The sequence below is a fragment of the Hymenobacter sp. H14-R3 genome, assembly GCF_030063445.1.
Lineage (GTDB): Bacteria > Bacteroidota > Bacteroidia > Cytophagales > Hymenobacteraceae > Hymenobacter.
The window spans coordinates 1-56,402 of sequence record NZ_JASITD010000012.1; the positions used below are offsets into that span (position 1 = coordinate 1).

Annotated in this window: 53 protein-coding genes and 1 pseudogene (1 of these 54 running past the window's edge); 22 read left to right on the forward strand and 32 right to left on the reverse strand. The window is 59.9% G+C overall.

The annotated features are described in order from the left end of the window. The first annotated feature begins 241 nt into the window (after positions 1-241). Entirely contained in the window at positions 242-1,684 is a 1,443-nt protein-coding gene (locus QMK33_RS12195) for a GH1 family beta-glucosidase (protein ID WP_283564869.1), read from the forward strand. A 96-nt stretch (positions 1,685-1,780) separates the two neighbouring features. On the opposite strand, the gene QMK33_RS12200 is transcribed toward QMK33_RS12195, so the two are convergent. Continuing rightward, positions 1,781-2,410, reverse strand: coding sequence for a hypothetical protein (locus QMK33_RS12200; protein WP_283564870.1), 630 nt, complete (start codon positions 2,408-2,410; stop codon positions 1,781-1,783). A gap of 152 nt (positions 2,411-2,562) precedes the next feature. Here QMK33_RS12200 and QMK33_RS12205 point away from each other — a divergent pair, with 152 nt between their 5' ends. Continuing rightward, on the forward strand, positions 2,563-3,498 hold the full coding sequence (locus QMK33_RS12205; RefSeq protein WP_283564871.1) for a sugar phosphate isomerase/epimerase family protein: 936 nt from the start codon (positions 2,563-2,565) through the stop codon (positions 3,496-3,498). A 174-nt stretch (positions 3,499-3,672) separates the two neighbouring features. After that, on the forward strand, positions 3,673-5,223 hold the full coding sequence (locus QMK33_RS12210; protein ID WP_283564872.1) for a 3' terminal RNA ribose 2'-O-methyltransferase Hen1: 1,551 nt from the start codon (positions 3,673-3,675) through the stop codon (positions 5,221-5,223). 88 nt (positions 5,224-5,311) lie between these two features. On the opposite strand, the gene QMK33_RS12215 is transcribed toward QMK33_RS12210, so the two are convergent. The 5 genes from QMK33_RS12215 to QMK33_RS12235 all read right to left on the reverse strand — a co-directional run bounded on the left by QMK33_RS12215 (position 5,312) and on the right by QMK33_RS12235 (position 8,268). Beyond that, positions 5,312-5,797 (reverse strand): hypothetical protein, encoded by a 486-nt coding sequence (locus tag QMK33_RS12215; protein WP_283564873.1) that lies wholly within the window; start codon positions 5,795-5,797, stop codon positions 5,312-5,314. Positions 5,798-5,946: 149 nt separating this feature from the next. Further along, positions 5,947-6,123, reverse strand: a complete 177-nt coding sequence (locus QMK33_RS12220; protein ID WP_283564874.1) for a hypothetical protein — start codon at positions 6,121-6,123, stop codon at positions 5,947-5,949. A 51-nt stretch (positions 6,124-6,174) separates the two neighbouring features. Beyond that, positions 6,175-6,480 carry a helix-turn-helix domain-containing protein gene (locus QMK33_RS12225; protein ID WP_283564875.1) on the reverse strand — a complete coding sequence of 102 codons (306 nt, stop codon included), beginning with the start codon at positions 6,478-6,480 and terminating at the stop codon, positions 6,175-6,177. Further along, positions 6,461-6,814 (reverse strand): type II toxin-antitoxin system RelE/ParE family toxin, encoded by a 354-nt coding sequence (locus QMK33_RS12230; protein ID WP_283564876.1) that lies wholly within the window; start codon positions 6,812-6,814, stop codon positions 6,461-6,463. Before QMK33_RS12230 ends, QMK33_RS12225 begins: the two co-directional genes overlap by 20 nt. Positions 6,815-6,924: 110 nt before the next feature. Continuing rightward, positions 6,925-8,268: a putative sensor domain DACNV-containing protein gene (locus QMK33_RS12235; RefSeq protein ID WP_283564877.1), complete on the reverse strand. Its 1,344-nt coding sequence runs from the start codon at positions 8,266-8,268 to the stop codon at positions 6,925-6,927. A 235-nt stretch (positions 8,269-8,503) separates the two neighbouring features. On the opposite strand from QMK33_RS12235, the gene QMK33_RS12240 reads away from it, so the two are divergent. Continuing rightward, positions 8,504-11,152, forward strand: coding sequence for a polynucleotide kinase-phosphatase (locus QMK33_RS12240; RefSeq protein ID WP_283564878.1), 2,649 nt, complete (start codon positions 8,504-8,506; stop codon positions 11,150-11,152). 139 nt (positions 11,153-11,291) lie between these two features. After that, a complete protein-coding gene (locus tag QMK33_RS12245) occupies positions 11,292-12,080 on the forward strand; it encodes an NIPSNAP family protein (protein WP_283564879.1) in 789 nt (262 codons plus the stop codon). Between the two features lie 23 nt (positions 12,081-12,103). Here the strand turns inward: QMK33_RS12245 and QMK33_RS12250 are convergent, their stop codons facing one another. From QMK33_RS12250 to katG, 7 genes are all read right to left on the reverse strand, one after another. Beyond that, positions 12,104-12,571: a hypothetical protein gene (locus tag QMK33_RS12250; RefSeq protein ID WP_283564880.1), complete on the reverse strand. Its 468-nt coding sequence runs from the start codon at positions 12,569-12,571 to the stop codon at positions 12,104-12,106. Positions 12,572-12,601: 30 nt separating this feature from the next. Beyond that, positions 12,602-12,853, reverse strand: a complete 252-nt coding sequence (locus tag QMK33_RS12255; protein ID WP_283564881.1) for a DUF3601 domain-containing protein — start codon at positions 12,851-12,853, stop codon at positions 12,602-12,604. A 2-nt stretch (positions 12,854-12,855) separates the two neighbouring features. Then, positions 12,856-13,446 carry a TMEM175 family protein gene (locus tag QMK33_RS12260; protein ID WP_283564882.1) on the reverse strand — a complete coding sequence of 197 codons (591 nt, stop codon included), beginning with the start codon at positions 13,444-13,446 and terminating at the stop codon, positions 12,856-12,858. Between the two features lie 68 nt (positions 13,447-13,514). Continuing rightward, positions 13,515-14,003: a hypothetical protein gene (locus QMK33_RS12265; RefSeq protein WP_283564883.1), complete on the reverse strand. Its 489-nt coding sequence runs from the start codon at positions 14,001-14,003 to the stop codon at positions 13,515-13,517. A gap of 48 nt (positions 14,004-14,051) precedes the next feature. Beyond that, the gene (locus tag QMK33_RS23490) at positions 14,052-14,228 is read right to left on the reverse strand and encodes a helix-turn-helix domain-containing protein (RefSeq protein WP_349361742.1); all 177 of its coding nucleotides are present in this window, start codon (positions 14,226-14,228) and stop codon (positions 14,052-14,054) included. Between the two features lie 6 nt (positions 14,229-14,234). Next, the gene (locus tag QMK33_RS23495; RefSeq protein ID WP_349361737.1) at positions 14,235-14,384 is read right to left on the reverse strand and encodes a hypothetical protein; all 150 of its coding nucleotides are present in this window, start codon (positions 14,382-14,384) and stop codon (positions 14,235-14,237) included. 135 nt (positions 14,385-14,519) lie between these two features. Beyond that, positions 14,520-16,727: a catalase/peroxidase HPI gene (gene katG, locus QMK33_RS12275; RefSeq protein WP_283565019.1), complete on the reverse strand. Its 2,208-nt coding sequence runs from the start codon at positions 16,725-16,727 to the stop codon at positions 14,520-14,522. Between the two features lie 364 nt (positions 16,728-17,091). Between katG and QMK33_RS12280 the strand changes: the two genes are divergently transcribed. Further along, positions 17,092-17,847 (forward strand): nucleotidyltransferase domain-containing protein, encoded by a 756-nt coding sequence (locus QMK33_RS12280; protein WP_283564884.1) that lies wholly within the window; start codon positions 17,092-17,094, stop codon positions 17,845-17,847. A 29-nt stretch (positions 17,848-17,876) separates the two neighbouring features. Here the strand turns inward: QMK33_RS12280 and QMK33_RS12285 are convergent, their stop codons facing one another. Both QMK33_RS12285 and QMK33_RS12290 read right to left on the reverse strand, forming a co-directional pair. Further along, positions 17,877-18,323 (reverse strand): porin family protein, encoded by a 447-nt coding sequence (locus QMK33_RS12285; RefSeq protein WP_283564885.1) that lies wholly within the window; start codon positions 18,321-18,323, stop codon positions 17,877-17,879. A gap of 13 nt (positions 18,324-18,336) precedes the next feature. Further along, the gene (locus QMK33_RS12290) at positions 18,337-18,513 is read right to left on the reverse strand and encodes a hypothetical protein (RefSeq protein WP_283564886.1); all 177 of its coding nucleotides are present in this window, start codon (positions 18,511-18,513) and stop codon (positions 18,337-18,339) included. 179 nt (positions 18,514-18,692) lie between these two features. On the opposite strand from QMK33_RS12290, the gene QMK33_RS12295 reads away from it, so the two are divergent. From QMK33_RS12295 to QMK33_RS12315, 5 genes are all read left to right on the forward strand, one after another. Continuing rightward, positions 18,693-19,787 (forward strand): DNA polymerase beta superfamily protein, encoded by a 1,095-nt coding sequence (locus QMK33_RS12295; protein ID WP_283564887.1) that lies wholly within the window; start codon positions 18,693-18,695, stop codon positions 19,785-19,787. A gap of 255 nt (positions 19,788-20,042) precedes the next feature. Then, positions 20,043-20,954, forward strand: coding sequence for a TIGR01777 family oxidoreductase (locus tag QMK33_RS12300; RefSeq protein WP_283564888.1), 912 nt, complete (start codon positions 20,043-20,045; stop codon positions 20,952-20,954). 25 nt (positions 20,955-20,979) lie between these two features. Then, positions 20,980-21,516 carry a GbsR/MarR family transcriptional regulator gene (locus QMK33_RS12305; protein WP_283564889.1) on the forward strand — a complete coding sequence of 179 codons (537 nt, stop codon included), beginning with the start codon at positions 20,980-20,982 and terminating at the stop codon, positions 21,514-21,516. Between the two features lie 335 nt (positions 21,517-21,851). After that, a complete protein-coding gene (locus QMK33_RS12310; protein WP_502867063.1) occupies positions 21,852-22,838 on the forward strand; it encodes an acyl-ACP desaturase in 987 nt (328 codons plus the stop codon). A 126-nt stretch (positions 22,839-22,964) separates the two neighbouring features. Then, positions 22,965-23,921 carry an NADP-dependent oxidoreductase gene (locus QMK33_RS12315; protein ID WP_283564890.1) on the forward strand — a complete coding sequence of 319 codons (957 nt, stop codon included), beginning with the start codon at positions 22,965-22,967 and terminating at the stop codon, positions 23,919-23,921. A 174-nt stretch (positions 23,922-24,095) separates the two neighbouring features. Here QMK33_RS12315 and QMK33_RS12320 read toward each other — a convergent pair. Further along, positions 24,096-24,380: pseudogene (locus QMK33_RS12320) on the reverse strand (DUF427 domain-containing protein); the annotation flags it as partial. A gap of 92 nt (positions 24,381-24,472) precedes the next feature. Between QMK33_RS12320 and QMK33_RS12325 the strand changes: the two are divergent. The 3 genes from QMK33_RS12325 to QMK33_RS12335 all read left to right on the forward strand — a co-directional run bounded on the left by QMK33_RS12325 (position 24,473) and on the right by QMK33_RS12335 (position 28,353). Further along, a complete protein-coding gene (locus QMK33_RS12325) occupies positions 24,473-25,471 on the forward strand; it encodes a GNAT family N-acetyltransferase (RefSeq protein WP_283564892.1) in 999 nt (332 codons plus the stop codon). 117 nt (positions 25,472-25,588) lie between these two features. After that, complete coding sequence (locus tag QMK33_RS12330; protein WP_283564893.1) at positions 25,589-26,698, forward strand: vWA domain-containing protein; 1,110 nt, start codon at positions 25,589-25,591, stop codon at positions 26,696-26,698. A 131-nt stretch (positions 26,699-26,829) separates the two neighbouring features. Then, a complete protein-coding gene (locus tag QMK33_RS12335) occupies positions 26,830-28,353 on the forward strand; it encodes a sigma 54-interacting transcriptional regulator (protein ID WP_283564894.1) in 1,524 nt (507 codons plus the stop codon). 95 nt (positions 28,354-28,448) lie between these two features. Here QMK33_RS12335 and QMK33_RS12340 read toward each other — a convergent pair whose 3' ends face one another. Beyond that, positions 28,449-28,955, reverse strand: coding sequence for an endonuclease V (locus QMK33_RS12340; protein WP_283564895.1), 507 nt, complete (start codon positions 28,953-28,955; stop codon positions 28,449-28,451). A gap of 85 nt (positions 28,956-29,040) precedes the next feature. Beyond that, positions 29,041-29,505, reverse strand: coding sequence for a peptidylprolyl isomerase (locus tag QMK33_RS12345; RefSeq protein WP_283564896.1), 465 nt, complete (start codon positions 29,503-29,505; stop codon positions 29,041-29,043). Positions 29,506-29,674: 169 nt separating this feature from the next. Here QMK33_RS12345 and QMK33_RS12350 point away from each other — a divergent pair, with 169 nt between their 5' ends. Beyond that, positions 29,675-30,310, forward strand: coding sequence for a fasciclin domain-containing protein (locus tag QMK33_RS12350; protein ID WP_283564897.1), 636 nt, complete (start codon positions 29,675-29,677; stop codon positions 30,308-30,310). 88 nt (positions 30,311-30,398) lie between these two features. Here the strand turns inward: QMK33_RS12350 and QMK33_RS12355 are convergent, their stop codons facing one another. The 6 genes from QMK33_RS12355 to QMK33_RS12380 all read right to left on the reverse strand — a co-directional run bounded on the left by QMK33_RS12355 (position 30,399) and on the right by QMK33_RS12380 (position 37,528). Beyond that, positions 30,399-31,289, reverse strand: coding sequence for an NAD(P)-dependent oxidoreductase (locus QMK33_RS12355; protein ID WP_283564898.1), 891 nt, complete (start codon positions 31,287-31,289; stop codon positions 30,399-30,401). 46 nt (positions 31,290-31,335) lie between these two features. Then, positions 31,336-32,901, reverse strand: coding sequence for a hypothetical protein (locus QMK33_RS12360; RefSeq protein ID WP_283564899.1), 1,566 nt, complete (start codon positions 32,899-32,901; stop codon positions 31,336-31,338). Positions 32,902-33,080: 179 nt separating this feature from the next. Continuing rightward, the gene (gene rsgA, locus QMK33_RS12365) at positions 33,081-34,007 is read right to left on the reverse strand and encodes a ribosome small subunit-dependent GTPase A (RefSeq protein WP_283564900.1); all 927 of its coding nucleotides are present in this window, start codon (positions 34,005-34,007) and stop codon (positions 33,081-33,083) included. A gap of 96 nt (positions 34,008-34,103) precedes the next feature. Next, complete coding sequence (locus QMK33_RS12370) at positions 34,104-35,282, reverse strand: 3-deoxy-D-manno-octulosonic acid transferase (RefSeq protein ID WP_283564901.1); 1,179 nt, start codon at positions 35,280-35,282, stop codon at positions 34,104-34,106. A 201-nt stretch (positions 35,283-35,483) separates the two neighbouring features. After that, positions 35,484-36,065, reverse strand: a complete 582-nt coding sequence (locus tag QMK33_RS12375) for a peroxiredoxin (RefSeq protein ID WP_283564902.1) — start codon at positions 36,063-36,065, stop codon at positions 35,484-35,486. A gap of 128 nt (positions 36,066-36,193) precedes the next feature. Continuing rightward, a complete protein-coding gene (locus QMK33_RS12380; RefSeq protein ID WP_283564903.1) occupies positions 36,194-37,528 on the reverse strand; it encodes an aspartate kinase in 1,335 nt (444 codons plus the stop codon). A gap of 87 nt (positions 37,529-37,615) precedes the next feature. Between QMK33_RS12380 and fbp the strand changes: the two genes are divergently transcribed. Continuing rightward, positions 37,616-38,629: a class 1 fructose-bisphosphatase gene (fbp, locus tag QMK33_RS12385; RefSeq protein ID WP_283564904.1), complete on the forward strand. Its 1,014-nt coding sequence runs from the start codon at positions 37,616-37,618 to the stop codon at positions 38,627-38,629. 115 nt (positions 38,630-38,744) lie between these two features. On the opposite strand, the gene QMK33_RS12390 is transcribed toward fbp, so the two are convergent. The 3 genes from QMK33_RS12390 to yihA form a co-directional block, all read right to left on the reverse strand. Continuing rightward, on the reverse strand, positions 38,745-39,299 hold the full coding sequence (locus QMK33_RS12390) for a DUF5606 family protein (RefSeq protein ID WP_283564905.1): 555 nt from the start codon (positions 39,297-39,299) through the stop codon (positions 38,745-38,747). A gap of 96 nt (positions 39,300-39,395) precedes the next feature. Continuing rightward, complete coding sequence (locus QMK33_RS12395) at positions 39,396-39,851, reverse strand: energy transducer TonB (RefSeq protein WP_283564906.1); 456 nt, start codon at positions 39,849-39,851, stop codon at positions 39,396-39,398. 63 nt (positions 39,852-39,914) lie between these two features. Further along, complete coding sequence (yihA, locus tag QMK33_RS12400) at positions 39,915-40,532, reverse strand: ribosome biogenesis GTP-binding protein YihA/YsxC (protein WP_283564907.1); 618 nt, start codon at positions 40,530-40,532, stop codon at positions 39,915-39,917. Between the two features lie 424 nt (positions 40,533-40,956). On the opposite strand from yihA, the gene QMK33_RS12405 reads away from it, so the two are divergent. From QMK33_RS12405 to QMK33_RS12420, 4 genes are all read left to right on the forward strand, one after another. After that, the gene (locus tag QMK33_RS12405) at positions 40,957-43,206 is read left to right on the forward strand and encodes an OmpA family protein (protein ID WP_283564908.1); all 2,250 of its coding nucleotides are present in this window, start codon (positions 40,957-40,959) and stop codon (positions 43,204-43,206) included. Positions 43,207-43,347: 141 nt separating this feature from the next. Next, positions 43,348-44,076, forward strand: a complete 729-nt coding sequence (gene ubiE / locus QMK33_RS12410; RefSeq protein WP_283564909.1) for a bifunctional demethylmenaquinone methyltransferase/2-methoxy-6-polyprenyl-1,4-benzoquinol methylase UbiE — start codon at positions 43,348-43,350, stop codon at positions 44,074-44,076. Then, positions 44,025-44,852: a type IX secretion/gliding motility protein PorT/SprT gene (gene porT, locus QMK33_RS12415; RefSeq protein WP_283564910.1), complete on the forward strand. Its 828-nt coding sequence runs from the start codon at positions 44,025-44,027 to the stop codon at positions 44,850-44,852. Before ubiE ends, porT begins: the two co-directional genes overlap by 52 nt. Positions 44,853-44,893: 41 nt before the next feature. Then, a complete protein-coding gene (locus QMK33_RS12420; RefSeq protein ID WP_283564911.1) occupies positions 44,894-45,637 on the forward strand; it encodes an SDR family NAD(P)-dependent oxidoreductase in 744 nt (247 codons plus the stop codon). A 202-nt stretch (positions 45,638-45,839) separates the two neighbouring features. On the opposite strand, the gene QMK33_RS12425 is transcribed toward QMK33_RS12420, so the two are convergent. From QMK33_RS12425 to QMK33_RS12435, 3 genes are all read right to left on the reverse strand, one after another. Then, a complete protein-coding gene (locus tag QMK33_RS12425; RefSeq protein ID WP_283564912.1) occupies positions 45,840-46,490 on the reverse strand; it encodes an alpha/beta hydrolase in 651 nt (216 codons plus the stop codon). Between the two features lie 32 nt (positions 46,491-46,522). After that, positions 46,523-47,191, reverse strand: a complete 669-nt coding sequence (locus QMK33_RS12430) for a YggS family pyridoxal phosphate-dependent enzyme (RefSeq protein WP_283564913.1) — start codon at positions 47,189-47,191, stop codon at positions 46,523-46,525. 163 nt (positions 47,192-47,354) lie between these two features. Beyond that, positions 47,355-48,368 carry a VWA domain-containing protein gene (locus QMK33_RS12435; protein WP_283564914.1) on the reverse strand — a complete coding sequence of 338 codons (1,014 nt, stop codon included), beginning with the start codon at positions 48,366-48,368 and terminating at the stop codon, positions 47,355-47,357. Between the two features lie 108 nt (positions 48,369-48,476). Between QMK33_RS12435 and QMK33_RS12440 the strand changes: the two genes are divergently transcribed. Further along, positions 48,477-49,136, forward strand: coding sequence for an HAD family hydrolase (locus QMK33_RS12440; RefSeq protein ID WP_283564915.1), 660 nt, complete (start codon positions 48,477-48,479; stop codon positions 49,134-49,136). Between the two features lie 281 nt (positions 49,137-49,417). Here the strand turns inward: QMK33_RS12440 and QMK33_RS12445 are convergent, their stop codons facing one another. Together QMK33_RS12445 and topA are read right to left on the reverse strand one after the other, a co-directional pair. After that, positions 49,418-50,266, reverse strand: coding sequence for a DUF4846 domain-containing protein (locus tag QMK33_RS12445; RefSeq protein ID WP_283564916.1), 849 nt, complete (start codon positions 50,264-50,266; stop codon positions 49,418-49,420). 109 nt (positions 50,267-50,375) lie between these two features. Beyond that, a complete protein-coding gene (topA, locus tag QMK33_RS12450; RefSeq protein WP_283564917.1) occupies positions 50,376-52,874 on the reverse strand; it encodes a type I DNA topoisomerase in 2,499 nt (832 codons plus the stop codon). Positions 52,875-53,107: 233 nt separating this feature from the next. On the opposite strand from topA, the gene QMK33_RS12455 reads away from it, so the two are divergent. Then, positions 53,108-56,402, forward strand: partial view of a methyl-accepting chemotaxis protein gene (locus QMK33_RS12455; RefSeq protein ID WP_283564918.1) — the 5' portion only. It continues 482 nt past the right edge of the window; only the first 3,295 of its 3,777 coding nucleotides appear in the window; its start codon is at positions 53,108-53,110; its stop codon lies off the right edge, out of view.

Below are 56,402 nucleotides of genomic sequence, written 5' to 3' on the forward strand. Positions count from 1 at the left end.
AATCTTTCCTTCACGGTGGGGGTAGTAATTTCAATGATGCGAACGACCAGGAAAGATTGCCGCGCTCCACTGCGTTGCGCTCGCAAGGACAACCGGCTTTTGCGTAAGCCCTACGAAAACTACCATAACCAGTCGCGCCCGCTGCGGCCCTGAACTACCAGGGGCGCGTTACTGTCTGGGAACTGCCTGCGTATTATCCATCTTCTGTTGACCTGTGCCTGGCTGCTCGCAGTCCCGTTTGATGCCCGATAAATTCATTCTATCTATTCAGCGCCCGCTGGCGCTGCCGGCGGCTTTCTTCCCCGACACTACGCCCGCCACGTATTCGCGGGCCGATTTTGGGCCCGATTTTCACTGGGGCGCGGCCTGCGCGGCCTACCAGGTGGAGGGTGCGTGGCAGCAGCAGGGCAAGGGGCCCAGCATCTGGGATGAATTTACGCGCCGGCCGGGGGCCATTGCGCGGGGCGAGCACGCGCGGGTAGGCACCGATTTTTTTACCCGCTACGAGCAGGATTTGGACCTGGCCCAAGGCTTGGGGCTGACTGATTTTCGCTTCTCGGCGGCTTGGTCGCGGGTGCTGCCCGAGGGCGTGGGCGCGGTGAACCGGCGCGGCCTCGATTTTTACGACCGCCTCGTGGATGCCTGCCTGGAGCGCGACCTGCGCCCCTGGCTCACGGTGTACCATTGGGATTTGCCGCTGGCTTTGCAGCAGCGCGGCGGCTGGGCCAACCGCGCCGTGGTAGACTGGCTGGCCGACTACGCCCAGGTGCTGGCCCGCCGCCTCGGCGACCGCGTGCAGCACTGGATGGTGCTCAACGAGCCGATGGTGTTTGTGGGGGCGGGGCACGCGCTGGGCGTGCACGCGCCGGGGCGGCGCAGCCTGCCGGGCTTTTTGGCGGCGGCCCACCACGCCACGCTGGCCCAGGCCGAGGGCGGCCGGGCGCTGCGGGCGGCCCTGCCGGGTACGGCGCGCATCGGCACTACGTTTTCGTGCTCGCACCTCACGCCCGACCGGCCGGGCCACGGCCCCAGCGAGGCCGCCACGCGCCGCGTCGATGCCGTGCTCAACCGCTTTTTTGTGGAGCCCACCCTCGGCCTGGGCTACCCCACGGCCGAGCTGCCCGCGCTGGGCTGGCTGCTGCGCCGCTACCAAAAGCCGGGCGACGAAGCGCGCCTGAAGTTTGACTTCGACTTCTGGGGCATTCAGAACTACACCCGTGAGGTGGTGCGCCGCGCGCCCTGGCTGCCGCTGCTGGGCGCGGCCCTGGTGCCGGCCGCCAAGCGCGGCGTGCCCGTAACCGAAATGGGTTGGGAAGTATACCCGGAATCAATCTATGAAATGCTGAAGCAGTACGCCGCCTACCCCGGCGCGCCCGAGCTGTATATAACGGAGTCGGGCGCGGCCTTCGCCGATGCGCCGGCGGCCGGCCGCGTGCCCGATGCCGCCCGCCGGGCCTACTACCAGGCGGCCATCGGGCAGGTGCTGCGCGCCCGCCGCGAAGGTATTCGGGTAAACGGCTATTTCCCGTGGAGCTTCACCGACAACTTTGAGTGGGCCGAGGGCTACCGGCCGCGCTTCGGCCTGGTGCACGTCGATTACGAAACCCAGGAGCGCACGCTGAAGGACTCGGGCCGCTGGTACGGCGAGTTTCTGGCCGGGGCAGAAGTAGCGCGGACGTTGTAGTCCGCGCCTGGGTAGTAGCTCAGCACATACCCGGGTGCAGGCTAACTGCGCGGGTGCGGACTAGAAAGTCCGCGCTACTATTCGCTACTACTCTACCTATGCTGGCAGCATGGCCCGGCAACTCATAAACTCTTCAATCAAGCGCTCGGGCTGCTGCTCGTCAAACTCCCCAAAACCCAGCACAAACGCCGGCGCGGGCTGCACAAACCGGATGGCCTCGGTTACAGCCTCCAGATAGGGTTGGATGCGCTCGGGGTCGCCGCCGGCGGCCGCAAACTCGGCATCCCAGCGGAGGGCGGCCGGGCCTTTGCGCACCAAAAAGGGCAGCACAAACGGGATGTAGCGGCTGAAAACCGGGTTTTCGGCGCTGGTCAGGCGGGTGTCGGGCCACACGTGAAACTGGCCGAACGAGGCCGGCGGGGCCACCACGAAGCGGGCCTGCTCGTCGGCCATCGCCCCAAATAAGTCGGCGCGGTTGGGCTGCGCATAAAGCTGCGCGTAAGCCGCGTACCACACCGTGACGCCCGCCGGGTTGACGAGCTGGTAGGGGTGAAACGAGCTGCTGAGGCTCACCCCGCCGTGCTCGCCGATGACGAGGTTATACAGCTCGCCAAAATGCTGCATATCAGTCGATTGTTGATAGGGGTTGTCGGTGAGGCCGTAGAGGTAGAAGCTGGCAAACTCGGTGAGGGAGGGCGCGGGCGCGGGCGGCGAAAGGTCGGACATGGGAGCAGGGCGTGGGGAAGAACGCCGCCGGGGCGGGCCGGGCGGACGGCGCAAAGTTCGGGGGTGGCGGGTGGCTGGCGGCCGGGGCGGTGCTACTTTCAGCGGGCCGCGCCGTATGGGGCTGGCGCTCATCCTTTTCCCACCCGTTCGCCATGTCCGTTTCCCGTCGTCACTTCCTGCACCAGGCCGCGGCCGTGGCTGCCACCGCCGCCCTGGCCCCGCAGGCCATTGCCGGCGCGCTGGCCAAGCAGCCGTTTTTTGAGATATCTCTGGCCGAGTGGTCGTTGCACAAGGCACTGTTCAGCAAGAAAATCAGCAACCTGGATTTTCCCGGCATTGCCAAAAAGGACTACGGCATTAGCGTGGTGGAATACGTCAACCAGTTTTTCAAAGACAAAGCCGAGGATACCAAGTACTTAGCTGACCTCTTGCAGCGCTGCCGCGACCACGGCGTGCGCAACCACCTCATTATGGTGGATGGCGAGGGCGACCTGGGCGCGCCCAACCAAGCCGAGCGCCTCCAGGCAGTCGAAAACCACTACAAATGGGTGGATGCCGCCAAGTTTCTGGGCTGCCTCACCATCCGGGTCAATGCCTTTGGCAAGGGCACGGCCGCCGAGGTGCAGCAGGCCGCCGTGGATGGCCTGGGCCGCCTCAACGAGTACGCCCAGAAGCAGCGCATCAACGTGATTGTGGAAAACCACGGCAGCTACACCTCCGATGGAAAGTGGCTGCTCCAAACCATTCGGGAAGTGGGCCAGCCCAGCGTGGGCATCCTGCCCGATTTTGGCAACTTCTGCATCCGGCGCGACACCGGCGATTTGTACCAGGGCACCTGCCTCGAATCGTACGACAAGTACCAGGCCGTGCAGGAGTGGATGCCCCTGGCTAAAGGCGTGAGCGCCAAAACGTTTGACTTCGACGCGGCCGGCAACTGCGTCGAAACCGACTACCCCAAGATGTTCCGCATCATCAAGGAATCGGGCTTTAAAGGCTACGTAGGCATCGAGTACGAAGGCGAAAAGCTGAGCGAAGACGACGGCATCCGCAAAACCAAAGCGCTGCTGGAAAAAATAGGCCGGGCATGAAGAAGGTAGCGTGGACTCTGCGAGTCCGCGCGTGGGGCGGTCGCGCAATGCCCGGCCACAGCCCCCATGCACCAGGATAAAAAAACCTGCCGTTGCGCAACTGCTCCCACTCGCGGACTCGCAGCGTCCGCGCTGCACCGCGTTACTTTTGGCCTTCGCTCCTTGCTTTCTGCTATGCTGCTCACCATTACCACCACCCACCAGCCCGCTACCGACCTGGGCTACCTGCTGCACAAAAACCCGGCGCGCCTGCAAAGCGTGGAAATAACCGGCGGCCAGGCCCACGTTTTCTACCCCGAAGCCACGGCCGAGCGCTGCACCGCCGCCCTGCTGCTCGACCTCGACCCCATTGGGCTGGTGCGCGGCCGGGGCGGCGCGCCCGGCGAGGGCGGCTTTGCCCTGGCCGAGTACGTCAACGACCGGCCCTACGTGGCGTCGTCGTTTCTGAGCGTGGCGCTGAGCAAGGCGTTTGGCACCGCCATGAACGGCACCTGCAAGGACCGCCCCGCCCTGCCCGCCGAGGTGCTGCCGCTGGCCGTGACGGTGGCCGTGGTATCGGCCCCCGGCCCCGACTGGCCGCGCCGCCTCTTCGAGCCGCTGGGCTACGTGGTTGAAACCGAGGCGTACCCGCTCGACCCCACCCAGCCCGAATGGGGTGATAGCCAGTACTATACTCTGCACCTGCGCCACGATGGCCTGCGCCTGCAAGACGTGCTCACGCACCTCTACGTGCTGCTGCCCGTGCTCGACAACGACAAGCACTACTACGTAGACCAGAACGAGGCCGAAAAGCTGCTGCACCGCGGCGGCGACTGGCTGCCCCGCCATCCCGAGCGCGGCTTCATCACGCGCCGATACCTGCGCTACCGGGCGCTATACGTGAACCCCGCGCTGGCTAGGTTGCTGGAGGGGGAGGAAGCAGAAGAATCGCCCTCCGAGAGCGCCTCCCCCCCCGGCCCCCTCTCCGAAAAAGGAGAGGGGGAGCCAGACGATTTTCAAAATCTCTCTGGGCGAAAATTAGAGCTAGAAACTAATGCTAGTTCCCCCTCTCCTTTTTCGGAGAGGGGGCTAGGGGGTGAGGCGCCCGTGCAGGGCGACCTACCCGACCCCAAAGCCGAAAAGATTTCCCTCCACGACCAGCGCCTCCAGCAAGTGGCCCAGGAAATCTACCAGCTGGGCCCCAAGCGCGTGCTCGACCTGGGCTGCGGCGAGGGCAAGCTCCTGCGCCTGCTGCTGCGCCAGCACAAGATTGAATATATCCTGGGCATGGATGTGGCGCACCAAGCGCTAGCCCGCGCCGCCCAGCGCCTGCACCTGGCCGAGATGCCCCCGCGCCAGCGCGCCCGCCTCGACCTTATCCAGGGCTCGCTGCTGTACCGCGACGACCGCCTGGCCGGCTTCGACGCGGCGGCGCTGGTCGAAGTTATCGAGCACCTCGACCCCAGCCGCCTCGCCGCCCTCGAAGCCGTGGTGTTTGGCCACGCCCGCCCGGCGCACGTCTTCGTCACGACCCCCAACGCCGACTACAACCAGCGCTACGACCGCCTCGCGGCCGGCACCTTCCGTCACGCCGACCACCGCTTCGAGTGGAGCCGCGCCGAGTTTGCGGCCTGGGCCACCGCCGTGGCCGAGCGCCACGGGTATCAGGTGCGGCTGGTGGGCATGGGGGAGGAGGCGGAGGAAGTAGGCGCGCCCTCGCAGATGGCGGTGTTTGGGTTGATGTAGTAGCTTGTTGAAATTAGCTACTTTCAGCAAGGTTTTAAGAAACAGATGAAGAAGATGATTAGCATAGATGATATTAATATCATCTATGCTAATCATCTTCTTCATCTGTTTCTACTTGTGAAATACTTAAGTACTTCGCGAACTCAGTGCTTTCCAAATCATATTCTATAATGCTTTTAGCAATTTCAAAATTCACTACTGTTACGCTAACGTCCATTTTGCCGAAGCCGAATCCATTACCGTCAGCATGGCCAAGGCCGGTCCAACCCATCAGTTGGTCTAATCTTTCTTCTAATCGATGAAGCTTTTTTAAACGTGTAGCATTCATTACTTTGGCCTCGTATTCTATCACTAGAATACTTTCTGTCTCAGATTCAGTAAATCCCTCCACACGCTTCATATCGATTGCCTCTTGAATGAGTGCTCGAAACTTAGTTTGGCCACTAGCTCTGACCATTTTAGTTGAACCTCGCTCTCCTACAATTCCCCAGTGAATAATTCCACTTTTAGGCGTTTTGTCCCAGGTTTCCCAGTAATGTAAGATGCCGTCTTGTTTTGTATAAAGCTTAATCATGAGTGAAATTTTATTAATTATTAGGCGTTTTTATTTCTGCCCCAAGCTATTTTAAATCTCATCGGCCACTCTCAGGCCCGCTCATCGGTAGTCATAGACACGGAACGCTTTCATTCTTTCGTAGCAATAAAAGCATTTTGTGTAAACCCCTATACCCCCTGGTGCTGATGCGGCCGAAACAGCCGCTTGCTCTTGATAAACTGCTGCACCTTGATATTCTCCCACATAATGAGCTTGTCGCCCACGCGGGTGATGGCCCGGATGTCGCCATCCTGCGACACGACGAAGCCCAGGCTGCCCGCGTGGTTCCAGCAGTAGGCAAACATGGAGCGGTGCTATGGTTCTAAGATGTGTCACCAACCAAATAAGCATAAAAACTATTCCACACTCAACTTCAAATGCCCGCCCAAGCCTTCCCGAATAATCCGCATCAGCGTTGAAAGACGAATATCCGACGCGTCGTTTTCGATACGCGAGATATACGTTTTCGTAGTGCCGCATTTCTCGGCCAATTGCGCTTGAGTAAGGCCTTTTTCTTTTCGTAGCTCTTGCAGCATGGCCCCGAGCTTAAAGGCTTCGAAGCCTTCTTCAAACTCTTCGCGGGCGGGGGTGCCGTGTTCGCCGTATTGCGCGGTGAGGTGGTCGGCAAACGAGGTGAGGTGGTTAGCGGGCTGCTTTTTCATCGAAGTATTGTTGCTTGATTTTTTCGGCTAAGGCCAATTCGTTTTTGGGCGTTTTCGGCGTCTTTTTCTGGAAGCCGTTGACGAGAATAATAAGCTGACCTTTATCAAAAAAGCTGAAGACGCGGTAGATATCGGAGCCAACTTCAACTCGAATTTCATACAAACCCTCGCTGCCAGCGAGGTGCTTAAAATACTTTTCGGGTACCCGCTCTACGGTGGCCAGCAGTTTCAAGGTCCAGTTGAATTTCTTCTGAACCTCCGGCTTTAGCGTGGCAAAGAAATCCAGGTAGTGGTGACGGTAGTAAAATACGTTGCGAACAAACTCTTCTGCCATGCGCCAAAGTTAGCTAATTGGATAACATTATCCAAGCCATAATAATGCTCATGATATCCTAAAATATTGAAGGAGTGATGATTGCGGAATAGGCACAGCCTGTAAAGCCCCTACACTCCCTGGTGCTGATGCGGCCGAAACAGCCGCTTGCTCTTGATAAACTGCTGCACCTTGATATTCTCCCACATAATGAGCTTGTCGCCCACGCGGGTGATGGCCCGGATGTCGCCATCCTGCGACACGACGAAGCCCAGGCTGCCCGCGTGGTTCCAGCAGTAGGCAAACATGGAGCGGTGCCGGGTGCCGTAGTGGCTGGGGCTCACCGGCAGCAGCTTGCGCTCGTCTACGGTGGCCTGGGTGGCCACGTACACGAGGTCGGGCGCTTTCACGCTGCGGATAACCACCCCGAAGCCGCGCACCTCCAGGTCGGGCGAGAGCACCACCAGGCCGTCGATGCACGAGAGCGCGGCCACAAACATGATGGCCCCTTTTAGCTCGTCGCTGGTTTCGCTTTTGTCGGTGGCGGCCACGTTTTCCTGCAAGTACAGGTGCGAGGGCAGGGTGTTCTGCTCCAGGTCAATGTACTCATTCATAATGGTTTCGGTGTGCGTGAAGCTGGCGATGTCGAACTTCACGAACTGCACGATGGCCCGAAACAGCCGGCCGTAGCTGAGGTGGTGCTTGATGCTGAGGCCGGTTTCGGTGTCGGGCGTGATGAGGAACGCGCCGCCGTGCTGGTAGTCCTGCATCTTGAGCAGGATGCGGCAGAGCGAGCGGCTGATGACGTTGTTGAGGTAGCCGCTCCAGTCGTCGAGCACGTCGCTGCCCAGCTCGTCGGTAAAGTGCTGGCGCACGGCGGCTTGGTAATCGGTGCTGTGCTGGCCCAGCAGCGCCCGCACCGGCCCGCTGGCAAATACGTCCACGTAGTTGCTAATCAGCACGTTGTGCTTGAGGTTGGCAATCAGCTCGTAGTCGAGCATCACGTGCAGGTTGCCGATGTCGTTGATGGCCGTGCGAAACAGGCCGGGCTGCTCAGGGCTGAACGTGGACTCGTAGTTGATGAAGCTGCGGTAGTGGTAGGCCTGGTCAATCAAGCCCCAGATAAACAGCTCGTTGTGCGCGTCGTAGTCCACGGCCAGCGAGGTGCTCCACGGGTCGGCGGCCTTGGAGAGCTTCACCAGGTTCTTGACCGTGAACGGGATGCGCTCGCCGAAGGGCACGCACGTCCAGCGGTGGGCCACTTTTTTGCGGGGCGGGTTGGGGTCGGGGTTCTCGGCATCCAGCAGCGTTACGGTAACCTTAATAAGCTGGCCCTCTTCGGTTTGCAGGCTGGTGAAGAACAGGTTTTCAAACAGGGTCGTCAGCACGGCCAGCGGCGGCTGCCGTGCCCCGGTTTTAGCGCGCTTCAACTTGCTGAATACGAATTTGGCTAAGTCTTTCGGGGTGGAGTTCATGTCAGGAATATTAGTAGGGGCCTTGAAAACCAGGACTTATGCAGCCCCGATTTCCCGCTGAGTTGCGCGGAGGTAATTCGCTGAGGTTCGCTGAGTCCGGCAGAAAGGCTCAGCGAACCTCAGCGGGGTACCTCCGCGTAACTCAGCGGGAAAGCTACCTCGCCTATTCGCTGCTTAAGTTCTGTTAAAGCATCTTTGCGTAAGTTGCTACCCGCGCCAAAGATAAATTACGCCCATGCCCGCTGCCACCCTCAAGCTTCCCGAACTCTCCCTGGTGCTGCTCATCGGCAGCACGGGCGCGGGCAAATCCACGTTTGCGCGCCGCTTGTTCAAGCCCACCGAAATTGTGTCGTCGGATACCTGCCGGGGCCTGGTGTCAGACGATGAAAACAGCCTCGACGCCACCAACGACGCCTTCGACCTGCTGCACTACTGGGTGGCCAAGCGCCTCAAGCGCGGCCGCCTCACCGTGGTAGACGCCACCAACGTGCGCGCTGAAGACCGCAAGGCCTTCGTGGCGCTGGCCCGGCAGTACCACTGCCTGCCGGTGGCCATCGTGCTCGATGTGCCCGAGAGCGTGGCCGCCGACCGCAACCGCCAGCGCCCCGACCGCGCCGGCCCCAAGCCCCACGTTATCGCCAACCACCGCCGCCTGCTGCGCCAGGGCCTGCGCACGCTCAAGCCGGAGGGTTTCCGGCACATTTACCACCTGCGCGGGGTGGCGGAAATCGACGCCGTGCAGGCGATAGTGCGCGACCCGCTGCACAACAACCGCCAGGCCGAAACGGGACCGTTTGACATCATCGGCGACGTGCACGGCTGCTATACCGAGCTGTGCGAGCTGCTGGCTAAGCTGGGGTATCGTGTTGTGGAGGAGGAGGTTAGGGATGCGCGGGACTTGGGCGTGCGGGTGGTGCGGGCGCCCTCCGCGGAGGGCGGCCCCAGCCTTACCCGCAAAGTCATCTTCCTCGGTGACCTCGTAGACCGTGGCCCCGCCTCGCCGCAAGTATTGCGCCTGGTAATGAGCATGGTACGCGACGGCCTGGCCCTGTGCGTACCCGGCAACCACGACATAAAACTGCTGCGCCACCTTAACGGTAAAAACGTAACTACTACCCACGGCCTGGCCGAAACCCTCACCCAGCTCGAAGCCGAAACGCCCGCCTTCAAAGAGCAGGTGCGGCTGTTTCTGGATAAGCTGGTGAGCCACTACGTGCTCGACGGCGGCCGGCTGGTGGTGGCCCACGCGGGCCTCACCGAAGCCATGCAGGGCCGCGGCTCGGGGGCCGTGCGCAGCTTCGCGCTGTTTGGCGAAACGACTGGCGAAACCGATGAATTCGGCCTGCCCGTGCGCTACCACTGGGCCAGCGAGTACCGCGGCCGGGCCATGGTGGTGTACGGCCACACGCCCGTGCCCGACCCCGAATGGCTCAACAACACCATCGACATTGACACCGGCTGCGTGTTTGGCGGCCGCCTCACCGCCCTGCGCTACCCCGAGCGGGCGCTGGTGACCGTGCCCGCCCACCAGGTGTACGCCGAGCCCAGCCGCCCGCTGCACTACAACCCGCACCAGCTTAGCCAGCCCGGCCAGCCGGCCGCCGATGAGCCCGCAGCCACCGCCCAGCAGCAGCACGACGACCTGCTCGATATTCGCGACGTAACAGGTAAGCAGCTCATTAACACGCGGTTGCTCAATACAGTAACTATTCGGGAGGAAAACGCCGTGGCCGCCCTGGAGGTGATGTCGCGCTTTGCGCTTAACCCCAAGTGGCTGCTGTATTTGCCGCCCACCATGTCGCCCACCGAAACCTCGGAGCTGCCCGACCTGCTGGAGCACCCCGCCGAAGCCTTCGCCTACTACCAGCGCCAGGGCGTGGCGCGCGTGGTGTGCGAGGAAAAGCACATGGGCAGCCGCGTGGTAGTGGTGCTGGGCCGCGACGAGGCCGCCATTCAGCGCCGCCTGGGCGTGGTGGGCGAGGGCATCGGCAAGTGCTACACCCGCACCGGCCGCAACTTCTTCAACGATAGTGAGTTAGAAAACGCCTTCCTGGCGCGCCTGCGCGATGCCCTCAGCACGGCCGGCTTCTGGGAGAAGTTCGATACTGACTGGGTGTGCCTCGATGCCGAGCTGCTGCCGTGGTCGGCCAAGGCCCAGGAACTGGTCAAAAACCAGTACGCCGCCGTGGCCGCTGCCGCCAGCGCTGCCCTGCCCCAGGTCGAAGCCGCCCTGGTGGCTGCCGCCGCCCGCGGCCTCGACGGGGCCGCCGCGCTGCTGGCGCGCACCAGCGCCCGCCGCGAAGCCGCCACCGACTACGCCGATGCCTACCGCCGCTACTGCTGGCCCGTGCAGTCGCTCGACGACCTCAAGCTGGCGCCCTTCCACCTGCTGGCCACCGAAGGCAAAACGTACTTCGACCGCGACCACGCCTGGCACATGGAAACCCTGCGCGCCCTCAGCCTCGCTGACCCCGGCCTGCTGCGCGCCACGCCCTACCGCGTAGTCGACCTCACCAACCCCGCCGAAGTAGAGGCCGCCACTGACTGGTGGGCCACCCTCACCGCCGGCGGGGGCGAAGGCATGGTGGTGAAGCCCTACGACTTCATCCCCACCACCGGCCGCACGCTCGTGCAGCCCGCCCTCAAGTGCCGCGGCCGCGAGTACCTGCGCATCATCTACGGCCCTGACTACCTGCTGGATGGAAATCTGGAGCGCCTGCGCCAGCGCAACGTGAAGGCCAAGCGCAATCTGGCCCTGCGCGAATTCGCCCTCGGCGTGGAGGGTCTGGAGCGTTTCGTGGCCGGCCAGCCGCTGCGCGCCGTGCACCAGTGCGTATTTGGCGTGCTGGCCCTGGAAAGCGAGCCCGTGGACCCGCGCTTGTAGTCGGTAGTTCAAATAGAAACGAGCATGACAGTTTCTATGCATGACAGGTCCTATTTGGGGTAGGCAGTAAGCAACAACTCAATTATAATCTGGCCGTTAGGCCAAGCTCCACATGTGCGGGTTTCACCTCTTTCCACCCATGAAAAACCTTAGTTTCCTGCCGCTTATCGCGGCCCTTTGCTGCTGGCTGGCTAGTGGCCCCGTAACCGCCCACCCCACTGCCGAGCGCCCCACGTATTTCGAGCTGAAAGTATATCACCTGAAAAATGCGCGCCAGGAGGCCCGCGTCGATAGCTTTTTGCAGCAGCAATATTTGCCAACAATGCGGGCGGCGGGCATCGCCCCCATCGGCGTGTTCAAGCCCATCGGCAATGACACGGCCGCCGACCGGCGCATCTACGTTTTCACGCCCTTCACCTCCCTGAAACAGTGGGAGCAGGTGGGCAAAGCCACCGTGCCCAAGCTGCTCGCGGCCGGCGGTAGCTACGAGAATGCCGCCTACACTAACCCCGCTTATACGCGCCTGGAAACCCTGTTTATCAAAGCGTTCGATGAGATGGCCGGCCTGACGGCCCCGGCTCTAACCGCGCCCAAGAGTGAGCGCGTGTACGAGCTGCGCAGCTACGAAGGGGCCAGCGAAAAGATATTCCGCAACAAGGTGCAGATGTTCAACGCGGGCGGCGAAATCAAGCTGTTTTCACGGCTGAACTTCAACGCCATTTTCTACGGTGAAGTCCTGTTCGGCCCCAAAATGCCGAACCTCATGTACATGACCTCCTTCGCCAATATGCCCGACCGCGAGGCGCACTGGAAAGCCTTCGGCGCCGACCCCGAGTGGAAAAAGCTCTCCTCCCTGCCCGAGTACCAGAACAACGTGTCGCACATGGACATCACCTTTCTGCGGCCGGCGGCTTACTCCGGTTTATAGGTACTAAGCTGCGTATCAGCTAGCTACTTCGGACAATCTATGGGCGACAGCACGTTTTTGGAGTCGAAACGCAGCGCCTGGGGTTTCGCAAACACCGTTTTGCCGGCGCGCTCGGCTACGTCGCCGTAGCCCTTCACGAAGCCCACGCCGCGCCGCACAAACGCCACCTGCCGCACCGAGGTTGTGCCCTCCGACTGAAACGTGTAATCCGCCCGCAGCGTGTCGCCGCGCAGCGTACCCTGGATGGTGCCCTCGTTGCGGTCTTTCTCGAAGTAGTTGTAAGTCAACTGGCCCGTTGCGGTGGGCTCGGTGGTTTGCAGCGTGAGGCGCACCGTGTCTTTGCCCGTGGTATAGGCGTAGCACTGGGGCCCGGCTGGGGTAGGTGGCAGTGCAGTAGTGGGCTGCTGACCAGTAGTTTGCGGTGACTCCTGCTGGCAGGCCGTAAGCAGCCCCGGGCCAGTAGCTAAAAAGATGAAAGCTATAAATCGCATGATATGAAGTAGTTAGTGAATCTGCTGCTGTCAGCAGGCGACCACGAAGGTGGTGAAGTTTTCGATGAGCGCCGCTTGTTCCTCAGGCCGCCATTGCAGCCGGTACGCCACCGGCCGGCCACCGATGCTAACGTACACCGTCAGCCCGTCCTCATAAGGTACAAAGTTGGTGCGCTCAAATACCCAGGTTTCGCCCACCGGGTGCGTTTGGTAGTTATAATCAATGAACTCCCGCACCACGCAGTAGCGCTGGCCCGGGGTAAGTGTCTGAATAGAAGCCATAACTAATCTTGCGGTGTGGTTAGTAGCGTGCGCTCGATGCGGCGGTCGGGCACTAGCCACATGAGGGCCACAAATACGTAGCAGGCTCCCGCCAGCCAGGGCAGCCAGAAGCTACCGGCGATGCCCACCAGGTAAAGCACCGGCGAGAGCTTGCCCTTCCAGTCGCGCCCCACGGCGCGGGCTAGCGGCGAGGTCGGCCCGCCATTCACGGCAATAATGCAGTTTTGTAGAATGGCATACGCCACCGCCGAGCCCAGCAAAATGCCGCCGTACACGGCCAGCGTGGCGGGCGCAAAGTGGTTTTCGCCCATCCAGCCGGTGGCAAACGGTATCAGCGAAAGCCAGAACAGCAGGTGCAGGTTGGCCCACAGCACGCCGCCGCTCACCTGCCGGGTGCCGCTGAGCAGGTGGTGATGATTGTTCCAGTAAATACCCACGTACACGAAGCTCAGCACGTAGCTCAGAAACACGGGCACCAGCGGCCATAGCGCCGCAAAGTTGGCCCCGTGCGGCACCTTTAGCTCCAACACCATGATGGTGAGGATGATAGCAAGTACACCGTCGCTGAATGCTTCGAGGCGGGTTTTGTGCATGGAGCGGGGAAGGGGGGCGTGTTCGCTAAAACGATTGTAGAGGCTTGGTACCTGACGTCTCACCGCTGTTAAACTTCGTCTTCGTCGAAATCTACTTTCGTGATGCTGAGGTAATTGCCGAACGTAGTATCCTCTAAATCTGCTGCAATAACTCGCTTGGCGATTTCAAAATCTACGACGGTAACGCTCACGTCCATTTTCCCGAAGCCATAACCGTTGCCATCGAACGCACCTAAGCCAGTATAGCCAACCAAATAAGCAAGGTGGTCGCCTAACCGGTGAAGCTTCTTTAATTTATTAACAGTCATGTTCTCAGCCGCATACTCAATGACGAGAATATTCTCAGTTACAGGTTCTGTAAAACCTTTCTCCCGTATCTTATTGATTGTTGCCTGAATGAGTAATTCAAATTCTAATTTATTCTTTGCTCTTATAATTTCTCTTGTGCCTTTCTCGCCAACAATTCCCCAATTAATAAAACCACTTTTAGGATTCTTATCCCAGGTCTGCCAATAGTATAGGATACCGTCCTGCTTTTTGTAGAGTTTAAGTAACATGGATTATAGTAATTTTAAAGGTAAGTTTTGACACAGGAATAAATCTGATTAACTGCTGAAATCAACTCCTTGATTCAGCAATTCCACGCTAAAATGAACCTTCGCATTCAGCACCTTAAATACCTTTATAACCGTTTTAAAGCGCGCATCGGTCAGGCTGTATTCTAGCTTAGAAATCTGCGCTTTTTGCACACCTACCAGTTCCCCGAGTTGCTGCTGAGTCAGGTTGCTTTACAGGCGCGCCTCTCTAATGACCTTGCCGAGCAGGTCGAGGCGCAGTTCTCCCTCAAAGGCATCGCGCTTGGGCGTGCCGACGGGGCCGATGTGTTCGTCTAGCACCTCATCCATCGAATAAAACTTCATTTTAGTGTCGGATTTCATAGATAGTAGGTTTTCCGGTCAAAATATAAGCTCCCTAAACCCGCCGCTAAGATAAGCTCCACAAAAAACGCCGCCCCGTTGTCAGGGCGGCGTTTCTTCAACACATTCAACAAGAAATACCTCGCCAGTTCAACCTTACGCTTTGGCCAAGTCGAAGCGGTCGGCGTCCATTACTTTGGCCCAGGCGGCTACAAAGTCGCGCACGAACTTGGGGCCGGCATTATTGGTGCCGTACACTTCGGAGATGGCGCGCAGCTCCGAGTTCGAGCCGAAAATCAGGTCGATGCGGGTGCCGGTCCACTTCACCAGATTGGTTTTGCGGTCGCGGCCTTCAAACAGCTGGTCGGCCTCCGAAGTGGCTTTCCAGGTGGTGCCCATGTCGAGCAGGTTCACGAAGTAATCGTTGGTGAGCGAGCCGGGGCGGTCGGTAAACACGCCGTGGTTCGAGTGGTCGAAGTTGGTATCGAGCACGCGCAGGCCGCCAATCAGCACCGTCATTTCGGGGGCCGACAGGGTTAGCAGCTGCGCCCGGTCGATGAGCATGGCCTCGGCCGACGCCTCGTGGTTGGCACGCAGGTAGTTGCGGAAACCATCGGCGTGCGGCTCCAGCGCCTCAAACGATTGAACGTCGGTCTGCTCGTGCGTGGCGTCGGTGCGGCCGGGGTGAAAGGGCACCTGCACCTCGTAGCCACCTTCTTTAGCAGCCTGCTCAATGGCGGCAGCGCCACCCAGCACAATCAGGTCGGCCAGCGACACTTGCTTGCCGCCCGCGTTACCGTTGAATTCCTTTTGAATACCAGCCAGCACGTCAAGCACTTTGGCCAGCTCGGCGGGGTTGTTGGCATCCCAGTATTTCTGGGGCGCCAGGCGGAGGCGGGCACCGTTGGCCCCGCCGCGCTTGTCGGAGCCGCGGAACGTGGAGGCCGAAGCCCAGGCCGTGCGGATGAGCTGCGAGCCCGTGAGGCCGCAAGCCAATAGCCGGTCTTTCAGCGTGTTAGTATCCTGCTCGTCAATCGGCGCGTAGTCGGCGGCGGGCAGCGGGTCTTGCCAGATGAGCACTTCGCTAGGCGTGTCGGGACCTACGTAGCGCGACAACGGACCCATGTCGCGGTGCGTGAGCTTGAACCAAGCGCGGCTAAAGGCATCGGCAAACTCCTCAGGATTTTCGTGGAAGCGACGCGAGATTTTCTCGTAAATCGGGTCTTCGCGCAGGGCGATGTCCGTCGTCAGCATAAACGGCTGGTGCGACTTGTTAGGGTCGTGGGCATCGGGAATCAGGCCCGCGCCGGCATCGCCTTTGGGCTTCCACTGGTGCGCCCCGGCGGGGCTCTTGGTCAGCTCCCACTCAAAGCCAAACAGGTTATTGAAGTAGCCATTACCCCACTTGGCGGGCGTGGCGGTCCAGGCGCCTTCGAGGCCGCTGGTGATGGTGTCGCCGGCGTTGCCGGTGCCGTAGGTGTTCAGCCAGCCCTTGCCCTGCTGCTCGATGCCCGCCGCGGCCGGCTCGTGCGCAATGTACTGGGCGGGGTCGGCCGCGCCGTGGGTTTTGCCGAAGGTGTGGCCGCCCGCAATCAGGGCCACGGTTTCCTCGTCGTTCATGGCCATGCGGCCGAAGGTTTCGCGAATGTCGCGGGCCGAGCCCAGCGGGTTGGGGTTACCGTTGGGACCCTCCGGGTTCACGTAAATCAGGCCCATTTGCACGGCGGCCAGCGGGTTTTCGAGCTGGCGGTCGCCGGTGTAGCGCTTGTCGCCGAGCCACTCGCGCTCCGAGCCCCAGTAGATTTCATCCATCGGCTCCCACATGTCGGCGCGGCCGCCCGAGAAGCCGAACGGCTGGAGACCCATCGACTCCAGAGCGCAGTTACCGGCCAAAATCATGAGGTCGGCCCAGGAAATCTGCTCGCCGTACTTCTGCTTAATAGGCCATAGCAGGAGGCGGGCTTTGTCGAGGTTAGCGTTATCGGGCCAGCTGTTGAGCGGTGCAAAGCGCTGCATACCAGCGCCCGCGCCCCCGCGGCCATCCGAGATGCGGTAGGTGCCAGCGCTGTGCCAGGCCATGCGAATAAAGAACGGCCCGTAGTGTCCGTAGTCGGCCGGCCACCAGTCCTGCGAGGTGGTCATCAGCTCAAACAGGTCCTGCTTCACCGCAGTCAGGTCCAGCTTCTTGAACTCCTCGGCGTAGTTAAAATCTGCACCCATGGGGTTGGCCATGGGCGAGTGCTGGCGCAGGATGTTGAGGCGCAGCATGTTGGGCCACCAATCGCGGTCGCGGGTGCCACCGCCCGCCGCTTGCTGCGTCTGCCCCGCCAAAAATGGGCATTTCGCCGCCGAAGCGTCGTTCATAAAATGCTCCGTCGTGTTGGAGGCGGGTGCGTGCTTATTGTGGTCTTCAGCCATTACTTAAAAGGGTGTGATTAATTGAAATTCGGTTTTGAAGCGGATTAACGCTGCTGGAAGCAGCTTATTGAAAAGACTGGAAAATTGGACAAAATACCACTACCCCACGCGTAGGTTTGTGGGGAGCCGGCAAAAAATCCGGGTGTTCCAACTGCACGCCAATGCAGTAGTCTGGTGTTTCAAAGTGCTGGCCAAAGCTAGCACTGTGCCCGGTCTTCTTAAAGCCTGCGCCGATACTTTTGTTTAACAAATATAAGTTATTTTTCAGCAAAACATTGCTGAAAAGGCCTGCCGGCCTGTTTCTTGTTTAATGCGTATTCAAACCAAAGTAGCGCTGGCCCGCCTCGAAGCCCAGCATGGTATCCATATTCTCTACGCCTGCGAGTCGGGCAGTCGGGCCTGGGGCTTCCCCTCGCCCGATTCTGATTATGATGTGCGCTTCATCTATGTGCACCCCGCCGCCTGGTACCTGCGCCTCGACGAAGGCCCCGACACCCTCAATTTTCCGGTCGATGACGACCTAGACCTTGCCGGTTGGGAGCTGCGCAAGGCCCTGCGCCTACTGCGCGGCTCCAACGCGGCGCTGTTCGAATGGCTGCAGTCGCCCGTCGTGTATTATGAGGCTGCCGGCTTCCGGGCGCAGCTTGCGCCGCTGCTGCCGCTGGCCTTCAACCTCAAAGCCGGCCTGCACCACTACCAGGGCCAGCTGCGGCGCGGCGTCGAGGAAGATTTAGTGGGCGAGGAAGTGTGCCTCAAGCGCCTGTTCTACGCCCTGCGCGCGGCCCTGGCAGCCCGCTGGATTCGGGAGTGCCACACCCTGCCGCCCATGGAGTTTGGGCCGCTGTGCGAGCTGTTACCGTCTGAATTTCAGAAAGTTGTGGTAGAGCTGCTGGCGCAAAAAGCCATTGCCACCGAAAAAACAGTAGTGGCGCGGCCATTGGCGCTGGCTACCTTTTTGGCGGCAGAATACGCGGCGGGGCAGGCGGCGCGGCAAGCACTGGTCGTGGAGCGCGATAACGATATTAAGGGTCTACTAGACAAGGTGTTGCAGGCTTGGGTGAAGTAGCCGGCCCTCGCCCGGGCCAAGCCACTTTCCTACTGCCCAAAGCGCCAGTTTAGCGACAGGTTCACGACCCGCCCTTCTACCGGGGCCCACAGCTCCCGGAAAACCGGGCTGCCGCTGGGCGGCAGCACCACGCGCTCGCGGCGCATCTGGCGGTAGTCGAACACGTTTTCGGCGTTGAGAACCAGCGTGTAAGGGCCGGTGCGGTAGCGCAGCAGCGCTGCCATGATGGGGTAGCCGGGCGTGGTGGTGCCGTCGGGCAGGTACTGCTGGCCGGTGTAGCTCGCCTCGATGCTCGCCCCGAGGCGGTCGGTAAAATCGGTGAGGGCCACGGCCGCAAACTTGTGCCGGGCGGCCACTTCCACGTTGGGGTTCACCGCGTCGTACTGCCGCCGGGCGTAGGTAAAACCGTGGCCCAGGTACAGCTCCGTTTCGTCGGCGCGCAGGCGCACGTAGGTTTCCAGGCCTTGCGTTACCACGGGCGTGGGGGCATTATTGCCAGCTGAGCGGGCCGCTGCCGGGCTGGTAGGTGCCCGCGCCGGGGCCGCCCATCACGCCGCCATCGGGCAGGAGGAGCGGGTTTTGGAGGCGCGTGTAAAAAAACGACTGGTCGATAGTCAGCACCAGCGGCTCGCCTTCGTCCCCAAAAAGCGCAGCATAAACGGGCAAAGGAGCGGTAAGTGCCGCCAACGCGGCGGGCACCAACTTTTTCTCGCAAAGCAAGGTGGCTATCTTGGAGAAATCCTGACGTTTTTGAAGCAGCGAGAACCGTAGGGCGAACTTGCCGACCGCTGCCCCAATCGCCCGCGCCCGCTGCGGATGGCAAGTCCCCGCTACTTTAGCGCCCCATGACCATTGCCGACCTGCGCCAGCAGAACCTGATTTTATTTGAAGCCGTGAGCGGCAGCCGCGCCTACGGCACCAACCTGCCACATTCCGATACCGATTTAAAAGGCGTATTTATCCTGCCCGAAAAGGCGTTTTTTGGCCTCGATTATATTCCGCAAATTGCGAATGATACTAACGATGAGGTGTTTTATGAGCTGCGCCGCTTCGTCGAGTTACTGCTGAAAAATAATCCTACGGTGCTCGAATTGCTCGGCACGCCCGCCGCCTGTATCATTTATCAGCATCCGCTATTTTCGGAGTTCCGGGCCGTCGATTTCTTATCGAAACTCTGCCGCCAAAGCTTCGCCGAATATGCCGTGGCGCAAATTCGCAAGGCGCAGGGTTTGAATAAAAAAATTAACCATCCCGAACCGCCCGCCCGCAAGTCGGTACTCGATTTTTGCTACGTCACGGCAGGAGCCGGGGCGCAGCCAGTAGCCACCTGGCTGAGTCGGCAAAACCTTGAAGGCCAGCAGTGTGGCCTGGCCAATGTGCCGCACCTCACGGACCTTTACGCCCTGTTCATCGACCGCATTACCGGCCAGCCGCTGGGCTACCGCGGCCTCGTGCGCGACCCCGAAATCAGCCAGGACGTCCTGCTTTCGGCCGTGCCGAAAGGGGAGGAGCCGGCCGCGTATTTATCCTTCAACCGCACGGGCTACAGCGTATATTGCCGGGCCTTTCGGGAGTATTGGGAATGGGTGGAAAAGCGCAATAAAGAGCGCTACGCGAACACCGTGCAGCACGGCAAAAACTACGACGCCAAAAATATGCTGCACGTATTTCGCTTGCTGCAAATGGCCGAGGAAATTGCCCTCACCGGCGAATTAAACGTGCACCGCTCCAACCGCGAATTCCTGCTCCAAATCCGGCGCGGCGAATTTGAATACGCCACCCTAATAGCCGAAGCCGGCGAATTGGTAGCGCGGGTAGAAGCTGCCTTCGCCGCGTCGGCCCTGGCCGCCGCCCCTGATAAAGCCGCCGCCGAAGCCACGTTGCGCCGGGTGCGCCAGCAGTTTTACGCGGCGCGCAGCACTAGCCAAGAGCAAGTTTAGCGTGGCCTTTATTTTGGTAGCCGGTTCGCCGGCGCCAGCTGGCCGACCGGTTGTCGCTGCGCAAGCCCACGCCGTTCAACGACAACCAGTCGGCCGGCTGGCGCCGGCGGACTGGCAACCAACCTAAAGACCGCTCCAATCCGAAAGGTATCACAAGTTTCAGGAATTATTGAAACTTGTGATACCTTTGCTCCGTCAACCCCCGCTGCCCCGGACCAACCCGGTGCGTCGCCATTGGGCGCTGACGCAGCAGCCATGTCCGCAGCCAAACTTGTTCTAATCGGTGGTAACGGTTTTCTGGGTCGCCACGTGCGGTCGCATTTTGAAGACCTTGGTTACCAGGTAGTAAGCATCAGCCGAACGGGCCCCGGCGACGTGCGCTGGGATGCCCGTACGCTGGGGCCGTGGGCCGCCGAACTGGAAGGCGCGGACCTGCTGGTAAACCTGGCCGGCCGCTCCGTCGATTGCCGCTATACGGCTGCCAATCGGCAAGCGGTGCTGGCCAGCCGGGTTGAGAGCACGGCGGTGCTGAGCGCGGCCGTGGCCGCCTGCCGGCAGCCGCCCCGCGTGTGGTTAAACTCCTCAACCGCTACTATTTACGCTGATACGCGCGGTAGCCTCCCGGCCAACACGGAGGCGGCCGGCATCATCGGCGAAGGCTTTTCGGTGGATGTAGCGCGGGCCTGGGAGGCGGTATTCATGGCCGGGGCTACGCCGGGCACGCGCCGGGTGGCGCTGCGCACCGCCATTGTGTTGGGGGCCGACGGCGGGGCTTTTCCCGTAATGGCCCGGCTGGCTCGCTGGGGCTTATGCTCGCCGCAAGATACTGGTGAGCAATGGATTAGCTGGCTGCACATCACCGATTTTTGCCGGGTGGTGGCATTCCTGGCGCAAGCTGAGACTATCAGCGGCCCGGTAAACCTGTGTGCGCCGCAGCCGCTTCGCAATCAGGATTTTAATGGCTTGTTAGCTAAATACTTAAAGCCCCTGGTGCGCCTGCCGCAGCCCCGCTGGCTACTCGAAATAGGAGCTTTTGTGTTGCGCACGGAAACGGAGCTTATCCTGAAAAGCCGCAAGGTGTACCCTGGTCGGCTGCTCGACGCAGGATTTGCCTTTGATTTCGCGGCTTGCGAACCGGCTATTACCGACCTGCTGCCTAAGTTATAATTACCTGATTAATAATTATATAAATATGAGTACCGGGAACCCTGACGTGCCTCCGCAAACCTTAGCCGAGGCTAAAGCTCAGTTTATCCACCTCTGGGGCGTGTCGGGCACGAGCTGGGGCGTGAGCAAGACCCTGGCCCAGGTGCACGCCCTGCTGCTGGTGAGCCCGGCGGCGCTCAGCACCGAAGATATTATGAGTCAGCTCACTATCTCGCGGGGCAATGCCAGCATGACAGTGCGCGAGCTGCTCGGTTGGGGCCTGCTTTATAAGGAGCTGCGCCCTGGTGAGCGCCGCGAGTACTTTGTGGCCGAAAAGGATATGCTGCAAGTCACGCGCTGCATCATCCGGGCGCGTAAGCGCCGCGAGCTCGACCCCATGAAGCGTACGCTCGACCAGCTGGCCACCCTGCCCGGCGATGCGGCCGATGCCGATTACCGTGCCTTCCATACCACGCTCACCGATATTCAGCAGCTCGCTACTGCTTCCGATAAGCTGCTCACTAAGCTCATGCTAGCCGAGCGCAGCTGGTTCTGGGACAAGTTTTTCAAGCTTTTTTTGTAACGTGGCGACGATGGCCGGCGGCGGCCCAGGCGAGCATCCTCCCAAAGGAGCGGGCAACTGGTACTTTTTGGGTTCCTTCGTTGCCCTGCTGCCCGCTTAAGCAGGCCAGGTGCGCGGGTGGGGCGGCGGAAATAGGAATAAAAACGGCTGCGTAGTTTTGCCAGCCAAAGGGCTACTGGCTGAAAACTAGCAAGGTAGCATTCAACGTAGCTACAACCGGCCCCTCCAACACCCCAAAAGGCATCAATGCCCTAATCTTGTACTGGCTAAACTCAACTAAAACCCGACCTTCGCGCGTTCATTCATCGGCCGCTCACTGGCGGCCCCCCTTCCATATGATGCTCAGTTCCGACCTTCTCATTTCGCGCGGCGAAGTGCTCATGCAACTCGAAGGTTATCTGAAAGATAATATCTATACCTTCCTCAAAAAGGTGGAGGATAGCTGGCAACCCGCTGATTACCTGCCCGATTCGCGCCGCGACACCTTCTTCGATGAGGTGAAGGAATTGCGCGAGCGCGCCGGTACCCTAAGCTACGATTTGCTGGCCGTGCTCATCGGCGATACCATTACCGAAGAAGCCTTGCCCAACTACGAGGCCTGGTTTCACGAGCTCGACGACCTAAACCGCGACCGCGACAACGGCTGGGCGCAGTGGATTCGGGGCTGGACGGCCGAGGAAAACCGCCACGGCGACCTGCTCAACCGCTACCTCTACCTATGTGGCCGCGTAAACATGCGCGAGTTTGAGGCTAGTACCCAGCACCTTATCAACGATGGCTTCGACCTCGGCACGGCCCACGACCCGTACCGCGCTTTTGTGTACACGAGCTACCAGGAGATGGCTACCAACGTGTCGCACCGTCGCGTGGGCCAGCTGGCCCGCGCCGCCGGCGATGACCAGCTCTCCAAAATCTGCGGCATGATTGCCGGCGACGAAAACCGCCACGCCCGCGCCTACAAAACCTTCGTAGACAAGATTTTCGAGCTGGACCCCAGTGAGATGATGCTGGCCTTTGAGGACATGATGCGCAAAAAAATCGTGATGCCTGCCCACTACATGCGCGAGTTGGGCATCGACATGGGCAAGACGTTCGGCCATTTCACCGATGCCGCCCAGCGCATTGGTGTGTACACGAGCAGCGACTACACCGATATTCTCGACACGCTCATCAGCGAGTGGAAAATAGCCGACCGCACCAACCTCACTGGTCCCGCCGAAAAGGCCCGCGACTACGTGATGGCCCTGCCTGCCCGCCTGCGCCGCGTGAGCGACCGCATGACGATACCTAAGCTGGAATATAAGTTCAAGTGGATTAGCTAGTTAGCTTATTTGCATTGTGCGTTATGAAAGCGCCGGCTGCCTGTGGTAGTCGGCGCTTTTTGCTGGCCCTTAACCAATAGGCCACGCCTGCTTTAGGAGCAAATACAACTAACCCGTACCACCCACATGGCTCAGCAAACCCAGGCCGCATACTACACCGAGTTTGGTGGTATTGGTAAAATTCAGGTCGGCCCGCTCGACCTACCCGAAGTAGGTGAAGGCGAAGTGCGCGTGCGCGTGAAAGCCGCCGGCATCAACCCCGTCGATTACATCGTGCGCGAAGGCCACTTTCAGCAAGTGGTGCCCAATGCCTTCCCGGCCGTGCCAGGCTGGGATGTGGCTGGCATTGTGGAGGAATGCGGCCATGGCGCGTCGCGCCTGCCCGAAGGGAGCGAAGTATATGGCTACGTGCGTCGCCCGGTGGTGCAGCACGGCACCTTCGCCGAGCATATTGTAGTACCCGAATGCTACCTGGCCCTGCGGCCCCAAAGGCTGAGCTGGCAGGCCGCCGGCGGCCTGCCATTGGCTGGCCTCACGGCCTATCAGTCGGTTATCGTGGCGGGTGGGCTCAAGGCGGGCGAAACGGTGCTGATTCTGGGTGCTTCGGGCGGCGTGGGCGGCACGGCCATTCAGCTGGCTAAGAACGTGGGGGCCACGGTAACTGCCGTAGCCAGCGGCCAAAATGCTGACTACATGAAGGAGCTCGGGGCCGATTTTACTATCGACTACAAAGCTGGCCCCGTTGCCGAGGCTGTGCAGAAGGTAGCGCCGCAAGGCGTTGATTTGCTGTTTGATGCCGTTAGCGGCGACACGCTCAGTCAGAGCTTATCGGCTCTCAAGCCCACTGGCCGCCTCATCTCGGTGCTCAACGATGGCAAGGCCCTGAAGCTGCCCGCCAGCGTGCATTTTGCCCACGTAATGGCTCAGCCCAGCGTGCCCGGCCTCAACCACCTGCGCGAGCTGGCCGACGCCGGTAAGCTGGCCGTGCCCATCGCGGCAACCTTCTCGCTGGCCGATACCAAAAAGGCTTTTGAACAGATTGAGTCCAAGCACACAACGGGTAAGGTGGTGATTGTGCCGTAGGCAACGAATCCGTAAAACGCACAAGAAAGAACGTCATACTGAACGTAACTGAAGCATCGCTACCACGCCTTGAGGACTAATAACCCCAGCGGCGCGGTAGTGATGCTTCGGCCACGCCCAGCATGACGTTCTTTATTACTCAGTGCCTTCAGCTAGGAAACACTGCGCTTGCGGCTACTTCTCGATTCTTACGCCTTTCCAGAAAGCTACCCGGTCTTTAATATTAGCGGCGGCGGGGCTGGTTTCGGGGTAAAACCAGGCGGCATCCTTGTTGAGGTCGCCGTTTACGCGCAGGGAGTAATAGCTGGCGCGGCCTTTCCAAGGGCAGGAAGTGTGGGCAATGCTATCCTCAAAAAACTCCTTCTTAAGGGAGTCGGCGGGGAAGTAGTGGTTGTTTTCCACCACTACGGTGTCGTCGCTCTCGGCCACGACGGTATTGTTCCAAATGGCTTTCATAGGTCGGCGGCGCGGCGCGTTAAAAAGCCGGTCCGCTGAAAGTAAACGCGCATCTTTGCCAGATGTTCACCTTTTGCTAACCCGGCCTGCCTTCTATGATACGCTACCTCCGCCCCGGCGAAGTAGACCGCCCGCAGTGGGATGCCTTACTGGGGCGCGCGCCCAACGGCTTGATTTACGGGCTGTCCTGGTACCTCGACATTGTGTCGCCCGGCTGGGCGGCGCTGGTGAAGGAGGAAGCCGGGCGCTACGTAGCGGTGCTGCCGCTGCCGGTGCGCACCAAATTTGGGCTGCGCTACCTCAAGCAACCTTTGTTTGCGCAGCAGCTGGGGCTATTTTATCTGGAAGCGCCCACGGCCGCCGACTGGCAGCAAATCGGGGCGCTGCTGCGGCAGCGGTTCCGGTTTATCACGCAGTATGCCTTTAACACGCGCAACCAGGAACTGCTCGGCCCCGGCCAGCCCGGGCTAGCGGGCGCGGCCTTCACTACTTATTACCTGTCGCTGCAACCCAACTACCCGCAGCTGCTGGCCGGCTACAAGGCCAACCGCCGCTGGCGTCTCAACCAGGCCCGCCGCCGGGGCCTGCGCGTGGAGCCGAGTACTGATATCGACCTGCTGGTGCGGATTTTTGCTGAGTACACGGCTCCCAAAATCCACGGTGTTATTGGCGAAGCCTACGAATACCGACTCCTGCGCGCATTGTACGCGGCTGCTAGTCAGCAACATATGGCCCACATGTGGCAGGCGCGCGCCGCCACTGGCGAGGTAGTGGCCATGATTTTGCTGTTTGAGTTCAACGGCCAGCTAACCTATATCTTCAACTCCTCGACGCCGGCCGGTAAGGAAGCAGGGGCCATTTCGGTGCTGCTCGACGAGGTGTTTCGCACCTACGCGGGCCGGGCCACCACTTTCGATTTTGAGGCGCCGGAAGTGGCCAGCGTGGCGCACTTTTACGCCAGCTTTGGGTCGGTGGCCGCGCCGTTTCACGCCATCGCCGCCAACCGCCTGCCGTGGCCGGTGCGCCAGCTCAAGGCGGCGCGCATGGCGCTGTACCGCCGGCTGCGGCCCCGCCCGGCCCCACCCGCCGACTAAGGCGCGGGCCCGGAAACATTACCGGCGCGGGCGTTGTTGGCCGGAGTAGCTTATTCGATGCCGTATTTGGCCGCCGTAGCACGCGCCGGGCAGCATCCTTATCCCAGTAAAAATTATATGGCTCTCGGCGTTCGCTTTCGTGATTTTGTGCCCGATGAAAACTCGGGCGATAAAGGATTTGAGCAGCTTTTTAAGCTGTTTATGCAATTGATTACCATCACTAGCGGTGATGTGGGCGAGGCCCTGCAATGGCTCAATGAGCTCGACAAGCAGTACGGCCTCACCGACAACGACTACGGCATGGGCAATTTCATCGATGACCTCAAGAAGAAGGGCTACATTGATGAGAATGAGCAGGAGCGGGGCGAGCTGAAAATCACGCCCAAGACTGAGCAGAAAATCCGGAAGTCGGCCCTGGAGGAGATTTTTGGCAAGCTCAAGCGTGGCAACAGCGGCAACCACCGCACGCCCCACACCGGGCAGGGCGACGAGCAGAGCACCGACCTGCGCGAGTTCCGTTTCGGCGATTCGCTGGAGCAGATTCAGATGACCGAGTCTATCCGCAACGCCCAGCTTAACCACGGCATGGACGGCGATAATTTTATGCTGACCGAGGGCGACCTCGAAGTGCGTGAAAACGAGCATAAGTCGCAGACCAGCACGGTGTTGATGATTGACATCTCGCACTCGATGATTCTGTACGGTGAAGACCGCATCACGCCCGCTAAAAAGGTGGCCATGGCCCTGGCCGAGCTCGTGAAGCAGAAGTACCCCAAGGACACGCTCGACGTGATTGTATTCGGCAACGACGCCTGGCAGATTGAGGTGAAGGACCTGCCTTACCTGCAAGTGGGCCCCTACCACACCAACACCGTGGCGGGCCTAGAGCTGGCAATGGACCTGCTACGCAAGCGCAAAACACCTAACAAGCAGATATTTATGATTACCGACGGCAAGCCCACTTGCCTGAAGGAAGGCAACGGCTACTATAAAAACTCGTTTGGCCTCGACCGCAAGGTGGTGAACAAGACGCTGAACCTGGCCGCCGCCGCCCGCCGCATCAAGATTCCGATTACCACGTTTATGATTACCTCCGACCCGTATTTGCAGAAATTCGTGGAGGAATTTACCGAGGTGAACCAGGGCAAAGCCTACTACTCGGGCCTCAAGGGCCTGGGCCACCTGGTGTTTGAAGACTACAAAAAGAATCGGCGCAAAAGCCTGTAGAACGGAGTGGCACTCCGTTTATCGCCGCGTAGCGGCGAGGCCGGAGCTGCGCCGCCTGCATTCAATCATTTCATTCTAACGCCAGCCTGCCGCGTTGCGGCAGAACGGAGTACCACTCCGTTTTACATTTTATGAAGCACGAAACTATCCGCACCCTGGGCCAATTGCGCGCCAGTGGTTACCAGCCCCGCACCGTTAAGCAAGAGTTGCGGGACAACCTCATTCTCAAGCTCAAAAACAAGGAAGACGTATTTCCGGGCATCTTCGGCTACGAAGAAACTGTGATTCCTGAGTTGCAGCGCGCCATCCTGGCCGGGCACCATATCAACCTGCTGGGCTTGCGCGGCCAAGCCAAAACCCGCATCGCGCGCCTGCTCATCAACCTGCTTGATGAATACATTCCGGTAGTGGAGGGCTCAGAGCTGAACGACGACCCGTTGCAGCCACTATCGGTATTTGCCAAAAACCTTATTGCCGAGAAAGGCGACGACACGCCCGTGAGTTGGATGGCCCGCGCCGACCGCTACACCGAGAAGCTCGCCACGCCCGACGTGACGGTGGCCGACCTCATCGGCGACGCCGACCCCATTAAAGCCGCCACGCTCAAGCTGCCGTATTCGGATGAGCGTGTGATTCACTTCGGCCTGATACCCAGGGCGCACCGGGGTATTTTTGTGATTAACGAACTGCCTGACTTACAGGCTCGTATCCAGGTATCGCTGTTCAATATCTTGCAGGAAGGCGACATCCAGATTCGGGGTTTCAAGGTGCGTTTGCCGCTCGATATCCAGTTCGTATTCACTGCCAATCCCGAGGACTATACCAACCGCGGCAGCATCGTGACGCCGCTCAAGGACCGGATTGACGCGCAGATTATCACCCACTATCCCAAGTCGATTGAGATTGGCAAGCGCATTACCAAGCAGGAAGCCCGTATTAAAGAGGAGCAGAAAGGCTTGGTAACCAGCAACGAAATTATGCACGACCTCGTGGAGCAGGTGGCCGTAGAGGCCCGCGGTTCCGAGTTTGTGGATGCGAAGTCGGGCGTATCGGCCCGCCTCACCATCTCGGCTTACGAGCAGGTGATTGCCGGGGCCGAGCGCCGCGCGCTCATCAACGGGGAGAGCAATACCTACGTACGCCTGGCCGACTTCATCTCGGCCGTGCCCGCCATCACCGGCAAGGTAGAATTGGTGTACGAAGGCGAGCAGGAGGGCGCGGGCATCGTGGCCGAAAAGCTCATGGGCAAGGCTATCCGCACCTTGTTCCTGAATTACTTCCCCGACCCCGACAAATCGAAGAAGCTCAAGAACCGCCCCTCGCCCTACAAAACGGTGCAGGAGTGGTTTGGCAACGGCAATACGCTGGATATTCTGCACGATGCCAGCACCACCGACTACCGCGCCGCCCTCGACAAAGTGCCCGGCCTGCGCGACATCGTGACCGAGCTGCACCCCAAGGAAGACGCCGAAAGCACGTACTTCCTCATGGAATTCCTACTGCACGGCTTGGCCGAGCACTCGCTCATCTCGCGCAACCGCCTCACGGCCGGCGCGCAGTTTAAAGACCTGCTTTCGTCGATGTTTACTATGCCCACTTTCGGTGATGACGACGACGAGGACGAAGAAGAGCAAAAGCCGCGCAAGCGCCGCTAACACAATGTGAGGTAAGCTTTAGCTTGCCGCTGAAACGTAAAGGCCTGCGTACCAAAATGGTGCGCAGGCCTTTTTTGCGGCGCAGCGCACTGGTCTCACCTTGTTCGCTTCGTCAAGTCATCCAGCACCTTTAGCAGCGTGGGAAAGCGGTAGTCGCCGTGCATAGTCGCTACCAGCCGCGCCGCCTCGGCCACCGGCAGGCCCACGCTCGTCACGTAGAGGGGGCTCTGGCTCTGGCCGCGTAGCACGGCCGCCACCTGCGGGGCCACGCCCGCAAACCGCGTTTTGGCCACGCCAACCACCGGCAACCGACTGCCCAGCGCCTCGTACAGGTGCTGGCCCAGGCCGGCCCGCGCCTCTGCCCCCAGCGTAACGTAGCCATCCACCACCACGCAGCTCACGGTGGCCAGGTCTATTTGCGCCAGCACGGCCAGCAGGCAGGGTAATTCGCGCTTGTAGAAAGCGCCCGGCTCATACTCCGCAATGGGCGAAACGGTGGCTGCGTAGCTGGCCGCTACTGCCGCCGCATCCCAGGTAGGAAAGGCGACGGCCACGGCGTAGCCTTGGGTTTCGGCGTAGGCAACGTCAAGGGCAAGTATCATATAATCTTCTGATTAGGCACTAAAAAACGAAGCCTTCTCGCGAACGCGAAAAGGCTTCGTTTAAAAAATGCGAAGCAAGCAGCGCTTACGCCGCGTCGTCCGTTACCACAATTTTGGTAATCTCGTCGTTGCCGCGAATCTGGTCAATTACGTCCAGGCCTTCCACTACTTTGCCGAACACGGTGTGCACGCGGTCGAGGTGGGCGGTGTTCTGGCGGTCGTGCACGATAAAAAACTGCGAGCCACCAGTGTTTTTGCCGGCGTGGGCCATGCTGAGCACACCACGCTCGTGGTGCTGATTGCCGCCGCTGGTTTCGCAGTCGATTTTATAGCCGGGGCCGCCGGTGCCGGGCTGGCCTTTGGCGCCGGGCTTGGTGTTGGGGTCGCCACCCTGAATCATGAAATTCGGGATAACGCGGTGAAACTTAGTGCCGTCGTAGAAGCCTTTGCTGGCCAGGTCGGTAAAGTTTTTGACCGTGTTGGGGGCGTCCTGCTCGTAGAACTCGACTTTCATAACGCCCTTAGGCGTGTGGATTTCAGCAGTTTTCATCGAAAAACAACGTAAAATGAGGGGTGGGAATAGGCGCTGCGGATAAGCGCAGCGCACTGCGAAGGTAAACCAGCCGGTGGCCGCTGGGGTTTAGGCAGAACCGGGAGGCCAGCTTATTACGTAAGCAAAGCTCTTGGTTTTCACCTCATCCCTTTTTTTATCGTTTTCCATGAAGAAGTTGTTCTTCCCCCTTGCCACCGCCGTTGCCATCTCGCTGGGCCTCACTAGCTGCGGTAGTGACAAAACCACCGAAACCACCACTACTGAAGTTGCCACGGCTAACCCCGCCGACTCGGTAGCCGCTATGGCCGGCGACTCGGCCCGCATGGCTAAGCCCGGTGGCGTGATGGTAGACGGTGTGGCCATGACGGCCGACAAAGACATCGTAGACAACGCCGCAGCTGCTAAGACTGTGAGCACGCTCGTATCGCTGGTAAAGCAGGCTGGCTTGGTTGAAACGCTGAAGGGCGCTGGTCCTTTCACTGTATTCGCCCCCACCAACGATGCCTTTGCAAAGCTTCCCAAGGCCGCCGTGGCCGCCCTTACCGACCCCGCCAACGCCGCCAAGCTAAAAGGCGTACTGACCTACCACGTAATTGCCGGCCGCCTGATGGCCGCTGACCTCAAGGACGGCCAGGAACTAACCACCGTGAACGGCGAGAAGCTGCACGTAATGGTAAAAGACGGTAAAGTGATGGTAGGCAACGGCAAAGATGCCCCCGCTACCGTCGCCATTGCCGACGTAGTATCGAAAAACGGCGTCACTCACGTTATCGATACCGTGGTACTGCCGCTGGCTAAGTAACTGAGTAAAAGGAGTAAATAAGTAAGGGGAGTAGTGTCGTTCTACTGTAAGAACGACACTACTCCCCTTACTTATTTACTCCTTTTACTCATTTGCCAAGTCCCGCGTCTTCCGACACGCGCTGGGCGAAGCTGGCCCAGTCTACGTCGGGCTCGGCCCGGGCCACGGTGGCCGTGAGGCGGTCGCGGATGATGTTGGCGAAGGGCATGGGCACGGCCTGCTTGTAAGCCTCCTGCACCACCAGGTTCATGTCTTTGCGAATAATGGCCGGTGGCGCGCCCACCGGCTGGTAGTGCTGCTCGGCAATGAGTTTGCCATAGCCTTTATAAATAGGGTTATCGAAAAGCGTGGTGGTCAGCATATTATAGAAGCCCACGCGGTCGAGGCCGCTTTTTTCGGCCAGCGTCAGGGCTTCGGCCATGCCTTCGATTACGGTGCCGAGCAGGAAATTGCCGCACAGCTTGGCCACGCTGGCCGCGCCGGGGTCATCGCCAAAATCGTGGGTGCCCCGGCCGATGGCGGCTAGCGCGGCTTGCAGGCGCTCACGGGCCTCGGCCGGCCCCGAGCAGCCTACCCAGAGCTTGCCCAGGGCCGCCACATCAGGCTTGCCAAAAACGGGGGAGGCTACCAGCACCGAGCCGTGGGCGGCGTGCGCCTCGGCCAGGCGGCGGTTGGTATCGGGGGCCACGGTGCTGCACGAAGCATGGATGGCGCCCTCAGGCAGCGCGCTCAGGATGCCGTCGGGGCCGGTGGTAATTTCTTCCAGCGCCTGGTCATCGGTGAGCATCGTGAAGACGATGGTAGCGTCGCGCACGGCCTCGGCGGGCGTGGCGGCTACGGCGGCACCCTGCTCGCGCAGGGGCTCGGCTTTGGCGGCGGTGCGGTTGTAAACGGTGAGCGGAAAACCGGCTTTGAGCAAGTTGGCGGCCATTGCCGCACCCATGCTGCCCAAGCCCAAAAAGGCAATTTTATCAGCCATGAAAAGAGGAGGTAAGCGTCCTAAAATGGCTGGGTGTACGCAAAACCTACGGGCCAGGGCTGGGCGTAGCCGCCGAGTCGGGGCCCACGCTGGGCGCGGGGGCACCCGTGGCGGGCGCTACTATGCTGTCGATGAGCGGCTTGGCTGGCGCGTGGGTAAGTACTGACGATTCCGTTTCGTCGGCTGGTTCCTTATCAGGCGAATACAGCGAGGCACCGTCGGTATCGGCCTGGGTTGGTGCCAGGGTGCTATCGACTACGTAAACCACATTGGGTGTTGCCTCTTCCTGCGCCCGGAAAGTGGGGCCGGTGCGCGGTACGCCCGTGGTGGCGGGGCGCGGGCGAGGCGGGTGCGCCAGCTGCGCCACGCCCCAGGTACCCACACCCAGGCTAGCCAATACCAGTGCTACCACGCCCCAGCGCTCGGCCTGGCGCAGGCGGCGAAATGAAGGCGTGCGAGGCTTCGCCACCGGCTGCGTTACCGCTTGGCCCGCGGGCTGCCGCGCAGCAACCGTAGCTACTGGCGGGCTAACCGCCGCAGGCTGCGCGGGGGCCGATACTTGAACGGGTTTGTTCGTGGTTTGTAACTGCTTGATAAGCAAGCCTAACTGCTGAATGCGCGTATCCAGCTCGTGGTTGCGGCCGGCTAGCTCAGCGCGGGCGGTGCGCAGTTCATCTTCCAGCTTGGCGGTGGTTTGCTGCTCGGCCCGGCGCGCAGTGGCCGACAGCCCGGCTTGCGCCAGCTGCTGCCGCAGCTGGGTTAGCTCCTGGGTGCGGGCGGCCTCGCGGGTAGTGGCTTCTTGGCGCTGCTGGTGCAGCTCGGTTTGCAGCTCGTGGCGCAGCTGCTGGAGGCGGACTTGCTCCTGCTGGTCGCGCAGGTGCTGGTCGGGTGGGCCGCCACCGTAGGGTGGGTCGGCAGGGATGTCTTCGGCCCCCAGCCAGCGCCACAGCTGCCGCAGCTTCTGCGTTAGAAAAGCAGGCAGGTCTGCGAGCAGACTTTCAGGCCTACCTCCTTCGTGGGGCACGTAAGGTTCGTTGCCCAGGTACTCGCCCCATTCCAGGAGCTCGTCCTCAGTCAGTATATGTTCTTCATCGCCAGAATTTTGGCGCAGGTGGCCGTGAAGCCGCACGGCATTACCCACCAGCTGAAAATCGTGGGCTGCCGCGTGGCTATGCAGTTGCGCTTCTACCTCGGGCCCAAAAGTAAGCGGTGCGTCGAGCAAGGCAATGCCTGCGCATGGCGGCAACTCACTTTCGGGCAAGCCCAATTGCTCGCTCAACCAACTCAGGGCTAGGGGTAGTTGCTGCTGGTAGTGCACAAATGGGTTGCCATTACCCACGTAGCCGGGTAGCGGCTGCCCACCAAGCTGCCAGGCACCGTGGGCCAGCGCCGGCAGGGTTAGGTGACCGGCGCAGGGCGTGAGTAGCACCAGCGTTACGCTGCCCGGCCGCACCACCAGTACATCGACCTCAATGGGCGTAAAGGCCCCCAGGTTGCCCAGTAGCACGGTGCCTGGCGCGCCGGTTTCGGCGTGCAGGGCAGCCCGCACAGCCTCGTACTGCCGCTGGCGGCCGGCATCGGCGAAGGGCACGGGCAACAGGCTGACCAGCATGGCTGAAGAAGGAATTAGGAAGTAGAAAGCAAGACCGTCATGCTCATCTGGCGTCCACGCAGGGAAGTGTCTTGCTCGCATTATTCGGGCATTGTTCAAGATATGCAAGCAAGACACTTCCCTGCGTGGACGCCAGATGAGCACGACGTTTTACTAGATTCCTAAACGTGCTGGTTCTCCTAATGCCGGTTGTCTTCGTCGGCCAGCATGCTGAGGTAGCTTTCGTAGCGCGGCACGGCCAGCTTGCCCTGGTCCATAGCTTCGCGCACGGCGCAGCCGGGCTCGTGCACGTGCTGGCAGTTGTGGTAGCGGCACTGGTTGAGCAGGGCGCGCATCTCGGGGAAATAGCCGGCCAGCTCGGCGGCGGGCACATCTACCAGGCCCAGCTCCTTGATGCCGGGCGTGTCGATGAGGTAGGTACCGGGCACCACTTCCAGCATTTCGGCGAAGGTGGTGGTGTGCTTGCCCTTGTCGGAAAAGGCGCTGATTTCGGCCGTTTTCAGGTCCAGGTCGGGCACCAGCTCGTTGATAAGCGTGCTTTTGCCCACGCCCGAATGCCCCGAGAGCAGCGAAATCTTGTTGGGCAGCAGCGAGGCTACAGCCACCACATTATCGCCCGTTTCGGCCGAGCACAGCACGCTGGGGTATCCCAGGCTTTCGTACATGCCGGCTATCTGGCGCTGGTAGTCCAGGGTATCTTCATCGTAAAGGTCTGATTTGTTGAATATTAATAAAGCAGGTAAATGATACGCCTCGGCCGTAACCAAGAAGCGGTCAATAAAGCCAAACGACGTAACCGGCGATACCAGCGTCACCACCAGCAGCGCCTGGTCGAGGTTAGCGGCTACAATGTGCGCGTGCTCACTCTTGTGCACCGAGCGCCGGATGATGTAGTTGCGGCGCGGCACAATGGTATGAATCACGCCCGCGCCCTCCGACTGCTCGGGAACCTCAAACTCCACCACATCGCCCACGGCCAGCGGGTTGCTCACCTTCAGGCCCTGGTTTTTAAACTTGCCACGCAGCCGGCAGCGGTGCAGCTGCCCGCCCGGCGTTTCGCGCACCACGTACCACGAGCCGGTAGATTTAACGACAATTCCTCTCATCTCAATCAGCAATTATCGGTTAGCAATTAGCAATTTAATCAAAAAATTAACGCCAGTGCGTAGGCCGGAAGATGGGCCGTCGGCAACTGATATCTGTTAGTTGATAATTGATAATTGGGAAAGAATGCGGCCCGTGGCCCCGGCGTGCGTGTGCACGTAGTCGAGGCTCATATCCTGCACTTTCAGGCGAGTCTCCTCATTGTAATACAGCCGGTCAAAGGCTGATTCGAGTTGCTGAGCCGACCGCACCGAAAAGGCGCAGCCCAACTCCACCAGCTCCACCGCCTCCTGAAACCGCTGGTAGCGCGGCCCAAAAAATACTGGCAGCCCGAAGGCCGCCGCCTCCAGCGTGTTGTGCAGGCCGGCCCCAAACGCCCCGCCAATGTAGGCAAAGCGCCCGAAGCGGTAAAGCTGGCTCAGCATGCCCACGTTGTCGATGAGCAGCAGGCGGGCGTCGGCCACGGTGGCGGGTGTGGCCCGCGAGTAGCGCACCGTGAGGCCCGGCAGGGCAGCTTCCACCTCCAGCAGGTGTGCCTCGCTTACCTCATGCGGGGCCACGATAAAGCGCATGCTGCGGGCGTGCTTGCGCAGCAGCGGGGCCAGGGCGGGCAGGTCCTCGGGCCAGGTGCTGCCGGCTACCAGCGTGGGCGCGCCATCGGCCACGAAGGCTTCGGCCAGCGGCAGGGGGCGGGCGGGGGCCAGCGCCGTAGCCGCCACGGTGTCGAAACGGGTGTCGCCGGCCACGCTCACCCGCACTAGACCAATGCCGCGCAGCAGCTCGGCCGAGGCTTCATTCTGAGTGAAAATGTGGCTAAGCTCACCCAGAATTTTTCGAAAAAAACCGCCCCAGGGTCGGAAGAAAACCTGGTCGGGCCGAAAGATGGCCGCCACCACCACCGCCGGAATGTGCCGCTGCCGCAGTTCGCGCAGGAAAAAATACCAGAACTCGTACTTGACGAACACCGCTAGCTTGGGCTGCACGCTTTGCAGGAACGCCTGGGCATTTTCGGCCGTATCGAGCGGTAGGTAGAAGATGTAGTCGGCCCCCGCCCACTGCTGCCGCACCTCGTAGCCCGAGGGCGAAAAAAACGTGAGCACAATTTTGTGGCCGGGGTACTGCCCGCGCAGCCCCTCAATGAGCGGGCGGCCCTGCTCAAACTCGCCCAGCGAGGCGCAGTGCACCCACAGGCGCGGCGCGGCATCGGCGGCCAGCGCCTGCGCAATGCGGGGCAGCAGCCCCGCGCGGCCCGCCACCCAGGCCGCCGCCTTGGGCACAAACGGAGACGCTAGGCGCAGCAATAAAGCGTAAAGTGCTAATGCTAAAGAATATATAAAAAGCAAAAAAGGCCGCGCTCAGAATAAAAAGTCCGAACGCGGCCCCAAAAATACGGTAAATATGTGCGGTAAGCTTCCGCTTGCCGTCAATAGAATAAAAGCTTTTATTCTATTGACGGCAAGCGGAAGCTTACCGCACGCTCAGCTCTCCTCGGCCTCCCAATTGGCGGGGCAGGTTTCGCCGTGCTCCTCGTAGTGGCGCAGGGCATCGACCATGCGCAGGGCGTCGGAGATGCGGCGGCCCAGGAAGCGGTCGTTCACGAGTTGGTGCCGCACAATGCCGTCGCGGTCAATCAAAAACAGGCCCCGGTAGGCCTGCGGCGAACCAATAAAAGTCATTTCGCCGGCTTCGTTGTAGTCGTAGTGGCCGGCCAGCACGTCGTAGTTGGCCGAGATAGTCTTGTTGGCGTCGGCAATGAGCGGGTACGTAACGCCCGCAATGCCGCCCTCGGCCTGCGGCGTGCGCAGCCACGCTTGGTGCGCCTGGTGCGAGTCGGTGCTGCACCCAATCACGGCCACGCCGCGGCGCTCAAACTCGGGCAGCATGGCCTGAAAAGCCAGTAGCTCGGTAGGGCAGAGGCTCGAAAAATCGGCCGGGTAAAAAAACAGGAGTACGTAGCGCTTACCCAGATAACGGTCGAGCGAAAAATCTTCCTCCAGTTGCTGGCCAATAACGGCCGGGGCCTTGAAAACAGGCGCGCGCTTACCAACGAGAACGGGCATTATAGTGAATTATAAAGTAGAAAGTATGAATTAGGTCCGTCTGCCTCTGCGACTTCTGCGCAAAACCTCCGCGCCTTCTGCGGGCTAAGACGTTGCTGCCGCCTCATACTCCAAACGTCCTCAAACGGTTATTCGCGCACCAAAAACTGGAACGTGCTACGCGTGCGCTGCTCCAGCAGCAGCACCCGCCCGCCGGTCAGCCGCTCTACACTAGCCTGGTCGTAATGCTTAATCGTAAAGAGCGTCAAATCAGCATTATACTGGATGCGAAACTGCCCGCCCAGCAGCTCCAGCAGCCGCTGCACCCGCATTGCGGAGTAATCGACGCACACCGAAAAGCTGATGGCCGAGTTCTGCATAAGGTTGATTTTGAGCCGCGCCTGCGCCAGCGCTCCAAAAATTACCTCCAGGTTTTCCTCCGAAATAAACGCAAAATCCTTGCTCTCAAATGATAGTAGCCCCTGCCCAGCCTTGCGGATAAACGCCGGCACCAGCGGCGCGTGCTGGCAGTCGTGGATGAGCGTGCCCGGCGCGGCCGGGTCCAGAAACGACTTCACCCGCAGCGGAATACCGCGCTCAGCCAGCGGCTTCAACGTTTTGGGGTGAATCACGCTGGCCCCGTAAAACGCCATTTCAATCGTTTCCTGGTAGCTGATTTCGGGGTACAGCACCGTATCAGCAAATATTTTGGGGTCGGCGTTGAGCAGGCCCGGCACGTCCTTCCAGATGGTCACCGACTCGGCCCGCAGGCAATAGGCAAGGATGGCGGCCGTATAATCAGAACCCTCGCGGCCTAAGGTGGTAGTGCGGCCGTCAGTCGTGCCGCCAACGAAGCCTTGGGTGACAATAATAGCGTTTCTGCCAGTGTGGAAGAGATTATTATCGGCCCGAAAAAAGGTATCGGCAGTACTGCATACATTTTGCTCCGTTGTTACCCAGTCAACCCGCGCTTCTCGCCAGGTTAAGTCTGTCTGAATTAAACCACTGGTTGGATACCAATGCACTGGTCTATCTAAATTGTAGTAAGCCAATGCATTGGCAACGATGTTTGCGGAAAGCAACTCACCATAACTAATAATTTGGTCATATCCTTCATCATAATCAGCGTTTGGCAGCACTTGGGCCAAAGCTTTTTTTAATGTAGCAAAAGGCATCATTGGAGACTCTGATTCATCTAAGTTCTCCCGGTATTCAACCAACTGTTCCTGTAATTCTATGTGCGCCTGTTGATGATATGCCTCCAGCGCCGCTAACTGCGCCGAGTAGTCCTGCCCATAGTAAGCTAGGTCAAAAATTTCTTCCAGCGCATTAGTCGTCTTGCCCATCGCCGATACCACAATGAGCAGCGGCCCCTTGGGCCCAAAGTCGCGCACGATGCGGCAAAGGTTCAGTATCGCCGCCGCATCCTTCACCGAGGCCCCGCCAAATTTGTAGACTTGCAAGCCTGTCAATTCATTTCCCATAGGCCCCAAAACTAGCTTGCGCGCCGCATTTAGGTAGCTTAGCCCGGCATCGGTAGCTTTGCGCTAGCTCTCGCCCCTCTTTTATTTATGGACCACAACAAACTCGCCCTGCCCGTCGGCACTACCCTCGACCGCTTCATCATGCGCAAGCAGGAAGATTTCCCCTATGCCACCGGGGAGCTGTCGCAACTGCTGCGCGATATTGCGCTGGCCGCCAAAATCGTGAACCGCGAAATCAACCGCTCGGGCCTCATCGACATTGCCGGGGCCTACGGCAACCGCAACGTGCAGGGTGAAGACCAGCAGAAGCTTGACGTAATTGCCAACATTCGGTTTATCAGGGCGTTGCGCAATGGCGGCGAAGTCTGCACCATCATCTCTGAGGAGGATGAGGATATCATCCAGACCGGTAACAACCAGGGTAAGTACGTGGTAGCCATTGACCCGCTCGACGGCAGCAGCAACATCGACGTGAACGTTAGCATCGGCACTATTTTCAGCGTCTACCGGCGTATTTCACCCACCGGCCGCGAGGGCACCGAGGCCGATTGCCTCCAGCCCGGCACCCACCAGGTGGCGGCGGGCTACGTTATCTACGGCTCCAGCACGATGCTCGTGTACACGACTGGCAACGGCGTCAACGGCTTTACCTATGAGCCCAGCCTGGGCGAATTTTTCCTTTCGCACCCCGATATCCAAACGCCCAAAACCGGTGCCGTTTACTCCATCAACGAAGGCTCGTCCGATTCGTTTTCGCCCGGCGTGGCCGCGTTCGTGCAACACTGCAAGGCTACCAATTTCTCGGCCCGCTACATCGGCTCGCTGGTGGCCGACTTTCACCGCAACCTGCTCAAAGGCGGCATCTACATCTATCCCGCCACTGCCAAAGCGCCCGGCGGCAAGCTGCGCCTCATGTACGAGTGCAACCCGCTGGCCTTCATCGTGGAGCAAGCCGGCGGCAAAAGCTCCGATGGCGTCCACCGCACCCTCGAGATTGAGCCTAAAACCTGCCACGCGCGCTGCCCCGTTTTTATCGGCAGCCGCGAGCTGGTAGAGCAAGCCGAAGCCTTCCTGGCGAAAGAAAAAGAAAATGTAGGGTAAGCTTCATCTTGCCGCCGCCCGCGCCACCCAATGGCGGTAAGCTAAAGCTTAGCCTATACGCAAAAAAAGCCGTTCCTAAGTTCAGGAACGGCTTTTTTGTAACCAAAAACGAAACTTACTCCGCTTTCTTGCTGCTCTTCTTTTTGGCAGCCGGGGCAGCTTCCGTAGTTACCTCGGGGTTGCCGGTGGGCGTGGCGGCCTCATCCTCCGCGCCGATTACGCCGCCGGTGCTCAAGGGCTCGTCGGCAGCAGGCTCGTCGGCAGCCTCCGTGGCAGCCGTGTAGGTAAGATGTTGGCTCACAATACCATACCAGGTAGCGAGCTTCTTGATGTCGGACTGGTACACGCGCTGGCGGTCGTACTCGGGCAGCACGCCGGCCAAAAACTCGGTCAGCTCGCTTTCGCTAGACTTGTTCGTAACGGACAGGCTAGTACCGTGCTGCTGGTAAATGCGCTCAAAAACCTCCGTCAGCGGCACCGTATCGTCCGAATCCTGGGCGTAGATGCCGATTTCACTCAGCAGTGATACTTTGTTGCTGGCCGGGGCCAGCGAGCGGGTTGCTTTGGCGTCCAAGCTTTCAACCAACACACCATGGCGGGCGGGCCGCACCAGGCGGAACAAACCCGGCTGGCCACTGATGGCCGCCAGCTCTTTCAAATCGTAGGGCATTCTTTTTGTAGTTAGGAATTGGCAATGGAGAATAAAGGGCAAGGAGTGAAAGGTGCAAAGCCAACCGGGCAGTTCTTCACGCCTCTTTCTTCATTCTTAGTTTTCCAACGCATTCGAGCCGGTAACGCCGAGCTTGAAGTCGATGGGTAGGCTGGTTAAAATCGGGTATTCGGGTTTCTTGAACTTGAGCAGGCGCACCACGCGAGCCGCCTCCTCACCAGTGCCGCCGCCCACTTGCTTCACAATGCGCAGGCCCTGCATGGTGCCATCGGGGTTCAGGGTAAAGCTCACGATGCAGCGCCCTTGCATGCGGTTGCGCTTGGCCATCAGCGGGTACTTCAACTCCTTGGCAATGAAGGCGTACATCGCCTCCTGCCCGCCTTCGTAGTAAGCCGCCACCGGAACGTCTTTGCCTACGTGGGCAATGCCCGCGCCCTGTTCGGTTGGCGGCACCGTCTGCGAGGGTGGCACCGTATTGGGCTTGGGCGTTTGGGCGTGGGCGGCGGCCAGCAAGCCGCAGATAGCCAGGGGCGTAAGCAGTATTTTTTTCATGTTAATAAGGAAGGACAAAGCCGATAAGACCCTGCCCCTGGGCAATTGACGGGCCAAAAGTAACTAAGCGCCTGCGGCATCGGCGGCCACCTGCCGGTTTATCTCCGTAATAAAGCCCAACACTTCCTCGCGGCCCAGCCCGGTTTCGGCCGAGGTTATGAAGTAGCGTGGGAGTTCGTCCCAGGTTTCGCCCATCTTAGCCAAGTAATTGTTAATCAGATTCTTGGTCTGACTGGTTGACTGCTTATCCGTCTTCGTGAAAATCATCACGAACGGCACACCATCCTCGCCTAGCTTGGTCATAAACTCCAGGTCGGCGGCCTGCGGCGCGTGGCGCGAGTCGAGCAGCACGCACACGCAGGTCAGGTTTTCGCGCTTGGTGAGGTAGGCGTTTATCATCTTGCCCCATTCGGCGCGAGAGGTTTTGCTCACTTTGGCGTAGCCGTAGCCCGGTAAGTCGACCAAGTACCACTCATCGTTGATGTTAAAATGGTTGATAACCTGCGTTTTGCCCGGCGTGCTCGACGTTTTGGCCAAGCCCGAGCGGCTGGTCAGCATATTTATCAGCGACGACTTACCCACGTTGGAACGCCCGATGAAGGCGTACTCGGGGCGGTTGGGGGGCGGGCAGAGGGCTACCTGGGTATTACTGACTAAAAAACTTGCTTCACGAATTACCATTGTTGGGTTACCTATCGGACGATGCGGGTACAAAGATGCGCTACGCTGCGGGTGCCAGCTTGGCTCCGTGCACAGCAACAGTAGCTAAACAGTTGTCTTTCAAAACCTGCCACTATATTTGCACGGTTCCTGTTAGCTGCAATTCAGAACGCGCGTAACTTTTCCAGACAGTTGCCAGCCAGCTTTAGTGCCCAGGGGCCGCCCGCCCGGCCGCGCTTTCTCGGTATATTTGTTGCTGCAATGGGCTTCGTGGCCCCGTAGCTGTTTTACCTGTCTGCTGGCCAACCGGGCCAACCCTGACGCCGAAATTTAGTATAAGCCGGCAAAAGCAAGCCCACCCCGTGCGCTGTGCTGAACCGCCGACCTAGTGCTGAAACCCTCCCTTCGCTCTTCACTCTAAAATTTTCCAAACACCCTTTTTTCAATGGACAACGTATCCAAAAGGCTGCTGCAAGCTTCCTGCGCGCTAGCTCTAACGGCGACCGTGGCTACTTCGGCCCAGGCCCAAAGCACCCGCAAGGACTTGCAAACCGGCAACAAGCTGTTCAACCAGGAGAACTACCGCGCCTCCATCCCTTACTACGAGCGGGTGATTGCCAAGGACCCCAACAACGCGCAAGCCTTGTTCCGGGCCGGGGTAGCATACTTGTCCTTTGACAAAGAGAAGGCCAGCGATTACATCTACAAAGCCCAGAAGCTGAAGCCGAAGGTATCGAAAGATGTGGAGTACTGGTTGGGCCGCGTCGACCACCTCAACTACAACTTTGATGAGGCCATCACGCATTACCAGGCGTATAACGCTACGCTGAAAAAGCGCAGTGATTCGCGCCGTGAGGAAGTAGCCCAGCTGATTCAGCACAGCAAGAACGCGAAAGTGTTGTTTAACTCGCCCAAGGATATCTTCGTGAAGAACCTTGGCCCTACCGTGAACACGCAGTACGCGGAGCACAGCCCGGTTATCTCTTCGGATGATAAGACCCTGATTTTCACCACGCGTGCTAACCCGGCCGATATTCCCGGCCTACAGCAGCGCGCTGGTAAAAAAGACATTGCTGCCGATGGCGAGTACTTCGAAGGCATTGTAGAAACGCACCGCATCGATGCCGACAACTGGGAGAAGCCCCGCTCGCTGGGCGCTGCGCTTAATACCAAAGGCCACGATGGTTCGGACCAACTGTTCGATAACGATACCAAGCTGCTCATGTACCGCGATGACGAGGACGGCGACGTTTTTGTATCGTCGAAGACGCAGGGCGGCGACTGGGGCCAGCCTACCAAACTCAACAGCAACATCAACTCCAAGGCCCGGGAGGGAGATGCCTACATCACGCCCGATGGCCTGACGCTGTATTTCTCAACCGGCAAATACTCGGAAGACAATAACCTCGACCTCTATTACAGTACCCGCACGGCAGGCGGCGACTGGGGCCCGGCTAAGTCGCTGGGTGGTGCCATTAATACCAAGGAGGACGACGATAGCCCGTACTTGAGCCAAGACGGCAAAACCCTGTATTTCGCTTCGAAAGGGCACAATACAATGGGTGGCTACGACATCTTCAAGTCGAAGTACGACAGCATCGGCCACAAGTGGAGCCGCCCCGAGAACATGGGCTACCCCGTTAACACGCCCGATGATGACTCTTACTACCGCTTGGCTCCCGACGGCACGTACGCTTACCTCAGTTCGTACCGCATTGGCGGCTATGGTGAGAAGGATATCTACACCATCAGCTACATCAAGAACATCACCATCAAAGGTGCTGTGTTCTCGAAGCGTGACAGCACGCAGGCCATCCCCGGCGTAGAGTTGGTGTTCAACGGTACGCAGGCCGACAAAACGGCCATTAGCTTCCGCGATGTAACCAAAGACCCCGGTGGTGATTACCAAGTAAAAGTTCTGTCGGCCCGTACCTATCAGGTAGCTGTGAACAAGGATGGTAAGAACATTGAGACCCAGGAGTTTGCAGTGCCGATTTCGACGAACGATTCGACGAGCATCACCAAGAACTTCTACGTTGACTACATCGATACCATTAGCACGGGTATTGCTCGTGGCATGCGTCCGATTTACTTCGACACCGACAAGTACAAGCTGCGGGCTGAATCAGTTACCACGCTTAATAACACGGCCGCAATTCTGAAAGCTAATACTGGGCTTAATATCTCGATTGAAGGCAATTGCGACTCGCGCAACACGGATGAGTACAATATGGTGCTCGGCCAGAACCGCGCCGATGCTGCCAAGAACTACCTCGTGAAGCAAGGGGTAGCTTCGGCTCGCCTCACCACCGTAAGCTACGGTGAGCGCAAGCCCGCTGCTCCGAACGATTCGCCCGAGAACATGCAGCTCAACCGCCGCGATGATTTCAAGGTGGTGCTAAAAGAGGGCGAGAAAATGCCCGTAATGCAGCCGGTTACTTCAGCTACTACCACTACCACCATTATTGCAGTACCCGTGCGCTCGGCCCCGCCGCTGCCCGGCAAGAGCAAGGTGAAACTGGCCGACGGCACCAAGGTAAAAACCAAAGTGGACGAGGATAGCGACAAAGTGAAGGTGAAAACCAAAGGCGCCGCTGGCGAGAAGTCGAAGACAGTATCCAAAAACGGTGAGCTGGATTCGAAAGCCAAAGACGCTTCGGGCGAAAAAGCCAAGGTAAAAGTGAAGGCTGAGTAGTCTTCGGCAGATTTGCTGAAAAAATAGAACGGCCGGACGAACAGTCCGGCCGTTTTTTTGTCCTGCTGGGTAGCGAGCCCAACTTCGTGGCTGCTTCCTACGCAATTTTTGCGGCGCATTGCCGTTCTTTGCATTCCTCCTATGGCCGTAGTACCCTATAAAGAAGACGCCGCCGATAAGAAATCGCAGGTGGCCAAGATGTTCGACAACATCGCTGGCAAGTATGACTTCCTGAACCACTTTCTGAGCGTGGGCACCGATATCTACTGGCGTCGCAAAGCCGTGGATGAGCTGCGGGCGCTACGCCCCGCCCGCATTCTGGATATTGCTACGGGCACGGCCGATTTCGCCATCGAGACGCTACGCGCCGCTGCCCCCGATGCGCACGTAACGGGCATAGACATTTCGGCTGGTATGCTGGAAGTAGGTCGCCAAAAACTGGTGGATAAGAAACTAAGCCACCGCATTAAGCTGGAGCTGGCCGACTCGGAAAACCTGCCGTTTGGCGACGACACATTTGATGCGGTAACTGCCTCGTTTGGGGTGCGCAATTTCGCGCACCTGGAGCGCGGTCTGGCCGAAATGCGCCGCGTGCTGCGGCCGGGTGGGCAGCTCGTCATCCTGGAATTCAGCAAGCCAACAGCTTTTCCGCTCAAGCAAGCCTATAATTTTTACTTTAGCCGGGTGCTGCCGGTGTTTGGCAAGGTAATTTCCAAAGACCAGAGCGCGTACACCTACCTGCCCGCTTCGGTGCAGGCCTTTCCCGACGGTGCCGAGTTCGTGGCCATTCTGGGCCGCGTCGGCTTTACTAATCCTGCATGGCAACCCCTCACCTTCGGAATCAGCTCCATTTACACGGCGCGCAAATAACTAGTAGTTGCCTGGGCCGCGGGCTAGTCCCGCTGCTGCTATTGCTACTGCTGGCCGGCCCCGCTCTGGCCCAGCGCAAGCGCAGCGATGCTATTGACCGGAGCCGCAAGGGGCGCATCAAGGGCATTACGGTAGATAATCTCTCCAATTACAACGACCGGTTTTTTCGGCCGGGTATTTACATCGCGCCCAATTTCTCGCGCTTTTTTTTAGAGCAGTCGGCGGCCTACTTCCAAGCGGCGCAGAATGGTAAGGGTATCGCGGCCAATTCCATTATTAGCCCTGGTTTTGCCGTAGGCTTTATAGGCGATATCCGGCTGGGAGCCCCCAGCACCCCTTTTCACCTGCGCTTTGCGCCAGGCCTCAACTTTTTGACGCGCCGGGTGGAGTTTACGAGTGCCGGGGCGGGCCAGCCCGATACCATCCGCAACCAGGAAGTAGGCACCACGCAGCTAGAGCTGCCGCTGCTGCTCAAATACCAGTCGAACCGCCGCCGCAATACGCGCTTCTACATGGTGGGGGGCATCAAGCCCAGCATTGCCGTAACGCAGCGCCAGAGCACGCCGGCTATCAGCCAGCTAACCGTGGCGCGCAACGACGTGCTGCTGGAATATGGCTTCGGGCTGGACTTATTTTACCCATACTTCAAGTTTGGGCCCGAGTTGCGCTTTTCACATGGCCTGCGCAACATCCTGGCCCCGCGCGACAACCAGTATAGCAACAGCTTGCAGAGCTTACGCACGAACACGGTTACGCTTTATCTCAATATCGAGTAAACCCAACTGGTTAGCAATAACTGTTTGTTAAATAGTATTTTATGAAAACTGCGTTTATCACAGGTGCTTCTTCCGGCATTGGCCGGGCCACGGCGGAGGCCCTGGCAAAATCGGGTTTTCAGCTGGTAGTTACGGGCCGGCGGCGTGAGCGCCTCGACGCGCTGGCGCAGGAGCTGGCCCCCACGCCGGTGCATATTCTTACCTTCGACGTGCGCGACCGGGCCGCGGTAGATGCGGCGGTGGCCACGCTGCCGGCCGAGTTTGGTCATATCGACGTACTCATCAACAACGCGGGCAACGCGCATGGGCTGAGCCCGATTCAGGACGGTGACCCGACCGACTGGGACGCCATGCTCGACGGCAACGTGAAGGGCCTGCTCTACGTGAGCCGGGCTGCGTTGCCGCGCATGGGCGAGGGTGGCTTCATCGTTAATGTAGGGTCTATTGCGGGCCACGAGGCTTACGCTAACGGCAACGTATACTGCGCCTCCAAGGCCGCCGTAGAAATGCTCACGCGCACCATGCGGCTCGACTTGCTGCCCAAAGGCATCCGGGTGGCCGAAATAGCGCCTGGCATGGTCGAAACCGAGTTTTCGGAGGTGCGCTTCAAGGGTGACGAAGAGCGGGCGGCCAGTGTGTACAAGGGCGTGCAAGCGCTGCAAGCCGCTGACATCGCCGATATTATCCAGTTTATGGTAACGCGCCCGCCGCATGTGCAAATTGCCCAGGTAATAGTATTCCCAGCGGCGCAGGCCGCTGCAACTGCGGTACGCCGTGAGGGATAAGATTTTAGTAATGAGCTAGTTGCAGCTAATTAGAATGTAATTGGTGAAAGGGGTGGTTACATAGAGCTTGTGAAAAACTTCGCAGCTCGGCGTAACGCCCCTTTTAATGCTTAACTACCTGTAATATAACGCACGTAAAGGCCACCCGAACAGGCGTTGGGCGGGCTGCCAACTCCCGCCCGCCCGCCCGGCCCAATGCTTATCAGCCGGCCAGCTCGTGTAGTAGCGGGCCGTGCAGCGCGTGGCCGCCCGCAAAGCCAAACGTACGAACTATGGCGCCGTGCGCTTGCAGGGTATCGGCTTGCTGCTGAATTTGTTCGGGGCTTAGGTATTCGTCGGCGTCGCCGCAGACTACGTCAACGGGCAGGCCGGGTAGCAGGTTGGCGGCGGGTAGCGTATCGGCCGGAAAATCACCGGCCCACAGCACCAGCCGGCGCGGGCACCAGCCCTGGGTGCTGGCCACGTGCACAAGCCAGCGGCTGGCAGTAGCCGTGCCCTGCGAGAAACCTAGTACCGTAACTTCTGCGTCTGGGGCGGCCGCCAGTAGCGGGTTCAGGATGGCCGTGAGGTAGGCGCACTGGTCATGCAATTCGGCCAAGCGGTCGGCGCGGGTCATCCACGAGGCGCCAATGCGGCCATCGGTGCCGCGCAGATAGAAGCGGGAGAGGGCCTCGGGCGCCACCACGACCGTGCCCGCTACGTCGGCGGCGTGCAGCGGCCTGAAGTGCCGGATAAAGTATTCGGCCAACTGCCCGTAGCCGTGCAAAACTATCCACAGCCGCCGGGTAGCGGGCGAAGCCTCGCCTAGCTGCTGGTAGCGCGCCGTGCGCGCTACGGAAATATGGTGTTCCACGCGACCTGAAAAAGTAGGGATAAATGCGCTGGCTAACCCCGGCGACCAAAAATGGCGCTACCCACCCGAATAAGCGTGCTGCCCTCAGCCAGTGCCCAGGCGTAGTCAGCGCTCATGCCCATGGATAGTTCGCGAAAGTATTCACTATCTGCAAAATACGTGGATTTAAGGTACTCAAAATGTTGGCGGAGCTGCTTAAATTCCCCACGCACCAGCGCCTCATCGGGCGAATTGGTAGCGATGCCCATTACGCCGGTCAGGCGCACGTGGCGCATGGCCTGGTATTCGGGCGACTGCAAAATAGCCTCGGCTTCGGCTAGGCTTAGGCCGGTTTTGGTTTCTTCCTTGGCAATGTGAAATTGCAGCAGGCCACAAATAATCCGGTTGTGCTTCGCAGCTTGCTTGTCCATCTCTTGCAGCAGGCGCAGGCTGTCCACGCTTTCCACGGTGTGCACGAAAGAAGCCAGGTATTTTACCTTATTGGTCTGAAGCTGACCAATTTGGTGCCACTCTACGTCGGCAGGCAATTCGGGGTGCTTAGCGGCCATTTCCTGCACCCGGTTTTCGCCGAAGATACGCGCGCCGGCCGCGTAAGCCTCGCGCAGCATCTCCACGGGGTGAGTTTTGGTAACGACAACTAGGCGGGCAGGTGTACCGGCTAGCTTTTGCTCGAAAGCGATGATATTGTCAGCGATGGACACGGGATGCAATGCTTAATTTTTAATGATTAACGGGTAATTGACCGATGCCTAACAAGTCATTGGGTAGTGGTTAAGTTGGTGTAATACAGCATTATGACTAATATACATCAGATTATCAAGTAGTTGTGTCGCGTATTAAATCTTAAAATTAATTGTTACCAACTCAGTCTTCCAGCACATTAGTCATGAATGTGCTGCGCAGCGCCAGCCACAGTAGCCAGAGCACAATGCCCAAGCCTAGATAAGGGCGATAAAAATCCTGCACGCTGCGGTAGCGCTGGGTGCGGATATCGGACTTTTCCAGCCGGTTGATTTCGCCAAAAACGCGGCTGAGCGCGGCATTGTCGGTGGCCCGGAAGAAGCGGCCGTCGGCGGCCTGGGCCAGCTGCCGCATGGTGGTTTCGTCGAGGCGGGTTTGCACGTAGCGGGGCTTGCCGGTACTAGAGTCGCGGCCGTAGGGCACGAAGCCATCTTCACCTAACCCAATGGTATAGAGTCGAATACTATAAGCATGGGCTAGCTGTGCGGCCAGCAGCGGGTCGAGGCTGCCAGCGTTGCTTTCGCCGTCGGAGAGCAGCACGCAGATGCGCGATTTGGCCGGCGACTCGCGCAGCCGGTTGATGGCCACGCCCAGCGCCGTGCCGATGGCCGTGCCATCGTCGTCGATAAGGCCGGGGCGCAGGCTGCGCAGGTTGTCGAGCAGCAGGTCGTAGTCGGTGGTGAGGGGCACCAGCGAATAGGCCTGCCCGGCAAAGGCCACCAGCCCGAGCCGGTCGCCGGCCCGGCGCTGCACAAAGCGGCGCGCCAGGCGTTTGGCGGCTTCGAGGCGGGTAGGCTTGAGGTCCTCAATCTCCATGCTGCCCGATACGTCGATGGCCAGCACAATGTCAACGCCCTGGCCCGTTTGGGTAAGGTGCTCGCTGGGGCGTTGGGGGCGCGCCACGGCGATTATCAGCAGCACCATGCTCAGCGCCAGCACGATAACCGGAACGAAGCGCAGCCCGGCCCGCCAGTCGGGCCGGATGCCGCCCGGCCCGAAGGCCACCACCACCTGCCGCCGCCGCCGGGCCAATAGCCCGCGCAGCAGCGGTAGCAGGGGCACCAGGGCCAGCAGCAGCAGCAGGCGCGGGTGTTGCCACTCGTAGCTGGCCAGGGTGGCGTAGGAAAAGAGATTCATGCAAAAAGGGCCAGAAGGCGCAAATTACGGCCATTCGTGAACTCGGGTCGGCGGGCCACCGGCCGTAGGGTACCTTTGACCAGACCTTATGCCCTCGCGGCCGGCCCCATGATTCGTACCGTAATTTTTGATATGGATGGCGTCATTATCGACACCGAGCCCATCCACCACCACGCCTTCATAACCCTGTTTGCCGAGTTAGGTATCACCGTCTCGGATGCGCTATACGCCTCATTTTTAGGCTCTTCTACGCGTAATGTATTTCAGCACCTGAAGCAGGAATTTAATTTGTCGCAGTCGGTAGCTGCGTTGCTGCTGCGCAAGCGGGAGCTATTTAACAAGGCGTTTGATGAAGATGCGGACCTCGATTTGCTGCCCGGGGCGCGGGCGCTGATTGAGGATATCCAGCAGCACGGCGTGCAACTGGTGGTAGCCTCGTCGGCCTCTAAGGCCACTATAGCGCGGGTGTTTAACCGATTCGGGTTAGGTCCGTATTTTTCGCATATCGTTAGCGGTGAGGACTTTGAACAGTCGAAACCCAACCCCGCCATTTTTCTGCACGCGGCGGCCCTGGCCGAAACACCCGTTACCGAGTGCATCGTTATCGAAGATTCGGCCAATGGCGTGGCGGCGGCCAAGGCGGCTGGTATCTACTGCATTGGCTACGCCAGCCCGCACTCGACCGGGCAGGATTTGCGGTTGGCCAACCGCGTAATTCAACACTTTTCGGAGATTTCGGCGGTCGGGATTCAAGCAATTGTAGGGTGATCTATAGCTTGCCGGCGGGCAGCTAGCGCCGCTGCCCGCGCCCAGCAGCTTGCTGACGAGTAGGTAATCAGCTGGCTTCGTGCGGGACGACAACGCAGCGCGGTGGGACATGATAGCGTATGAAGCGCAGTTGTCACGGCTTCGGCATTATGCTATTTTTTAAGAAGTTACGGGGAATATAAAAAGTATTTCGATAACGCAGAGTTGTTTAGACAATAAAAAAGTCGCGTGATACAGCACTTTTCGGCGCGACTGGCGGCAAGCTAAAGCTTACCCTACATTCAGTCGAGGCGACCGAGTTCGGCGCGGCCGAACGTCCACTCGGGCGTGTCGAACTCCGCTTCGGCCGGGCCGGGTACGGCAAACCAGGCGCCCAGCGCCGGGCGGCTCACGTTGCGCAGCAGGTGAATATTCTGGGCTGGCATGTAGCTCTGCATCAACAAAATATACCGTTGGCCAGAGCGCGGATTTTCGGCCACATCGGCTACCAATACGGCGTGACCGGGGCTGCCACCGTGCACCAACACATCGCCGGGCTGTACCTGGGCCAGCGCCACTGGCTGCACCTCGCGGCTTAGTGAGAGCGTGCCTGCGTAGCCAAATACCGGCAGCAGGTAGCGGCCCAGCGCCGCGTGAGTGGGCGCTTCGGCCGGCTTAGGCGCGGGGCCGACTTGCTCGCCCCGCACCCGAAAGGTGGTGCCAGCCACGTAGTCCGAAAACCAGGCGTCGTAGCCGGTGGTTAGGTGAAAGTGAATTTTATTCGGGTTGACGCCAAACAAGTACTCGGCCCGCAGCCGCATCACAGCGTCGGCGCACTGCTGTAAGTCCTTGGTGCCAGGGTCGATGTCTACTACGGCGGCTACTACTGCTTGATTATTTTTTAGCTGCCCATTGTAGAGCCGTGCTGGGGTACCGGCGGGCCGCAGCGGCAGCCCACGCAGCCACGCGCCCCACGAGCCGTTTGCTACGGCCACGCGCTGGCAGCCGGCCGGCGGCGCAATGCGCCGGGCCAAGCTTTGGGCGGCGGCTGGCGGCGTAGTGAGCCACGGGTACGTGGGGGCGGGGGCCGGGGGCCGGGCAGCCGGCGCGGTGCTCAGCAGTAAGCCTAAGCCAAGGTATTTGAGAATCATGAGCTAGAGAACTAAAACCGGTACTGTAACGCACTAGTAATCACAAATTGTACTACGCAAAAGAGCCCCGCCTATTGGGCGAGGCTCTGATACTTTTAGGCGGGGCAATTTATTCAGTAGCCGCAGCCTTCTTAGTTGCGGCTGGCTTTTTGGCTGCCGTGGTGGGCTTTTTGGCCGGCGCTTTTTTCTTAGCCGCTGGCTTCTTAGCCGCCGGAGCTTTGGCCGCCTTTTTAGCGGGGGCGTCGGCTTCCTTGGCGGGTTTTTCGGCGGCGGCTTTCTTGCCGAAGCGGCCACCTTTGGCGGGCTTGTCGGGCGTGGCGGCGGCTAGCTCCAGGCAGCGCTCCAGCGTGAGCTCGGTGGGTTCTTCGCCCTTCGGAATCTTCACATTTTTCTTGCCAGCTACGATATAAGGGCCAAAGCGTCCGTTAAGAACCTGGATGTCAGCGTTTTCCTCGAAGCTCTTAATCAGGCGCTCGGCATCCAGCTTGCGCTTGGCTTCGATGAGCACTACGGCTTCCTCGCCCGTGATGGTGTGGGGGTCCTGCTCCTTGGTGAGCGAATAGAACTTGCTGTCGTGGCGGATGTAGGGGCCGAAGCGGCCGAGTGCGGCCGTCATGGCTTTGTCCTCAAAATCGCCTATCGCGCGCGGCAGCTTAAATAAATCCAGCGCCTCTTCCAGGGTGATGGTTTCGATAAACATGCCTTTGCGCAGGTTGGCGTAGGCGGGCTTGGTTTCGCCTTCGGTGTCGCCCAGCGCCACGTAGGGGCCGTATTTGCCGAGGCGGGCGGTTATTTTCTCGCCCGTTTCGGGGTGCAGGCCAATTTCGCGGGTACTGCTAAGGGTGCTGCGGTCAATGTCCTGGCCGCGCTCTACGCTCTTGTGAAACGGCTCGTAGAAGCCGGCCAGCATGTGGCTCCAATCCTCGCGGCCGTTGGCAATCTGGTCAAACTCATCCTCCACCTTGGCCGTGAACTGGAAGTCCACGATGTCGGGGAAGTGGTCGACCAGGAAGTCGGTGACTACTAAGGCGGTATCGGTCGGAAACAGCTTGGCTTTATCTGCGCCATAGACTTCGGGGCGCTGCTCGGTCGTTACCTCGTTGCCCACCAAAGCCAGCGCGTAAATCTTGCGTTCCTTGCCATCGCGCGACTCTTTTTCGACGTAACCGCGCTTCTGCACCACGCTGATGGTGGGAGCGTAGGTGCTGGGGCGGCCGATGCCCATTTCCTCCAGCTTTTTGACCAGCGACGCCTCGGTGTAGCGGGCGGGCGGGCTCGAAAAGCGCTCAGTGGCGGTGAGGGTTTGCAGGGGCATATCCTGGCCCACGCTCAGCGGCGGCAGGCCACGCGAAAACGAGCTTTCACCATCGCTGGGCGCGTCCTCATCGTCCTTGCTTTCGGCATAGGCTTTCAGAAAGCCCTCAAACGTAATGACCTCACCAGTAGCCGAAAATGTAGTGCCCGGCTGGGTACTGATACCAATAATGGCCGTGGTGCGCTCGATGAGCGCGTCGGCCATCTGCGAGCCCATGGCGCGCTTGCGAATGAGGTCGTAGAGGCGCTGTTCCGAGGCATCGGCCCCGGCTTTCAGCAGCGTGAAATCGGTGGGGCGAATGGCTTCGTGGGCTTCCTGCGCGCTGGCCGACTTGGTTTTGAACTGGCGCTCCAAGGCGTATTCGGCCCCGTAGGCGGCCGTAATGGCCTCCGTGGCACCCTTGCGGGCCTCTTCCGACAGGTTTACTGAGTCGGTTCGCATGTAGCTGATGCGGCCGGCTTCGTACAGCTTTTGGGCCACCGTCATGGTTTGGGCCACCGAGAAGCCCAGCTTGCGCGAGGCTTCCTGCTGCAACGTACTCGTGGTGAACGGCGCGGCGGGCGTGCGCTTGCCCGGTTTTTTGTCGAGGCTATTAATACTGTATGTCGCCCCGATGCAGCGCGTGAGGAAAGCCTCGGCCTCCTCGCGGGTTTTGTAGCGGGTCGGCAATTCGGCCTCCAGGGTGGTGCCCTGGCCGGCGTCGAAGCGCGCCACGATGCGGTAGGCGCTGGCGCTGGTGTGCTTGTTGATTTCGCGCTCGCGGTCTACCACCAGGCGCACGGCCACGCTCTGCACGCGGCCCGCCGAGAGGCCAGCTTTTACCTTGCGCCACAGCACGGGGCTCAGCTCAAAACCCACCAGGCGGTCGAGCACGCGGCGGGCCTGCTGGGCATTTACCAGGTTGATATTAATCTCGCGCGGGTTCTGGATGGCGGCCAGAATAGCGGGCTTGGTAATCTCGCGAAACACGATGCGCTTCGTCTTCTCTGCCTTGAGGTTAAGCGTCTCGGCCAAGTGCCACGAAATGGCTTCGCCCTCGCGGTCATCGTCACTCGCCAGCCACACCATCTCGGCTTCCTTCGACAGTTTTTTGAGCTGCGAAATGAGCTCGCGCTTGTCGGCATCGACCACGTAGGTGGGCTTGAAACCGTTGGCCACGTCCACGGCATTGTTGTCCTTGGGCAGGTCGCGGACGTGCCCGTAGCTGGAGCGCACCACAAAGTCGGGGCCGAGGTAGCCTTCAATGGTTTTGGCCTTGGCGGGCGACTCGACAATAACTAGATTCTTGACCATGCGGAACGAATAGGAGCGGGGAAACAGGCTGGCGTTGGATGAAATTAACGCGGACCTGCCCCGAAAAGTTAAAAACGGGGACAAAGATGCACGGCTAAAGCCAACCCGGCGCCAACTCAGAGCTGCAAGCTACCTTCGAACCAGCCAGCATTGTCGGATTGCCTCGCGCACCTACTTTTGTTGGTATCCACTGCGGGCCCCCGCTCGCCCCACCTTCTCTGCGTCCTCCCCACATGGCTTCTGCCAAGAAAACTACGGCCCCGGTATCTGAAATTGACGAGGCCGCGCGCCCCGACGAAGCCGGCATCTTTGCCGACGACAACACGACCCGCAAGCGCGGCAAGACTCGCAACGTGGGCCTCACCGATACCGACTACGTGAACGAGCAGCTCAACCGCGTGCTCTTCGCCCTTGATGCCTTTAAAAAAGGCGATGTGTCGGTGCGCCTGACCAAGCAAAACGACGACATCTTCTCCGAAATCGCCGAGGCCTATAACTCGATGGTGGAGATGATTGGCGGCGTGGGCGGGGAGGTATCGCGCATTTCGAAGGTGGCCGGGGTGGAGGGTAACCTGAAAGCCCGCGCCTCGGCCGAGGGCGCGGCGGGCTTCTGGCGCGACATGATTAACAACATCAACGGCCTGGTCGACAGCATTGCCGTGCCGGTGCTGGAAGTGGGCAAGGTGCTGAAAAATATCAGCCGGGGTAATTTGGATGAGAGCTTCCAGATTCCGGTGTCGGGCGACTTTAAGGTGATGGCCGAAACCATCAACCGTACCATCGACAACCTCAACGTGTTTGCGGGCGAGGTGAGCCGGGTGGCGCAGGAAGTGGGTACCGAGGGCCGGCTGGGCGGCCAGGCCGTGGTACCCAACGTGGGTGGTGTGTGGAAGGAACTCACTGATAATGTGAATACCATGGCGGCCTCGCTCACCAGCCAGGTACGCGACATTGCCAACGTGACCACCGCCGTGGCCCGCGGCGACCTCAGCCAGAAAATGACGGTGGACGTGAAAGGCGAGCTGCTCCAGCTCAAGCAGAACCTCAACCAAATGGTAGATTCGCTCAACCTGTTTGCCGGCGAGGTAACCCGCGTGGCCCTCGACGTGGGCACCGAGGGCAAGCTCGGCGGCCAGGCCAGCGTGCCCGGCGTGAGCGGCACCTGGAAAGACCTGACCGACAACGTGAACAACATGGCTGCCAACCTGACCTCTCAGGTGCGCGATATTGCCAACGTAGCCACCGCCGTGGCCCGCGGCGACCTCAGCCAGAAGATGACGGTGAACGTGAAGGGCGAGATTCTGGAATTGAAAAACATTCTGAATCAGATGGTTGACTCGCTCAACATCTTCGGCGACGAGGTAACCCGGGTGGCCCGCGAAGTGGGCACCGAGGGCAAGCTCGGCGGCCAGGCCGTGGTGCCCCGCGTGGGCGGCGTGTGGAAAGACCTGACCGACAACGTGAACACGATGGCCGCCTCGCTCACCAGCCAGGTGCGCGACATTGCCAACGTGGCTACCGCCGTAGCCCGCGGTGACCTCAGCCAGAAAATGACCGTGGATGTGCAGGGCGAGATTCTCGACCTGAAAAACATTCTGAATCAGATGGTTGACTCGCTCAACATCTTTGCCGGCGAGGTAACCCGCGTGGCGCGGGAGGTGGGCACCGAGGGCATTCTGGGCGGCCAGGCCAACGTGCCCCGCGTATCGGGCACTTGGAAAGACCTGACTGACAACGTGAACACGATGGCCTCGAATCTGACTTCTCAGGTGCGGGATATTGCCAACGTGGCCACCGCCGTATCGCGCGGCGACCTGAGCCAGAAAATAACCGTGAACGTGCGCGGCGAGCTCTTGCAGCTCAAGGAAAACCTCAACCAGATGGTGGACTCGCTGAACGTGTTCGGCGACGAAGTAACGCGGGTGGCCCGCGAAGTGGGCACCGACGGCAAGCTCGGCGGCCAGGCCAACGTGCCCGGCGTGAAAGGCACCTGGAAAGACTTGACTGATAACGTGAACACGATGGCGGCCTCGCTCACCAGCCAGGTGCGCGACATTGCCAACGTAACCACCGCCGTAGCCCGCGGCGACCTCAGCCAGAAGGTGTCGGTGGACGTGCGCGGCGAGCTGCTCGACCTCAAGGACAACATCAACCAGATGGTTGACTCGCTCAACATCTTCGCCGGCGAGGTAACCCGCGTGGCGGTGGAGGTGGGCACCGAAGGCCAACTCGGCGGCCAGGCCAACGTGCCCAACGTGAGCGGCGTGTGGAAAGACCTGACCGACAACGTGAATACGATGGCCAGCAACCTCACCATTCAGGTGCGGGGCATTGTGAAGATTGTAACGGCCGTGAGCCAGGGCGACCTCACCCAGAAGCTAATGCTGGAAGCCGCCGGCGAAGTAGCCGACCTGGCCCAGACCATCAACCGGATGGTGGACGACCTCAACCGCCTGGCCTCCGAGGTAAGCCGGGTGGCCCGCGTGGCGGGGGCCGAGGGCAAGCTCACCGAGCGCGCCACCGTGGGCGGCGTGTCGGGCTCGTGGAAAGAGCTGGTGGACACGCTTAACGCGCTGATTGAGAGCATCGCCCTGCCGGTGCTCGAAGTGAGCCGCGTGGTGCGCGCCATCTCGGAGGGCGACCTCACGCAGATGGTGGAAATCCAGACCACCGGCGATATTCTGGCCATGTCCAGCTCACTCAACCAAGCCGTGGAAACGTTGAACGCTCTACTGGGCGAAATCAACGACTCGGCCCAGGTAGTGGGCACTTCCTCCGAAGAAATGGTGGATAAAGGCCAGGAAATGAGCCGCGTAACGGTTGACGTGGCCTTGGCCATGCAGCAAATGGCCGAAGGCGCGCAGAACCAGGCCCTTAAGACGGACCAGGCCTTCAAGCTGATTGAGGAAATCATGACGGCCACCAAGGAAACGGCCAACAAGGCCGACGTGGTGAACAAGTCGGCCATCATGGGGGAACAAACCTCGCAGCAGGGCCTCAAAACGGTGGCTGAAGTGGTGAAAAACATGGAGGAAATCTCTGGCGCGGCCACCCAGACCTCGCGCACCATTGAAGTGCTGAGCACCCGCTCGCAGGAAATCAGCAAGTCGCTGGGTGTAATTACCGACATCGCTTCGCAAACCAACCTGCTGGCCCTCAACGCCGCCATCGAAGCGGCCCGCGCCGGCGAGGCCGGTCGCGGCTTCGCCGTAGTAGCCGAGGAAATCCGCAAGCTGGCCGAAGGCTCGCGCAAATCGGCCAACGAGATTGCCACGCTCGTGGAAGACGTGAAGAAGGACACCACCAGTGCCGCCGCAGCCATCAGCGCCATGGAAAGCCGGGTGCTCAAGGGTAAAAACGCCACCTTCGAGGCCAGCGCAGCCTTTAAAAACATTGCCACCAGCAGCGGCGAAACGCTGCGCACCTCGCGCGATATTCTCACGGCCACGGCCTTGCAGCAAACTTCGATTGGCGACGTGGTGAAGTACGTAGAGGAAGTGGTAGCCATTGCCGAGCAAACCGCTACCG

Coding starts and splice junctions, on each gene's coding strand:
- QMK33_RS12195 (WP_283564869.1), top strand. CDS start 242: ATGCCCGATAAATTCATTCTATCTATTCAGCGCCCGCTGGCGCTGCCG.
- QMK33_RS12200 (WP_283564870.1), bottom strand. CDS start 2,410: ATGTCCGACCTTTCGCCGCCCGCGCCCGCGCCCTCCCTCACCGAGTTT.
- QMK33_RS12205 (WP_283564871.1), top strand. CDS start 2,563: ATGTCCGTTTCCCGTCGTCACTTCCTGCACCAGGCCGCGGCCGTGGCT.
- QMK33_RS12210 (WP_283564872.1), top strand. CDS start 3,673: ATGCTGCTCACCATTACCACCACCCACCAGCCCGCTACCGACCTGGGC.
- QMK33_RS12215 (WP_283564873.1), bottom strand. CDS start 5,797: ATGATTAAGCTTTATACAAAACAAGACGGCATCTTACATTACTGGGAA.
- QMK33_RS12220 (WP_283564874.1), bottom strand. CDS start 6,123: ATGTTTGCCTACTGCTGGAACCACGCGGGCAGCCTGGGCTTCGTCGTG.
- QMK33_RS12225 (WP_283564875.1), bottom strand. CDS start 6,480: ATGAAAAAGCAGCCCGCTAACCACCTCACCTCGTTTGCCGACCACCTC.
- QMK33_RS12230 (WP_283564876.1), bottom strand. CDS start 6,814: ATGGCAGAAGAGTTTGTTCGCAACGTATTTTACTACCGTCACCACTAC.
- QMK33_RS12235 (WP_283564877.1), bottom strand. CDS start 8,268: ATGAACTCCACCCCGAAAGACTTAGCCAAATTCGTATTCAGCAAGTTG.
- QMK33_RS12240 (WP_283564878.1), top strand. CDS start 8,504: ATGCCCGCTGCCACCCTCAAGCTTCCCGAACTCTCCCTGGTGCTGCTC.
- QMK33_RS12245 (WP_283564879.1), top strand. CDS start 11,292: ATGAAAAACCTTAGTTTCCTGCCGCTTATCGCGGCCCTTTGCTGCTGG.
- QMK33_RS12250 (WP_283564880.1), bottom strand. CDS start 12,571: ATGCGATTTATAGCTTTCATCTTTTTAGCTACTGGCCCGGGGCTGCTT.
- QMK33_RS12255 (WP_283564881.1), bottom strand. CDS start 12,853: ATGGCTTCTATTCAGACACTTACCCCGGGCCAGCGCTACTGCGTGGTG.
- QMK33_RS12260 (WP_283564882.1), bottom strand. CDS start 13,446: ATGCACAAAACCCGCCTCGAAGCATTCAGCGACGGTGTACTTGCTATC.
- QMK33_RS12265 (WP_283564883.1), bottom strand. CDS start 14,003: ATGTTACTTAAACTCTACAAAAAGCAGGACGGTATCCTATACTATTGG.
- QMK33_RS23495 (WP_349361737.1), bottom strand. CDS start 14,384: ATGAAATCCGACACTAAAATGAAGTTTTATTCGATGGATGAGGTGCTA.
- katG (WP_283565019.1), bottom strand. CDS start 16,727: ATGAACGACGCTTCGGCGGCGAAATGCCCATTTTTGGCGGGGCAGACG.
- QMK33_RS12280 (WP_283564884.1), top strand. CDS start 17,092: ATGCGTATTCAAACCAAAGTAGCGCTGGCCCGCCTCGAAGCCCAGCAT.
- QMK33_RS12295 (WP_283564887.1), top strand. CDS start 18,693: ATGACCATTGCCGACCTGCGCCAGCAGAACCTGATTTTATTTGAAGCC.
- QMK33_RS12300 (WP_283564888.1), top strand. CDS start 20,043: ATGTCCGCAGCCAAACTTGTTCTAATCGGTGGTAACGGTTTTCTGGGT.
- QMK33_RS12305 (WP_283564889.1), top strand. CDS start 20,980: ATGAGTACCGGGAACCCTGACGTGCCTCCGCAAACCTTAGCCGAGGCT.
- QMK33_RS12310 (WP_502867063.1), top strand. CDS start 21,852: ATGATGCTCAGTTCCGACCTTCTCATTTCGCGCGGCGAAGTGCTCATG.
- QMK33_RS12315 (WP_283564890.1), top strand. CDS start 22,965: ATGGCTCAGCAAACCCAGGCCGCATACTACACCGAGTTTGGTGGTATT.
- QMK33_RS12325 (WP_283564892.1), top strand. CDS start 24,473: ATGATACGCTACCTCCGCCCCGGCGAAGTAGACCGCCCGCAGTGGGAT.
- QMK33_RS12330 (WP_283564893.1), top strand. CDS start 25,589: ATGGCTCTCGGCGTTCGCTTTCGTGATTTTGTGCCCGATGAAAACTCG.
- QMK33_RS12335 (WP_283564894.1), top strand. CDS start 26,830: ATGAAGCACGAAACTATCCGCACCCTGGGCCAATTGCGCGCCAGTGGT.
- QMK33_RS12340 (WP_283564895.1), bottom strand. CDS start 28,955: ATGATACTTGCCCTTGACGTTGCCTACGCCGAAACCCAAGGCTACGCC.
- QMK33_RS12345 (WP_283564896.1), bottom strand. CDS start 29,505: ATGAAAACTGCTGAAATCCACACGCCTAAGGGCGTTATGAAAGTCGAG.
- QMK33_RS12350 (WP_283564897.1), top strand. CDS start 29,675: ATGAAGAAGTTGTTCTTCCCCCTTGCCACCGCCGTTGCCATCTCGCTG.
- QMK33_RS12355 (WP_283564898.1), bottom strand. CDS start 31,289: ATGGCTGATAAAATTGCCTTTTTGGGCTTGGGCAGCATGGGTGCGGCA.
- QMK33_RS12360 (WP_283564899.1), bottom strand. CDS start 32,901: ATGCTGGTCAGCCTGTTGCCCGTGCCCTTCGCCGATGCCGGCCGCCAG.
- rsgA (WP_283564900.1), bottom strand. CDS start 34,007: ATGAGAGGAATTGTCGTTAAATCTACCGGCTCGTGGTACGTGGTGCGC.
- QMK33_RS12375 (WP_283564902.1), bottom strand. CDS start 36,065: ATGCCCGTTCTCGTTGGTAAGCGCGCGCCTGTTTTCAAGGCCCCGGCC.
- QMK33_RS12380 (WP_283564903.1), bottom strand. CDS start 37,528: ATGGGAAATGAATTGACAGGCTTGCAAGTCTACAAATTTGGCGGGGCC.
- fbp (WP_283564904.1), top strand. CDS start 37,616: ATGGACCACAACAAACTCGCCCTGCCCGTCGGCACTACCCTCGACCGC.
- QMK33_RS12390 (WP_283564905.1), bottom strand. CDS start 39,299: ATGCCCTACGATTTGAAAGAGCTGGCGGCCATCAGTGGCCAGCCGGGT.
- QMK33_RS12395 (WP_283564906.1), bottom strand. CDS start 39,851: ATGAAAAAAATACTGCTTACGCCCCTGGCTATCTGCGGCTTGCTGGCC.
- yihA (WP_283564907.1), bottom strand. CDS start 40,532: ATGGTAATTCGTGAAGCAAGTTTTTTAGTCAGTAATACCCAGGTAGCC.
- QMK33_RS12405 (WP_283564908.1), top strand. CDS start 40,957: ATGGACAACGTATCCAAAAGGCTGCTGCAAGCTTCCTGCGCGCTAGCT.
- ubiE (WP_283564909.1), top strand. CDS start 43,348: ATGGCCGTAGTACCCTATAAAGAAGACGCCGCCGATAAGAAATCGCAG.
- porT (WP_283564910.1), top strand. CDS start 44,025: ATGGCAACCCCTCACCTTCGGAATCAGCTCCATTTACACGGCGCGCAA.
- QMK33_RS12420 (WP_283564911.1), top strand. CDS start 44,894: ATGAAAACTGCGTTTATCACAGGTGCTTCTTCCGGCATTGGCCGGGCC.
- QMK33_RS12435 (WP_283564914.1), bottom strand. CDS start 48,368: ATGAATCTCTTTTCCTACGCCACCCTGGCCAGCTACGAGTGGCAACAC.
- QMK33_RS12440 (WP_283564915.1), top strand. CDS start 48,477: ATGATTCGTACCGTAATTTTTGATATGGATGGCGTCATTATCGACACC.
- QMK33_RS12445 (WP_283564916.1), bottom strand. CDS start 50,266: ATGATTCTCAAATACCTTGGCTTAGGCTTACTGCTGAGCACCGCGCCG.
- topA (WP_283564917.1), bottom strand. CDS start 52,874: ATGGTCAAGAATCTAGTTATTGTCGAGTCGCCCGCCAAGGCCAAAACC.